The organism is Caldovatus aquaticus (assembly GCF_019458025.1).
GTDB lineage: Bacteria > Pseudomonadota > Alphaproteobacteria > Acetobacterales > Acetobacteraceae > Caldovatus > Caldovatus aquaticus.
On sequence record NZ_JAHZUY010000016.1, the window covers coordinates 1 to 55065 of the forward strand.

Annotated in this window: 53 protein-coding genes and 1 tRNA gene (1 of these 54 only partly in view); 27 read left to right on the forward strand and 27 right to left on the reverse strand. The window is 76.0% G+C overall.

The annotated features are described in order from the left end of the window. Positions 1–79: 79 nt before the first annotated feature. Positions 80–706 (reverse strand): NAD(P)H:quinone oxidoreductase, encoded by a 627-nt coding sequence (gene wrbA, locus K1J50_RS08305; RefSeq protein ID WP_220117247.1) that lies wholly within the window; start codon positions 704–706, stop codon positions 80–82. Between the two features lie 152 nt (positions 707–858). Here wrbA and K1J50_RS08310 point away from each other — a divergent pair, with 152 nt between their 5' ends. From K1J50_RS08310 to K1J50_RS08320, 3 genes are all read left to right on the forward strand, one after another. Continuing rightward, a complete protein-coding gene (locus K1J50_RS08310; protein WP_220117248.1) occupies positions 859–2268 on the forward strand; it encodes a DUF1800 domain-containing protein in 1410 nt (469 codons plus the stop codon). Further along, positions 2265–3506 (forward strand): DUF1501 domain-containing protein, encoded by a 1242-nt coding sequence (locus K1J50_RS08315; RefSeq protein ID WP_255575079.1) that lies wholly within the window; start codon positions 2265–2267, stop codon positions 3504–3506. The genes K1J50_RS08310 and K1J50_RS08315 overlap by 4 nt, the downstream gene beginning before the upstream one ends. Positions 3507–3702: 196 nt before the next feature. After that, positions 3703–5388 carry a methyl-accepting chemotaxis protein gene (locus tag K1J50_RS08320; RefSeq protein WP_220117249.1) on the forward strand — a complete coding sequence of 562 codons (1686 nt, stop codon included), beginning with the start codon at positions 3703–3705 and terminating at the stop codon, positions 5386–5388. Between the two features lie 93 nt (positions 5389–5481). On the opposite strand, the gene rpoH is transcribed toward K1J50_RS08320, so the two are convergent. Together rpoH and K1J50_RS08330 are read right to left on the reverse strand one after the other, a co-directional pair. Beyond that, positions 5482–6366 (reverse strand): RNA polymerase sigma factor RpoH, encoded by an 885-nt coding sequence (rpoH, locus tag K1J50_RS08325; RefSeq protein WP_220117290.1) that lies wholly within the window; start codon positions 6364–6366, stop codon positions 5482–5484. 228 nt (positions 6367–6594) lie between these two features. Continuing rightward, positions 6595–7623: an RluA family pseudouridine synthase gene (locus tag K1J50_RS08330; RefSeq protein WP_255575080.1), complete on the reverse strand. Its 1029-nt coding sequence runs from the start codon at positions 7621–7623 to the stop codon at positions 6595–6597. Here K1J50_RS08330 and K1J50_RS08335 point away from each other — a divergent pair. Together K1J50_RS08335 and K1J50_RS08340 are read left to right on the forward strand one after the other, a co-directional pair. Next, entirely contained in the window at positions 7601–7900 is a 300-nt protein-coding gene (locus K1J50_RS08335; protein WP_369413555.1) for a DUF6476 family protein, read from the forward strand. The genes K1J50_RS08330 and K1J50_RS08335 overlap by 23 nt on opposite strands. A 68-nt stretch (positions 7901–7968) precedes the next feature. Beyond that, positions 7969–8044 (forward strand) — tRNA-Glu (locus K1J50_RS08340). Between the two features lie 234 nt (positions 8045–8278). Here K1J50_RS08340 and K1J50_RS08345 read toward each other — a convergent pair. The 3 genes from K1J50_RS08345 to hemW form a co-directional block, all read right to left on the reverse strand. Beyond that, positions 8279–11470, reverse strand: a complete 3192-nt coding sequence (locus K1J50_RS08345; RefSeq protein WP_220117251.1) for an efflux RND transporter permease subunit — start codon at positions 11468–11470, stop codon at positions 8279–8281. Continuing rightward, positions 11467–12522 carry an efflux RND transporter periplasmic adaptor subunit gene (locus tag K1J50_RS08350; protein WP_369413556.1) on the reverse strand — a complete coding sequence of 352 codons (1056 nt, stop codon included), beginning with the start codon at positions 12520–12522 and terminating at the stop codon, positions 11467–11469. Before K1J50_RS08350 ends, K1J50_RS08345 begins: the two co-directional genes overlap by 4 nt. A 266-nt stretch (positions 12523–12788) precedes the next feature. Further along, the gene (gene hemW / locus K1J50_RS08355) at positions 12789–13946 is read right to left on the reverse strand and encodes a radical SAM family heme chaperone HemW (protein ID WP_220117252.1); all 1158 of its coding nucleotides are present in this window, start codon (positions 13944–13946) and stop codon (positions 12789–12791) included. A 17-nt stretch (positions 13947–13963) separates the two neighbouring features. Here hemW and K1J50_RS08360 point away from each other — a divergent pair, with 17 nt between their 5' ends. The 3 genes from K1J50_RS08360 to K1J50_RS08370 all read left to right on the forward strand — a co-directional run bounded on the left by K1J50_RS08360 (position 13964) and on the right by K1J50_RS08370 (position 15532). Then, positions 13964–14488 (forward strand): YbaK/EbsC family protein, encoded by a 525-nt coding sequence (locus K1J50_RS08360; RefSeq protein WP_220117253.1) that lies wholly within the window; start codon positions 13964–13966, stop codon positions 14486–14488. A 185-nt stretch (positions 14489–14673) separates the two neighbouring features. Then, a complete protein-coding gene (locus K1J50_RS08365; RefSeq protein ID WP_220117254.1) occupies positions 14674–15054 on the forward strand; it encodes a rhodanese-like domain-containing protein in 381 nt (126 codons plus the stop codon). Between the two features lie 148 nt (positions 15055–15202). Further along, positions 15203–15532, forward strand: coding sequence for an HU family DNA-binding protein (locus K1J50_RS08370; protein ID WP_220117255.1), 330 nt, complete (start codon positions 15203–15205; stop codon positions 15530–15532). A gap of 204 nt (positions 15533–15736) precedes the next feature. On the opposite strand, the gene K1J50_RS08375 is transcribed toward K1J50_RS08370, so the two are convergent. The 4 genes from K1J50_RS08375 to rph all read right to left on the reverse strand — a co-directional run bounded on the left by K1J50_RS08375 (position 15737) and on the right by rph (position 18785). Then, on the reverse strand, positions 15737–16090 hold the full coding sequence (locus K1J50_RS08375) for a hypothetical protein (protein WP_220117256.1): 354 nt from the start codon (positions 16088–16090) through the stop codon (positions 15737–15739). A gap of 221 nt (positions 16091–16311) precedes the next feature. After that, positions 16312–17307 carry a Bug family tripartite tricarboxylate transporter substrate binding protein gene (locus tag K1J50_RS08380; protein WP_220117257.1) on the reverse strand — a complete coding sequence of 332 codons (996 nt, stop codon included), beginning with the start codon at positions 17305–17307 and terminating at the stop codon, positions 16312–16314. Between the two features lie 126 nt (positions 17308–17433). Next, entirely contained in the window at positions 17434–18066 is a 633-nt protein-coding gene (locus K1J50_RS08385) for a non-canonical purine NTP pyrophosphatase (RefSeq protein ID WP_220117258.1), read from the reverse strand. After that, positions 18063–18785, reverse strand: coding sequence for a ribonuclease PH (gene rph, locus K1J50_RS08390; protein WP_220117259.1), 723 nt, complete (start codon positions 18783–18785; stop codon positions 18063–18065). The genes K1J50_RS08385 and rph overlap by 4 nt, the downstream gene beginning before the upstream one ends. 756 nt (positions 18786–19541) lie before the next feature. Here rph and K1J50_RS08395 point away from each other — a divergent pair. Together K1J50_RS08395 and hrcA are read left to right on the forward strand one after the other, a co-directional pair. Then, entirely contained in the window at positions 19542–20060 is a 519-nt protein-coding gene (locus tag K1J50_RS08395; RefSeq protein ID WP_220117260.1) for a GNAT family N-acetyltransferase, read from the forward strand. 71 nt (positions 20061–20131) lie between these two features. Continuing rightward, a complete protein-coding gene (hrcA, locus tag K1J50_RS08400; protein ID WP_220117261.1) occupies positions 20132–21238 on the forward strand; it encodes a heat-inducible transcriptional repressor HrcA in 1107 nt (368 codons plus the stop codon). 341 nt (positions 21239–21579) lie between these two features. On the opposite strand, the gene K1J50_RS08405 is transcribed toward hrcA, so the two are convergent. The 3 genes from K1J50_RS08405 to K1J50_RS19570 form a co-directional block, all read right to left on the reverse strand. Beyond that, positions 21580–21984: an OmpA family protein gene (locus K1J50_RS08405; protein ID WP_220117262.1), complete on the reverse strand. Its 405-nt coding sequence runs from the start codon at positions 21982–21984 to the stop codon at positions 21580–21582. Positions 21985–22410: 426 nt separating this feature from the next. Continuing rightward, positions 22411–23439: an amino acid ABC transporter substrate-binding protein gene (locus tag K1J50_RS08410; RefSeq protein ID WP_220117263.1), complete on the reverse strand. Its 1029-nt coding sequence runs from the start codon at positions 23437–23439 to the stop codon at positions 22411–22413. Beyond that, positions 23436–24080, reverse strand: coding sequence for a DoxX family protein (locus K1J50_RS19570; RefSeq protein WP_220117264.1), 645 nt, complete (start codon positions 24078–24080; stop codon positions 23436–23438). The genes K1J50_RS08410 and K1J50_RS19570 overlap by 4 nt, the downstream gene beginning before the upstream one ends. A gap of 151 nt (positions 24081–24231) precedes the next feature. Here K1J50_RS19570 and K1J50_RS08420 point away from each other — a divergent pair, with 151 nt between their 5' ends. Then, positions 24232–25167 (forward strand): LysR family transcriptional regulator, encoded by a 936-nt coding sequence (locus tag K1J50_RS08420; protein WP_220117265.1) that lies wholly within the window; start codon positions 24232–24234, stop codon positions 25165–25167. 63 nt (positions 25168–25230) lie between these two features. Here K1J50_RS08420 and K1J50_RS08425 read toward each other — a convergent pair whose 3' ends face one another. Then, complete coding sequence (locus K1J50_RS08425) at positions 25231–26331, reverse strand: TRAP transporter substrate-binding protein (RefSeq protein WP_220117266.1); 1101 nt, start codon at positions 26329–26331, stop codon at positions 25231–25233. Positions 26332–26426: 95 nt separating this feature from the next. On the opposite strand from K1J50_RS08425, the gene K1J50_RS08430 reads away from it, so the two are divergent. The 8 genes from K1J50_RS08430 (at position 26427) to K1J50_RS08465 (ending at position 36419) form a co-directional block, all read left to right on the forward strand. Continuing rightward, a complete protein-coding gene (locus tag K1J50_RS08430; RefSeq protein ID WP_220117267.1) occupies positions 26427–28430 on the forward strand; it encodes a transglycosylase domain-containing protein in 2004 nt (667 codons plus the stop codon). A gap of 37 nt (positions 28431–28467) precedes the next feature. After that, positions 28468–29160: a sensor histidine kinase gene (locus K1J50_RS08435; RefSeq protein WP_220117268.1), complete on the forward strand. Its 693-nt coding sequence runs from the start codon at positions 28468–28470 to the stop codon at positions 29158–29160. 164 nt (positions 29161–29324) lie between these two features. Continuing rightward, positions 29325–30398 (forward strand): amino acid ABC transporter substrate-binding protein, encoded by a 1074-nt coding sequence (locus K1J50_RS08440; protein WP_255575084.1) that lies wholly within the window; start codon positions 29325–29327, stop codon positions 30396–30398. A 130-nt stretch (positions 30399–30528) separates the two neighbouring features. Beyond that, positions 30529–31731, forward strand: coding sequence for an amino acid ABC transporter permease (locus K1J50_RS08445; protein ID WP_220117269.1), 1203 nt, complete (start codon positions 30529–30531; stop codon positions 31729–31731). Between the two features lie 3 nt (positions 31732–31734). After that, positions 31735–33039, forward strand: a complete 1305-nt coding sequence (locus K1J50_RS08450) for an amino acid ABC transporter permease (RefSeq protein WP_255575085.1) — start codon at positions 31735–31737, stop codon at positions 33037–33039. Between the two features lie 15 nt (positions 33040–33054). Beyond that, positions 33055–33849 carry an amino acid ABC transporter ATP-binding protein gene (locus K1J50_RS08455; protein ID WP_220117270.1) on the forward strand — a complete coding sequence of 265 codons (795 nt, stop codon included), beginning with the start codon at positions 33055–33057 and terminating at the stop codon, positions 33847–33849. A 76-nt stretch (positions 33850–33925) separates the two neighbouring features. Beyond that, complete coding sequence (locus K1J50_RS08460; protein ID WP_220117271.1) at positions 33926–35881, forward strand: potassium transporter Kup; 1956 nt, start codon at positions 33926–33928, stop codon at positions 35879–35881. A 55-nt stretch (positions 35882–35936) separates the two neighbouring features. Continuing rightward, entirely contained in the window at positions 35937–36419 is a 483-nt protein-coding gene (locus K1J50_RS08465; protein ID WP_220117272.1) for a hypothetical protein, read from the forward strand. Positions 36420–36528: 109 nt separating this feature from the next. On the opposite strand, the gene K1J50_RS08470 is transcribed toward K1J50_RS08465, so the two are convergent. Both K1J50_RS08470 and rpmE read right to left on the reverse strand, forming a co-directional pair. Next, on the reverse strand, positions 36529–37020 hold the full coding sequence (locus K1J50_RS08470; RefSeq protein WP_220117273.1) for an Hsp20 family protein: 492 nt from the start codon (positions 37018–37020) through the stop codon (positions 36529–36531). Between the two features lie 221 nt (positions 37021–37241). After that, on the reverse strand, positions 37242–37475 hold the full coding sequence (gene rpmE, locus K1J50_RS08475; RefSeq protein ID WP_220117274.1) for a 50S ribosomal protein L31: 234 nt from the start codon (positions 37473–37475) through the stop codon (positions 37242–37244). Positions 37476–37735: 260 nt separating this feature from the next. Between rpmE and K1J50_RS08480 the strand changes: the two genes are divergently transcribed. Then, on the forward strand, positions 37736–39331 hold the full coding sequence (locus K1J50_RS08480) for a tetratricopeptide repeat protein (protein WP_220117275.1): 1596 nt from the start codon (positions 37736–37738) through the stop codon (positions 39329–39331). 235 nt (positions 39332–39566) lie between these two features. Here K1J50_RS08480 and K1J50_RS08485 read toward each other — a convergent pair whose 3' ends face one another. Genes K1J50_RS08485 through K1J50_RS08500 form a run of 4 tightly spaced genes read right to left on the reverse strand, consistent with a single transcriptional unit; the run spans position 39567 to position 43489 of the window. Further along, the gene (locus K1J50_RS08485) at positions 39567–40073 is read right to left on the reverse strand and encodes a CinA family protein (RefSeq protein WP_220117276.1); all 507 of its coding nucleotides are present in this window, start codon (positions 40071–40073) and stop codon (positions 39567–39569) included. After that, complete coding sequence (locus K1J50_RS08490) at positions 40073–40564, reverse strand: phosphatidylglycerophosphatase A family protein (RefSeq protein ID WP_220117277.1); 492 nt, start codon at positions 40562–40564, stop codon at positions 40073–40075. The genes K1J50_RS08485 and K1J50_RS08490 overlap by 1 nt, the downstream gene beginning before the upstream one ends. 37 nt (positions 40565–40601) lie before the next feature. After that, complete coding sequence (locus K1J50_RS08495) at positions 40602–41471, reverse strand: alpha/beta fold hydrolase (protein WP_220117278.1); 870 nt, start codon at positions 41469–41471, stop codon at positions 40602–40604. Then, positions 41468–43489, reverse strand: a complete 2022-nt coding sequence (locus tag K1J50_RS08500) for a lytic transglycosylase domain-containing protein (RefSeq protein ID WP_220117279.1) — start codon at positions 43487–43489, stop codon at positions 41468–41470. Before K1J50_RS08500 ends, K1J50_RS08495 begins: the two co-directional genes overlap by 4 nt. 90 nt (positions 43490–43579) lie before the next feature. On the opposite strand from K1J50_RS08500, the gene dapA reads away from it, so the two are divergent. Further along, positions 43580–44458, forward strand: coding sequence for a 4-hydroxy-tetrahydrodipicolinate synthase (gene dapA, locus K1J50_RS08505; RefSeq protein ID WP_220117280.1), 879 nt, complete (start codon positions 43580–43582; stop codon positions 44456–44458). Then, the gene (gene smpB / locus K1J50_RS08510) at positions 44458–44946 is read left to right on the forward strand and encodes an SsrA-binding protein SmpB (RefSeq protein ID WP_220117281.1); all 489 of its coding nucleotides are present in this window, start codon (positions 44458–44460) and stop codon (positions 44944–44946) included. The genes dapA and smpB overlap by 1 nt, the downstream gene beginning before the upstream one ends. Positions 44947–45006: 60 nt before the next feature. On the opposite strand, the gene K1J50_RS08515 is transcribed toward smpB, so the two are convergent. Together K1J50_RS08515 and K1J50_RS08520 are read right to left on the reverse strand one after the other, a co-directional pair. Beyond that, a complete protein-coding gene (locus tag K1J50_RS08515) occupies positions 45007–45285 on the reverse strand; it encodes a DUF2312 domain-containing protein (protein WP_220117294.1) in 279 nt (92 codons plus the stop codon). Positions 45286–45354: 69 nt separating this feature from the next. After that, the gene (locus tag K1J50_RS08520; protein WP_255575087.1) at positions 45355–45666 is read right to left on the reverse strand and encodes a DUF1244 domain-containing protein; all 312 of its coding nucleotides are present in this window, start codon (positions 45664–45666) and stop codon (positions 45355–45357) included. 98 nt (positions 45667–45764) lie between these two features. Here K1J50_RS08520 and K1J50_RS08525 point away from each other — a divergent pair, with 98 nt between their 5' ends. The 3 genes from K1J50_RS08525 to K1J50_RS08535 all read left to right on the forward strand — a co-directional run bounded on the left by K1J50_RS08525 (position 45765) and on the right by K1J50_RS08535 (position 49090). Then, the gene (locus tag K1J50_RS08525; RefSeq protein ID WP_220117282.1) at positions 45765–47051 is read left to right on the forward strand and encodes a glycerate kinase type-2 family protein; all 1287 of its coding nucleotides are present in this window, start codon (positions 45765–45767) and stop codon (positions 47049–47051) included. A 13-nt stretch (positions 47052–47064) separates the two neighbouring features. Further along, positions 47065–48501, forward strand: a complete 1437-nt coding sequence (gene pyk, locus K1J50_RS08530; protein WP_220117283.1) for a pyruvate kinase — start codon at positions 47065–47067, stop codon at positions 48499–48501. Between the two features lie 115 nt (positions 48502–48616). Beyond that, positions 48617–49090, forward strand: a complete 474-nt coding sequence (locus K1J50_RS08535) for a septal ring lytic transglycosylase RlpA family protein (protein WP_255575088.1) — start codon at positions 48617–48619, stop codon at positions 49088–49090. 10 nt (positions 49091–49100) lie between these two features. Here K1J50_RS08535 and K1J50_RS08540 read toward each other — a convergent pair whose 3' ends face one another. Genes K1J50_RS08540 through def form a run of 4 tightly spaced genes read right to left on the reverse strand, consistent with a single transcriptional unit; the run spans position 49101 to position 52418 of the window. Further along, the gene (locus K1J50_RS08540) at positions 49101–50111 is read right to left on the reverse strand and encodes an NADP-dependent oxidoreductase (RefSeq protein WP_220117284.1); all 1011 of its coding nucleotides are present in this window, start codon (positions 50109–50111) and stop codon (positions 49101–49103) included. Between the two features lie 51 nt (positions 50112–50162). Next, on the reverse strand, positions 50163–50924 hold the full coding sequence (gene truA, locus K1J50_RS08545) for a tRNA pseudouridine(38-40) synthase TruA (RefSeq protein ID WP_220117285.1): 762 nt from the start codon (positions 50922–50924) through the stop codon (positions 50163–50165). Position 50925: 1 nt separating this feature from the next. Next, on the reverse strand, positions 50926–51840 hold the full coding sequence (fmt, locus tag K1J50_RS08550) for a methionyl-tRNA formyltransferase (RefSeq protein WP_220117286.1): 915 nt from the start codon (positions 51838–51840) through the stop codon (positions 50926–50928). Positions 51841–51869: 29 nt separating this feature from the next. Next, on the reverse strand, positions 51870–52418 hold the full coding sequence (gene def, locus K1J50_RS08555; protein ID WP_220117287.1) for a peptide deformylase: 549 nt from the start codon (positions 52416–52418) through the stop codon (positions 51870–51872). A gap of 250 nt (positions 52419–52668) precedes the next feature. On the opposite strand from def, the gene K1J50_RS08560 reads away from it, so the two are divergent. Continuing rightward, the gene (locus K1J50_RS08560; protein WP_220117297.1) at positions 52669–53085 is read left to right on the forward strand and encodes an Hsp20 family protein; all 417 of its coding nucleotides are present in this window, start codon (positions 52669–52671) and stop codon (positions 53083–53085) included. 125 nt (positions 53086–53210) lie between these two features. Next, a complete protein-coding gene (locus K1J50_RS08565) occupies positions 53211–53477 on the forward strand; it encodes a DUF1150 domain-containing protein (RefSeq protein WP_255575089.1) in 267 nt (88 codons plus the stop codon). A 129-nt stretch (positions 53478–53606) separates the two neighbouring features. Here K1J50_RS08565 and K1J50_RS08570 read toward each other — a convergent pair whose 3' ends face one another. Then, on the reverse strand, positions 53607–55065 hold the 3' portion of the coding sequence (locus K1J50_RS08570) for a DegQ family serine endoprotease (protein ID WP_369413557.1). Its footprint extends 164 nt past the window's final position; 1459 of the gene's 1623 nt are visible here — the last part of the coding sequence; its start codon lies beyond the right edge, outside the window; it ends in the stop codon at positions 53607–53609.

Sequence of the window (55065 nt, forward strand, 5' to 3'; positions counted from 1 at the left end):
CGGGGGCGGGCGGGCGCCGCCCCGCCGCGCCGCCGGGGCGGAGCGGCCGCTCCCCCTCCCGGCGCCGGGGCCGCGATCCTCAGGCCGCGGCCCGCGCCTCCGCGCTCCGCCCCGCCAGCCGCGCCGCGATCTCGGCCACGTGCCGCCCCTGCCAGCGCGCCAGCGCGAGCTCGTTCTCGCTCGGCATCCGCTTGCCGTCCGTGCCGGCGAGGGTGGTAGCGCCGTAGGGGCTGCCGCCGGTGATCTCGTCCATGCGCAACTGGCCGGCCGCGGCATAGGGCAGGCCGACCTGGACCATGCCATGGTGGAGCATCATGGTGTGGATCCCCATCAGGGTCGTCTCCTGCCCGCCGTGCTGCGTGGCGGTGGAGACGAAGGCGCTGCCCACCTTGCCGACGAGCGCGCCCCGCGCCCACAGGCTTCCCGTCTGGTCCCAGAAATTCGCCATCTGCGCCGCCATCCGCCCGTAGCGGGTCGGCGTGCCGACGATGATCGCGTCGTACTGGTCGAGCTCCTGCGGGCTCGCGACCGGCGCCTTCTGGTCGAGCTTGGCGCCCGCCTGGCGCGCCACCTCCTCGGGCACGAGCTCGGGCACGCGCTTGACCACCACCTCGGCCCCCGCCTCGCGGGCGCCCTCGGCTACCGCCTCGGCCAGCCGCTCGGTGTGGCCGTACATCGAATAGTAGAGCACGAGAATCCTCGCCATGTCCGGTAGGCTCCCTGGTCTCGGGTCAGGGGCGAGATAGGAACCGCCTGGCGGTCCGGGAACATCGGCGCGGCCGATAAGCTTCATTACAATCGGCAATGAGGGGGCGCATTATCATGCCCCCGGCACCCCGGGCCCCACGGTTGCGCGGCATGGAGATCCAGAGCGTCGTCGCCTCGGTCCGTTTCGGCCTCGGCCGCCGCCCGGACGATCCCGTCCCGGCCGATCCGGCGGCGTGGCTGGAGCGCCAGCTCGCCGCGCCACCCGCGCCCCTCCCGGCCGAGGGCTACGCCGGCATCCCGGCCGCCTTCGCAGCGATCCGGGCCGACCGCGAAACCGCCCGCGCCGCGCGGGAGGCGCAGGCGAGGATGGCGGGGAGCGACGGCGCCGCGCGGCGCGAAGGGGCGGAGGGGATGGCGGCCCCGGAGCCGCCGCCCGGCCCGGCCGGCGCGCCGCCGCCGGCGTTCGAGCGGCCGCGCCTGATCCGCGCGGCGGGCCAGGCCTGGCTCGCGCATGCTCTCGCGACCGAGGCCGCGTTCCCGGTCCGGCTGGCCAATTTCTGGCTCAACCACTTCACGGTCAGCCGGCGCCATCCCGATGCCGGCGCCTTCCTCGGCGACTTCCTGCGCACCGCCATCCATCCGCACGTGACGGGCCGGTTCGCCGACATGCTGCTCGCCGTCGCGCGCCACCCGGCGATGCTGATCTATCTCGACAACGCCGGCTCGGTCGGGCCGAACAGCCGGGCGGGACTGCGCCTGGGCCGCGGGCTCAACGAGAACCTGGCGCGCGAGATCCTCGAGCTGCACACGCTCGGCCGCGCCGGCGGCTACGCCCAGGCCGACGTCACCGCGCTCGCCCGCATCCTGACCGGCTGGTCCGTCGAGGGCAGGCGCGAGCCGCTCGGCTTCGTCTTCCGCGCCGCCGCCCACGAGCCGGGCGAGAAGGTGCTGCTGGGCCGGCGCTTCGCGGAGGGCGAGGAGGGCGGGATCGCCGCGCTGCGCTGGCTCGCCGAGCATCCCGCCACGCACCGCCACCTCGCGACGAAGCTCGTCCGCCACTTCGTCGCCGACGATCCGCCGCCCGCCGCGGTGGACCGCGTCTTCGCCACGCTGCGCGACACGCGCGGCGACCTCGGCGCCGCCGCCCGGGCGCTGATCCGCCTGCCGCAGGCGTGGTCGCCGCCGCTGACGAAGCTCCGCGCGCCGCTCGACTACACGCTCGCCGTGCTGCGCGCGCTCGGGATGCCGCCCGACCTCGCGGCGGGGATCGCCTTCCGCGACCTGCCGCGGCTCGGCCAGCCGCTCTGGGCCGCGCCGGCGCCGAACGGCTGGGCGGACCAGGCCGCCGAATGGGCCGCGCCGGAGGGGATCCTGCGGCGCATCGAGTGGGCGCACGCGCTTGCCGGGCGCGCGGCGCGCCGCGTGGACGCGCGCGCGCTCGCCGCGGCGGTGCTCGGCCCGCTCGCCCATCCCGACACGCTGCGCGAGGCGGGACGCGCCGGCTCGGCGCGCGACGCCCTCACCCTCGTGCTCGCCAGCCCGGAGTTCCAGCGCCGATGAGCCCCGATCCGCCCCCGACCCGCCGCCGGCTGCGCGCCGGGCGCCGCGGCTTCCTGCTCGGCCTCTCCGCCGCCGTCGCCCTGGGAGGGGCGCGGCTCGCCCTCGCCGACGCGCCGGGCGAGCGGCGCCTGGTCGTCGTGCTGCTGCGCGGGGCGCTGGACGGGCTCGCCGCCGTGCCGGCCTACGGCGATCCGCACCATGCCGCGCTGCGCGGCCCGCTCGCCCTGCCCGAGCCGGGGCAGGAGGGGGGCGCGCTCGATCTCGGCGGGCGGTTCGGCCTGCATCCGCGGCTGCGCACGCTGCATGCGCTCTACTGCGCGAACGAGGCGCTGGTGGTGCACGCCGTCGCCGGGCCCTACCGCAGCCGCAGCCACTTCGAGGCGCAGGACGCGCTGGAGAGCGGCGCCGAGAGGCCGCGCTCCAGCGGCTGGCTGAACCGCGCGCTGGCGGCGGCGCGGCCGGCGGCCGCGGCGCCGGCGGCCGCGCTCGCGGTCGGCACCGGCGTGCCGCTGCTGCTGCGCGGGCCGGCGGCGGTGCACAGCTACGCGCCGCAAGGCCTGGCGCAGCCGGAAGCGGACCTGCTCGCCCGCCTGCTCGCGCTGCACGCGCGCGATCCGCTGCTCGGCCGCGCGGTCGCCGAGGGGCTGCGCGACCGGGGGTTCAACGCGGCCGTCCTTGCCGGGACCGAGGCGGCGACGGGCGGCGGCGCCGGTGGGGCGGGCCCGCGCGGGCCGGGCGCCTTCGCCGCGCTCGCGGCGGCGGCGGGACGGCTGCTCGCCGCGGCCGGCGGGCCGCGCGTCGCCGCGCTCGAGCTCGGCGGCTGGGACACCCACGCGGCGCAGGCGGCGCGGCTGCTGCAGCCGCTCGGCGCGCTCGACGACGGCATCGCCGCGCTGCGCGAGGCCCTCGGCGAGCACTGGCGGCGGACGGCGGTGCTGGTGATCACCGAGTTCGGCCGCACGGTCCGGGCGAACGGCACGCTCGGCACCGACCACGGCACGGCCGGCGTGGCCTTCGTGCTCGGCGGCGCGGTCGCGGGCGGCGCGGTGCGGACGACCTGGCCCGGGCTCGCCGAGTCGCAGCTCTTCCAGGGCCGCGACCTGGCGCCGACGACCGACCTGCGCGCGATCGCCAAGGGGCTGCTGCGCGACCACCTCCGCCTGCCGGAGCGCGCCCTCGCCCAGGCCTTCCCGGGGAGCGAGGCGGTGGCGCCGATGCGCGGGCTGGTGCGCGCGTAGCGGGGTGGGGCGCGGCCCCCGGCGGTCTCCGCGCCGCCTCCGCGGCCGGCCGCGCGCGCAGGGGGATGGCGCCCGGCGGTGCGGCGGACCGGTGCCGGCGCGTTCACGCCCTGGTGACCCGTGCCATGGCAGAGGGGTCAGTGCGGGCCGCCGGCCGGAACGACCGGGCGGCGCCATCACGAGAGGACCCCCCCCTGTGCTGCAGACGCTTTCGATCCGCACCAAGCTGATCGCGGCCTTCGCGGCCCTGCTCCTTTTCACCCTCGGCCTCGGCGCGCTGGCCCTCGACCGCGTCCAGAGCCTGCGCGCGGACGCCGCGGAACTGGCCGGCAACTGGGTGCCGAGCCTGCGGGCGCTCGGCGCGATGGACAACGCCCTCGCCAACCAGCGGGCCCAGCTCCTTCTCCACCTGTCCGCGCGCGACGCCCGTGCCAGGCAGGAGATCGAGCGGCGCATCGCCGAGACCGCCCACACCCTCGCCGAGGGACGGCGGGCCTACGAGCCGCTCGCGACCTCCCCGCAGGAGCGCGCCGGCCTCGCGGAGTTCGACCGGCACCGGGCCGCCTACGAGCAGCACGTGGCGCAACTGCTCGATCTGTCCCGGCGGGCCGGGGAGGCGGAGCGGGCGTGGCGGGTGTTCGAGGAGGGGGTGCAGCCGTCCTTCGCCGCCGCCCGGGAGGCGCTGCAGCGCCTCGTGCGCTTCAACGGCGAGAACGCCGACGCCGCCAGCCGCCGCGCCGACGCCACCGCCGGCGCGGGCCGCGCCCTGATCCTCGGCCTGCTCGCCGCGGCCGCCGCGATCGGTGCGGCGCTCGCCTTCGCGATCATCCGCGGCGTGGACCGCGACATCGCCTCGGTCCTCGCGCCGATGCGCCAGCTTGCCGCCGGCGACCTGTCGGCGACGGTGCCGGCGCTGCCGGAGCGGACCGAGATCGGGGCCATCGCGGGCGCCCTGCAGCGCTTCAAGGAGGCGCTGGTCGAGAAGCGCGAGGCGGATGCGCGCGCCGCCGCCGAGGCCGCCGCCAAGGCGGCGCGGGCCGAGCGCATGGCCGCCAATGTCGCGCGGTTCGAGGCCGAGGCGGGCGAGAGCCTGCGCAAGGTGAAGGACGCCGCGGCGGAGCTCGACTCCACCGCCGACGCGATGGCGCGCACCGCGCAGCAGGGGCTGGAGCGCGCGACCTCCGTCGCCGCGGCTTCCGAACAGGCCTCGACCAACGTGCAGACCGTCGCCGCCTCGGCCGAGCAGCTCGCGGCGAGCATCGCCGAGGTGGCGCGCCAGGTGACGGAGAGCGCCCAGGTCGCGCGGCGCGCGGCGGAGGACGCGCGCGCCACCGACGCCGCCGTTGCCAGCCTCTCCGAGGCGGCGCAGCGGATCGGCGAGGTGGTGCGCCTGATCGGCGACATCGCCGGCCAGACCAACCTGCTCGCGCTCAACGCCACCATCGAGGCGGCGCGCGCCGGCGAGGCCGGCAAGGGCTTCGCGGTGGTGGCCTCGGAGGTGAAGCAGCTCGCCGCGCAGACGGCGAAGGCGACGGATCAGATCGGCGGCCAGATCGCCGCGATGCAGGCGGAGACGAGCCGGGCGGTGGAGGCGATCCGCGGCATCGGCCAGACCATCGAGATGATGGAACGGATCACCGCCCAGGTCGCCGCGGCGGCGGAGGAGCAGGCCAGCGCGACACGCGAGATCACGCGGAGCGTGACCGAGGCCGCGACCGGGACCCGGGACGTCTCGCAGCACGCGGCGGGGATGACGGGAGAGGCACAGCAGGCCGGCGCGGCGGCGGCGCAGCTCCGCTCCTCGTCCCAGGCGCTGGCGCGCGAGGCCGAGGCGCTGCGGGCGCAGGTGGAACGGTTCCTCGCCGAGGTGCAGGCGGCCTGAGCGGGGCGGCGCCGCACGGCCCGGGAGACGCCCGCGGCGCCGGGGGGCGGCGCCGCGCCGTATGCGGGGGCAAGGACGGCGGCGGGCGGGCGGTCAGCGCGCCTCCAGCCGCCGCTCCGCGATCTGCTGCTTCATGCTCTTCTGCAGCTTCTCGAAGGCGCGCACCTCGATCTGGCGCACCCGCTCCCGGCTGATGCCGTACTGCTGCGAGAGCTCCTCGAGCGTGGTCGGCTCGTCCTTCAGCCGCCGCTCGATCAGGATGTGGCGCTCGCGGTCGTTGAGGGTCTTGAGCGCCTCGTTGAGCAGGCGGCGACGGTTGGACATGTCCTCCCGCTCCGCGATCTCCGTCTCCTGGCTCTCGCTCTCGTCCACCAGCCAGTCCTGCCACTCGCCCTCGCCGTCGGTGCGCACCGGGGCGTTCAGCGAGTGGTCCGGCGAGGCGAGGCGCCGGTTCATCGAGACCACGTCCTGCTCCGGCACCTGCAGCATCTTGGCGATCTTCGCCACCTGCTCGGGCTTCAGGTCGCCCTCCTCGAGGGCGGACATCTGGCCCTTGAGGCGGCGCAAGTTGAAGAAGAGCTTCTTCTGCGCCGCGGTGGTGCCCATCTTCACCAGCGACCAGGAGTGCAGGATGTACTCCTGGATCGCGGCGCGGATCCACCACATGGCGTAGGTGGCGAGGCGGAAGCCGCGGTCCGGGTCGAACCGCTTCACCGCCTGCATCATGCCGACGTTGCCCTCGGAAATCAGTTCGCCGAGCGGCAGGCCGTAGCCGCGATAGCCCATGGCGATCTTGGCGACGAGCCTGAGATGCGACGTGACCAGCTTGTGCGCCGCCTCGACGTCCCCGTGCTCCTTCCAACGCTTGGCGAGGGCGTATTCCTCTTCCGGCGTCAGCATGGGGAACTTGCGGATCTCCTGCAGATACCGCGTGAGGTTCCCCTCCGGCGCCACAGGGATGACCGAGCTGGAAGCCATGATGTTCATCTGCCTCCTGGCCGGCGGGACCGCCCCGTGACGGCGGGGCCCCTGGCCGGCATGCGATCGGGTGTGTCGAACGTCTCCCGGGCCCGCCCGTGCGGCGTCGCCCCGGTCACGACGGGGCGATTGCGGCACGGATTCTCTTGGCACCCGGCACCATCCGACAGAGCGGATTTATACGTAGCTTCGCCCCGTTTGGCAAGAAAAACCTAGCGCCCAAGTCGGTTACTCTTCGTTACCCGCCGGCGCCCATCCGCCCAGCCGGGCGAGCAGCCCGGCCATGTCAGCCGGGAGCGGCGATTCGAAGCGCAGCGCCGCGCCGGTCACGGGGTGGCGGAAGCCGAGCGTCGCCGCGTGCAGCGCCTGGCGCGGGAAGCCGAGGAGCGCGGCCCGCAGCGGCGGCGGCAGGGCGCGCGCAGCAGCGGGAATGCGCCGCCCATACACCGGATCGCCGACCACCGGGTGTCCCATGTGCGCGAGGTGCACGCGGATCTGATGGGTCCTGCCGGTCGCCAGGCGGCAGCGCAGCAAGGCGCAGGCGGTGCCGAAGGCGCGCTCGGTGGCGTAGCGGGTGAGGGCGGGCTTGCCGCGGCCTGCCGGCACCACGGCCATGCGCTTGCGGTCGGCGGGATGGCGGCCGATCGGGGCCTCGATCGCGCCGGCGGGCGGGGCGGGCAGGCCCCAGGCCAGGGCGAGGTAGGTGCGCTCCAGCTCCTCCCGGCGTTCGGCGAAGGCGTGCGCGAGCGCACGGTGCGCGCGCTCCGTCTTGGCGACGACCATGACGCCGGAGGTGTCCTTGTCGAGCCGGTGCACGATGCCGGGCCGCTGCTCGCCGCCGATGCCGGGCAGCTCCGCCCCGGCGTGGGCGAGCAGGGCGTTCACCAGGGTCCCGTCCGGATTGCCCGGCGCGGGATGGACGACGAGGCCGGCCGGCTTGTCGAGCACGATCAGGTCCGCGTCCTCGTACAGGACGGCAAGCGGTATGGGCTGTGCCACCGGCGTCGCCGGCGCGGGCGGCGGCAGGCGCAGCTCGTAGCGGGCGCCGGCGCGCACCGGCTGGGCCGGATCGGTGAGCGGCGCGCCGTCGCGGCGGGCATGGCCGGCCTCGATCAGCGCCTTGACGCGCGAGCGGGAGAGCGAGCCTATCGCGCCGGCGAGGAAGCGGTCGGCCCGCTCGCCGGCGGCAGCCGCCGGGGCGGTGACGGCGATGGTCTCGGCGGAGGGCGGCGGGGTGGTGTCGGTGCGGGCGCTCAAGTGGCTGGTCGCGGTGATGGGCGTGCTGATCCTCGCCGGCACCGTGACGCTGGTGGCCGTGATCGTCCAGCGACTGGGGGGCGGCGGCGCGGCGGTGACGACGGCGGGGCTCGGCCAGCCGGCCGGGACGCGGATCGCGGGGCTGGCGGCGGCCGGGGACCATCTGGCGATCTGGGTGGAGCGGCCGGACGGACAAGGCCTGGTGGTGCTGTTCGATCCGCGCCGCGGGCGGGTGGCGGGCGAGATCCGACCGGCGCTGCGCGGGGCGGCCGAGTGACCCGCGCCGGGACCGCGGGGCGCTTGATCCGTTCGGGCGGACGGGGTAGGAAGCCCGCCGCGTCACGGGTCCCCTTCGTCTAGAGGCCTAGGACACCGCCCTCTCACGGCGGCAACACGGGTTCGAATCCCGTAGGGGACGCCAGGCCCGCCAAGGGCCTGGCCGCACGCCGTCCGCTTCCCGGTTTGTCGTTCTGCGTTGCGCGCCCCTCCGCGGGGCGGCGCACGCCGGGCGCCGCGCCTGGCCGTGATCGCCGGCAGCCGGGAGCGAGGCGGGGGAGGGGAGGGGCGCGCATCCTCCGGCCGCCGGCGCCGCGCGCCTCGTGACGGCGCCGGGGATCGGCGCCGTCGGGTCCATCCCCTCATGCCGCGACGCTCCTCAGGTCGGGTCCCGCAGCACGCGGTAGAGCGCCGGGATCACCAGCACGGTCAGCGCCGTCGAGGACAGCAGGCCGAACAGCAGCGACACGGCGAGGCCCTGGAAGATCGGGTCGGCGAAGATGAAGGCGGCCCCGATCATCGCCGCCGCCGCGGTCAGCGCGATCGGCTTGAACCGCACCGCCCCGGCCTCCAGCGCCACCTCGCGCATGCTGCGGCTCCTGCGGTCGGCGTGGCGCACGAAGTCTACCAGCAGGATCGAGTTGCGCACGATGATGCCGGCCAGCGCGATGAAGCCGATCATGGAGGGCGCGGTGAAGGCGGCGCCGGTCAGCGCGTGGCCGAGCACGACGCCGATCAGCGTCAGCGGCACCGGCACCAGCACCACGAGCGGGGCGAGGAAGCTGCCGAACTGCGCCACCACCAGCGCGTAGATGCCGAGCAGCGCGACGGCGAAGGCGGCGCCCATGTCGCGGAAGGTGATGCGCGTCACCTCCCACTCCCCCTCCCACAGCAGGGCGAGGCCGCGCTCCGCCTGCGGCTGGCCGGCGAGGCGGATCTCCGGCACCGGCACGCCGGCGGCGGCGCGCGCGGCCAGCGCGTCGCGCACCGCGAGCATACCGTAGATCGGCGCCTCGTAGGCGCCGGCGAGCTCGGCCATCACCATCTCGGCGGCGCGGCCGTTGCGGCGGAACACGGGGGGCGAGGCGCGCTCCTCCGCCACCTCCACCAGGTCGCCGAGCTCGACCGCACCGCGCCGTCCCGGCACCGGGGTCGCCAGCAGCCGCTCGGAGAGGCGCAGCTCGGACTTCGGCAGGCGCACCACGATCTCGACCGGGTTGCGCCCGGGGCCGCGGTGCGAGTAGCCGACCGGCACGCCGCCCACCAGCGCGCGCAGCGTGTCGTAGACCGCCGCCTCCTCGACGCCGTGGAACTCGAGCTGGTCGGAGAGCAGGCGGAAGCGCAGCCGCCGCCCCGGATCGCCGATCGTGTCGTCCACATCCACGATGAAGGGGACGGAGCGGAAGGCGTCGCGCACCACCGCCGCCGCGGCGCGGCGCGCCTCCGCGTCGGGCCCGTAGATCTCGGCGAGCAGGGTGGCGAGCACCGGCGGGCCGGGCGGCACCTCCACCACCTTGAGGCGCGCCCCCTCGGGCAGCGGCAGGTCGGCGAGCAGCGCGCGCGCCTCGAGCGCGATCGCGTGGCTGGTGCGCGCGCGCGCGGCGCGCGGGGCGAGGGCGAGCTCGAGGTCGCCGCGGCGCGGCTCCTGGCGCAGGAAGTAGTGCCGCACCAGGCCGTTGAAGTTGAAGGGCGCGGCGGTGCCGGCGTTGACCGTGACCGCGACCAGCTCGGGCAGGGCGCGCAGCCGCTCGGCGGCGGCGAACAGGGCGCGCTCGGTGTCCTCCAGGCTGGCATTGGCCGGCATGTCGAGCACCACCGAGAGCTCCGACTTGTTGTCGAAGGGCAGAAGCTTCACCGTGACGTCGCGCGTCACGAACAGCGCGAGCGAGCCCGCCGTCGCCGTCCCCGTCAGCAGCAGGAAGGCGACAGCGCGCCAGCGGCGCTCGATCAGCGGCCGCGCGAGGCGGAGATAGAGGGCGCCGAGCCGGCCCGCGTGGTGGCCGCCCCCCTCCGGCGCCGCGGCGCGGCCGAGGCCGCGCAGCTTCACCATCAGCCAGGGCGTCAGCACCATCGCCGCGAAGTAGGAGAACAGCATCGCCGCCGAGGCCACCGCCGGGATCGGCGCCATGTAGGGGCCCATCAGGCCGGAGACGAACATCATCGGCAGCAGCGCCGCGATCACGGTGAGCGTGGCGACGATGGTCGGGTTGCCGACCTCCGCCACCGCGTCCACCGCCGCCGCGATGCGGCCGCGCCCGTCCTGCATCCGCCAGTGGCGGTCGATGTTCTCGACCACGACGATGGCGTCGTCCACCAGGATGCCGATGGCGAAGATCAGCGCGAACAGCGAGACGCGGTTCAGCGTGTAGCCGAGCAGCCAGGCGCCGAACAGGGTGAGCAGGATGGTCACCGGGATCACCACCGCGACCACCGCCGCCTCGCGCCAGCCGATGGCGAGCCAGATCAGGCCGACGATCGAGACCGTGGCGAGGCCGAGATGGAACAGCAGCTCGTCCGACTTCTCCTGCGCCGTCTCGCCGTAGTCGCGGGTGATGTCGGCGGCGATGCCGGCGGGGATCAGGTTGCCCTGCAGGCGCGCGACCAGGTCGCGCACCGCGTGCGTCACCACCACCGCGTTGGCGCCGGCGCGCTTGGCGATGGCGACCGAGACCGCCGGCGCGCGCACCCAGGCGCCGTCGGCGCCGCGCGTCAGGCGCCAGGAGCGCGCCTCCACCGGCCGCGCCTCCGGCTCCACCCGGGCGACGTCGGAGAGGTAGACCGGGCGGCCGTCGCGCGCGGCGAGCAGCAGCAGCCCGGCATCGGGGATGCCGCGCAGCGTCTGCCCGGCGTGGGCGGGCACGGTTTCGCCCCCCGCGCGCAGCGCGCCGAGCTGGAAAGAGCGGTTGGCTCCGGCGATCTTGTCCACGAGCTGGTTCAGCGTGATGCCGTAGAGCGCGAGGCGCTCCGGGTCCGGCTCGATGCGGAGCTGCGGCGGGCGGCCGCCGACGATGTAGGTCAGGCCTACATCGGGGATCTTCACCAGCTCCGACAGCAGCCGGTCGGCGAGCTCGTGCAGCGCGGTGTCGGTCCAGCGCGCGTCGGCGGGATCCTCCGGCCGGAGCGTCACCACCGCCACCGCGACGTCGTTGATGCCGCGCCCGACGATCAGCGGCTCCGGGATGCCGAGCGGGATGCGGTCCATGTTGGCGCGCACCTTCTCGTGCACGCGCAGGATCGCCTCGTCGGCGGAGGTGCCGACCAGGAAGCGCGCCGTCACCACCGCGCGGTCGTCGGCGGTGTTGCTGTAGACGTGCTCGACGCCGGGGATGCCGAGGACGATCGCCTCGAGCGGCCGCGTCACCAGCTCCACCGCGTCGGGGGCGGAGAGGCCGTCGGCGCGCACGTGGATGTCCACCATGGGGACGCTGATCTGCGGCTCCTCCTCCCGCGGCAGGCCGAGGAGGGCGAGCAGGCCGAGGCCGAGCGCCGCGAGCAGCAGCAGCGGCGTCAGCGGCGAGCCGATGAAGGCGCGCGCCAGCGCGCCGGAGAGGCCGAGCCGCGGCGCCGTCACGGCCGCACCAGCACGTCGCCGGCGGCGAGGCCGGAGAGGATCTCGACCCCCGGCGTGCCGTCCGGGAGCGGGCGCGCCGGGCCGCGCTGCACCGGCACCAGCGCGCCGGAGGCGAGCCGCGCGAGATCCACCCCGGCGCCGCGGATCACGAACGCCTCCGGCACCACGATGGCGCTCCGGCGGTCGGCGGCGATGGTCACGCGCACCCGCTCGCCGACGAAGAAGTCGCCGAGGCCCTCGACCTCGGCGTCCGCCACCACCTGCCCGTCCTGCAATTCGGGATAGACGAGGCGGATCGTGCCGCGGCCGAGCGCCGCCTCCGGCCGCTCGGCGAGACCGCGCGCGCCGACCTCCACCGGGTCGCCCGGGCGGAGGAAGCGGGCGTGGCGTTCGGGCAGGCGCAGGCGCAGCACGTAGCGGTCGGTGGCGATGGTGGCGACGCTCTCGCCGGGCAGGATCACGGCGCCGGCGACGCCGCGCACGCGCAGCACGCGGCCGGCCTGCGGGGCGAGCACCTGGCCCTCGCGCCGCTGCTCCTCGAGCACGGCACGCTCGGCGCGGGTGGCGGCGGCCTGGGCCTCGACCACGTCGAGCGCGGTCTGCGCCTCGTCCAGCCGGGCCTGGGTGGCGGCGCCGGTGGCGCGGAGCTGGCGCGTGCGCTCGAGCTCGAGCAGCGCCTGGCGGCGCTGGGCGGCGAGCGCCTCGAGGCGCGCGTCGATCGCCGCGAGCTGCAGCGGGAGCTTCGGGTCCTCGACCTCGGCGAGGAGCTCCCCGGCGCGCACCGCGTCGCCCTCGCGCACCCGCACCTCGCGCAGCGTGCCGCCGATGCGGGCGCGCGCCTCGGCCTCGCGGACGCTCTCGACCGTGGCGAACACCGCCTTGCGGTCCTCGACCAGGCTGGGCGCCACGGCCAGCCGCTCCTGCGCCAGGGCCGGCGGGACCGGGGCGAGGCCGCCCGCTGGAAGGACGAGGAGAAGCAGACGGAAGGCGAGCGCCGGCCGCGGCGGCGGCGCGGCGGGAGGGGGGGCGGCACGCGATGTTCGGCTGGTCACGCGGGGCAATCCTCTCGGTCTGGGCGGTCACGGGAGGCGCATCCGCCCGGCTGCGCGCCGCAGCGGCGCCGGCCCGGCGCGCGCCGGGCGGATCCGCGCGCCCGCCCGCGATCCGCTGCGCGCGCCGGCCGGCGCCTGCCGGCGAGGAAAGGCTGCGCGGTCGCGGCCCCGGGCACCTTGATCCGGCGCAAGGCGGCGCTCGCCGTCTCCGGCCGCCCGCGCGCGGGCAGCGGAGGGCCGCGCCGCGTCCCGGTGAGGGCGCGCGGTCAACGCAGCAGGGCCGGCAGCAGCGCATCCAGCCGGAGCCGCCCCTCCGGCGTCGCGACGAGGCGGCCGGCCGCGGTCCAGGCAAGATAGCCCTCCTCGATCAGCGCCGCCAGCATCGCGGTGTCCACCGCCGCGACGAAGGGCAGGCCGCCGCTGCGCGCCTCGATGCGCGCGGGGTCCACGCCCTCCGCCAGGCGCAGTCCCATCAGCAGCGCCTCGCGCGCGCGCTCGGTCGGCGCGAGCGGCGTCTCCTCGACGATCGCGTGGCCGTCGCGCGCGACGCGCGCCGCCCATTCCTCCGGCGCGCGGTGCCGGTGCGCGGCGAGCAGCGCGCCGTCCTCCCGCGTCAGGCGCTGATGCGCGCCGGGGCCGATGCCGAGGTAGTCGCCATAGCGCCAGTACTGCAGGTTGTGGCGGCTCTCCGCGCCCGGTTTCGCGTAGTTGCTCACCTCGTAGGGCCGCAGGCCGAAGCGTGCCGCCTCCTCCTCCGTGGCGCGGTAGAGGCGCGCCGCCTCCTCGCCCTCGGGCAGCGCGAATTCGCCGCGGGCGTGAAGCGTCGCGAAGCGCGTCCCCGGCTCGATGGTGAGCTGGTAGAGCGAGAGGTGGTCGGCGGCGAGCGCCAGCGCGCGGCGCAGCTCGGCGCGCCAGGACGCCTCCGTCTGGCCGGGGCGGGCGTAGATCAGGTCGAAGGAGAGGCGGGGGAACAGCGCCCGCGCCGCCTCCAGCGCGGCGACCGCCTGCGCCGCGTCGTGGCGGCGGCCGAGGAAGCGCAGCGCCTCCTCCTCCAGCGACTGCACGCCGAGCGAGAGGCGGTTCACGCCGGCCTCCCGGAAGGCGGCGAGCCTGCCGGTCTCGACGCTGGTGGGGTTGGCCTCGAGGGTGATCTCGAGATCGGGCGCGGCGTCGAAGGCGGCGCGGGCGTCCTCGATCAGCGCGGCGGCGGTCTCGGGCTCCATCAGGCTCGGCGTGCCGCCGCCGAAGAAGAGGGAGAGGAGCGGGCGGCGGCCCGTGCGTGCCGCCTCGAAGGCGAGCTCGCGGCGCAGCGCGGCGCGGAAACGCGCCTGGTCCACCCGCTCGCGGACATGCGAGTTGAAGTCGCAGTAGGGGCACTTGGCGGCGCAGAACGGCCAGTGGATGTAGAGGGCCAGAGGTTCCATCGCGGAGGATATGGGGCGTGGGCGGAGCGGGCGTCGAGCGGGACGCCGCCGCGGGCGGCGGGCGGCAGCGGGCCGGGGGCGGATCGGTCGAGCGGGTGCGCGCGGCGCTGCGCGCCGCCGCCCATCCCGACACGATCCGCGCCTTCCCGGAGGGCACGCGCAGCGCGGCCGAGGCCGCCGCGGCGGTCGGCTGCGCCGTGGCGCAGATCGCCAAGTCCCTCGTCTTCCGGGCAGGGGCGCGGCCGGTGCTGGTGATCGCCTCCGGCGCCAACCGCGTGGACCTGGCGAAGGTCGCGCAGGCGATCGGGCAACCGGTGCGACGCGCCGACGGCGGGTGGGTGCGGGACGCCACCGGCTTCGCGATCGGCGGCGTCGCGCCGGTCGGGCACCCAGTGCCGCCGATCGCGCTGGTGGACGAGGACCTTTTCGTCTTCGACCGGGTATGGGCGGCGGCGGGCAGCCCGTTCCACCTGTTCGAGACCACGCCCGCCGAGCTGCTGCGCCTCAGCGGCGGCCGCCGCGCCGCGGTGCGCGAGGACTGACGCGCCGCCGGCGCGGCCCCGCTCCGGCGCGCGCCGGCGCGCCCGCCCGGCGTCCGGGGCCGGGGCGTGCCCCCGGCCGGTTCCCGCCGCTCGCGATCGGCCCTAGGCTGCCCTTGCCGGGCAGGCGCCGCACCGGGCCGCAGGGGGCGGGCCGGGCGGCGCGCCCGCACGGGGAGACCGCCGCCATGACCATGTCCGTCAAGGAGATGCTCGCCGCCGCCAACGCCATGGTGCCGCGCATCAGCGCGCAGGAGGCGAAGGCGCTGCTCGGGGATCCGCGCGTGGTCTTCCTCGATGTGCGGGAGCCGGAGGAGGTCGCGGCCACGGGCAAGGTGCCGGGCGCGCTGACCATTCCCCGGGGGCTGCTGGAGTTCCGCGCCGATCCCGAGAGCCCGCTGCACGACGCGGCCTTCGACCGCGCCAAGACGGTGATCGCCTACTGCGCCTCCGGCGGGCGCTCCGCGCTGGCCGGCAAGACGCTGAAGGACATGGGGTACGCCGATGTGCGCAACCTGGGCGGCTTCAAGGACTGGCTGGACGCCGGGGGCGCGGTGGAGAGGGGCTGAGCCGCCGGCGGGCGGCGCCGGGTGCAGGTCCGGGGCGGCGTGCGGCGGCACGGCACGGCAGTTCCGTTTCCCGCGCGGCGGCGCGCTTGTGGCGCCGTCGCCGGCGTGGTTGCGTTGACGGCGTGACACCAGCGAGAGGACGCGGACCATGGCAGAAGCGGCGAAAGAGGCGGCGACCACGGGCAAGGCCGGCGCGGCTCCGGCGGCGGTGGGGCTGCGGCAGATCGCGGCCGAGCTGGCCGAGGAGCACGAGATGCCGCGCCGCCAGGTGGAGGCGATCCTCAACGACTTCGTCGCCGCCGTCACGAACCACCTCAAGGCCGGCGCGAAGGTCCGGCTGGGCGGCATCGGGATCTTCCAGGTGCGCGAGCGCCCGGCGCGGATCGGCCGCAACCCGGCCACGGGGGCGCAGATCCAGATCCCGGCGAGCCGCAAGATCGCCTTCCGTCCGGCGAAGGAGCTCAAGGAGGCGGTCTGAGGGGCGCCGCCCGCGGGTCGGGGGACCGGATGCCGCGGCGGGTGCCGGCCGCGGACGGCACCCGGCTCCGCAAAGGCGGGGGCTGGCGCCGCTGCCGCGGACCAGGGGGAGCGGCAACGGCGCGAGGGCCGCTGCGCTCGGCTGCGCCCGCCGCAGTGGCCCCGGCTGGATGTCTCTCCGCGCTCCCGGCCGTCCGCGGCCGCCCTAGTGCACGCGACGGCCGCGCGGCGGGAGCGCGGCGGCCGGCGGGCGCCAACCGGCGGGGGGCGACGGGGGCGGATGGCGGTGGTGGTAGGCGACGAGTCGCCGCAGCCAGTCCACCAGCTCGCCCGGCGGCCGCGGCCCGGGCGACGAGCCGGCCGCCGGCCCGCAGCGGGGCAGGGGATCGCGGCGGAGGTGGTCGGCCAGGCCGCGCAGCCACGCCAGCAGCTCGGCGGGCGGGGCGCGGCGCGCGGTGCCGGCGGCCCAGGCGCGCGCGGCGGGAGCCGAGACCCGCCAGCCATGGTGACGCAGCAGGCGGGCGAGGCTCGCGGGCGTCATTGCCGTGCGCGCGAGCACGGTGCCGAATTCCGCCCCCGCGCCTGCCGGCGTTTCCGCGCGGATCGCCGACCGTGCGGCAGGGCCCGTCCCGCGATCCGCCATCCTTCCGCAGCCCCCGCGCGACACCCGGGCCGATCTCCCGGCACGCCCGCCCCAACGCGCCGGCCACGGCCGCGGTGTCGGGGCGTTCGGCAAACCTCGCGTGAGCGGAGCGGGGCGCGGCCGCGCTCGGCCGGCGGTCATTGGAGCCGGATGTCGAGCCTGCGCAGCAGCGGCTCCCAGCGGGCCGCCTCGGTGCGCAGGAACTCGGCGAACCGCTCCGGCCCGGACGGCGGCGCCGCGACGATCCCTTCGCCGAGCAGCCGCTCGCGCAGCACCGCATCCTGCAGCGCCGCCTGCGCCGCCTCGTTCAGCCGGGCGATCGCCGGCGGGGGCGTGCGCGCCGGCGCGAGCAGGCCGAACCAGGTCTGCGCGACGAGGTTCGGGTGCGTCTCCGCGAAGACCGGCACGTCCGGCAGGCCGGGCAGGCGCCGCTCCGCGGTCCAGGCGAGGATGCGCGCGCCGCGCCCGGCGCGCTGCGCGGCGAGGGCGGTGGCGCCGCCCACCACCATCGCATCCAGCGTCCCGGCGAGCAGGTCGTTCATCTGCGCCGCGTCGCCGCGATAGGGGATGTCCTGCAGGCGGATGCCGAGCTGCTCCTCGATCATCGCGCCGGCGATGTGGTTGAAGCTGCCGCGGCCGTTGTGGCCGTAGTTGATCCCGCCCGGGCGCGACCGCGCGAGGGCGACGAACGCCTCCACCGTCGCCGGCATCCCCTGGCGCACGACCAGGGCGAAGGGGAGCGTCGCGATCAGCGCGACCGGCGCGAAGTCCTCCGGCCGGTAGGGGAGGTTGCGGCCGATCACCGGGTTGATGGTGAGGGTGGTGCCGGAGGACATCAGCAGCGTGTGCCCGTCCGGCGCGGCGCGGGCGACGTGCTCGGCGGCGACGATGGTCTGCGCGCCGGGACGGTTCTCGATCACGACCGGCTGGCCGAGACGCGGGGCCATGCGCTCGGCGAGCAGCCGGGCGGTGAGGTCGGTCGAGCCGCCGGGCGGGAAGGGGACGACGATGGCCACGGGGCGGCTGGGGAAGGTGCCGCCGCCTGCCTGCGCCTGCGCCGCGCGCCCCTTGCCGCCGGCGGCGGCGAGTCCCGCCGCGCCGCCGATCAGCCGGCGCCTGCCGATTCGCGCCATGCGTCCCTCCCTTCCCGGTTCCTGCCGGGAAGGAGACACGGGATGCGCCGCGATGGGAAGCGCGCGCCGCGGCGATGCCGGCCGCCGTCGCGCGGCGGCCGTCCGCCCCGGAGGGCGCGGCGCCCCTCAGCCGGCCGGCGGCGGCAGGCAGGCGGCGGCGAGCTGCGCGAAGGCGCGGGCGCGGTGGCTGATGGCGTGCTTCCGCGCCGGGTCCATCTCTCCGAAGGTCTCGGTGTGGCCGTCCGGCACGAACATCGGGTCGTAGCCGAAGCCGCGCGTCCCGCGCGGGGGCCAGACCCAGTGCCCCTCCACCCGGCCTTCGAAGCCCTCCCAGTGCCCGTCGGGCCAGGCGAGGACGAGGGCGCAGGTGAACCAGGCGCGGCGGTCCGGGTTGCCGCTGGCGGCGGCGCGTTCCGCGACCCGCGCCATCGCCTTCGCGTAGTCGCGCGTGCCGTCCGGCTGCATCGCCCACTCGGCGGTGCGCACGCCCGGCGCGCCGCCGAGCGCGGCGACCGAGAAGCCCGAATCGTCGGCCAGCGCCGGCAGGCCGGAGGCGCGCGCGGCAGCGAGCGCCTTGAGGCGGGCGTTGCCGAGGAAGCTGTCCTCGGTCTCCGCCGGCTCGGGCAGGCCGAGCGCGCCGGCGCTCACCACCTCGATCCGGTAGGGCGCGAGCAGGGCCGCGACCTCGCGCACCTTGCCCGCGTTGTGCGAGGCGAGCACGACCCGCGCCCCGGGCGCGAGGCGCCGGTGCGCCGTCATGCGGCGAGCCCCACCGCCGCGCGCTGGCGGGCGAACAGCTCCGCCGTGCCCTTGCGGGCGAGGGCGAGCAGCGCGGCGAGGTCGCCCTCGCTGAACGGCGCGCCTTCCGCCGTGCCCTGCACCTCGACGATGCCGCCCTGCCCGGTCAGCACGAAGTTCGCGTCGGCCCCCGCCCTGCTGTCCTCGGCGTAGTCGAGGTCGAGCACCGGCGCGCCCTCGACGATCCCGCAGGAGACGGCGGCGACCTGGTCGCGCAGCGGGTTGGCGGCGAGGACGTTCATCTGCCGGCAGCGCTCGAAGGCGAGGTGCAGCGCCACCCAGGCGCCGGTGATGGCGGCGCAGCGCGTGCCGCCGTCGGCGGTCAGCACGTCGCAGTCGAGCGTCACGGTCATCTCGCCCATCGCCTTGAGGTCGGTGACGCCGCGCAGCGCGCGGCCGATCAGGCGCTGGATCTCCTGGGTGCGGCCGGACTGGCGGCCGCGCGCCGCCTCGCGCTCGGTGCGGGTGTGGGTGGAGCGCGGCAGCATGCCGTACTCCGCGGTGACCCAGCCCTGGCCGGAATTGCGCAGGAAGGGCGGCACCTTGCCTTCGACCGAGGCGGTGCAGAGCACCTCGGTGTGGCCCATGCGGATCAGGCAGGAGCCCTCGGCGTGGCGGGCGATGTTGGGCTCGAGGATGACGGGGCGGAGCTGGTCGGGCGCGCGGCCGGAAGGACGCATGGCGAGGAAGCCTCGTGCGGCGGGGAGGCGCGGCTCCTACACGGACCGCGGGCGGGGCGTCCAGACGGGCCGGATCGGCCCGGCGCCGCCGCGGTGCCGCGCCGCCTCCCGCCTGCGCGCAATTCCCTGGCGTCGCCGCTCCCCCTGGCTTCGGTTCGCCCGTGCGCTCCCCGGACATTCCGGGGCAGGCCGGAGGCATGGCCCTCCGCGACGGGGACGACACGCCCCGCACGCCGCGCCGCCTCCCGCCCCCCGGATGCGGCCGCCGGCGCGGCACCGGCGCAGTCCTGCGGACGCCGCGTTCCGCCGCAGCGGCGCGCGCTGCCGTGCCTCGCCCGCGGCCCCGGGGGCGTCTCGAGCACGTGGATTCCGGCGGCGGCGCGGGCGGCCGGGCGTTCGGGGAGGCCTTCCCGCACGCCGTCCCCGTCGCGCCGGACGGTTGAGGCAACGCCTGGGCGCTCGGCCTCGCCGGGGCGGACGAGGCGCGGCCCGGCGTCCGGTTCCTCCGCCACGATCCGCCGGCGGCGTTCCGGACCCGGCGTCGTGCGCCGCGATGCCGCGCCGGGTTTCCTGCGCCTCGCCGGCCGCGGCCCCGCGCGACGCGGCGCCGGGCGGCCCGCGGCCGGCATTGCCACGCCGGGCGCATCGGCGCTGTCGCCGCGCAGGACGCACGCCGAATTGCCGTGCGCGCGCCCTGCCTGTGCTACGATTTCGGCCATGGCTTCCGTTACGATTCGGCACGCCGAAGCCGGGGATGTGGCGCGCATCGCCGCGCTGCACGCGACCGCCTGGCGCGAGACCTATCGTGGCCTGCTGCCCGAGGCGGTCATCGCCGCCCACGACCAGGCGGCGTGCGCGACGATCTGGCGCGCCCGGCTCGAAGCGCCGCCGCCCGGCGCCTCCCTGCTCCTCGTCGAGGGCGAGGAGGGCGCGGCAGGCCCGCTGCTGGCCTTCGGCGCCTGCGGGCCGCGGCGCGACGCGGCGCTGCCCTTCCCGGGAGAGTTCGAGGCGCTCTACGTGCTGCGCCGGGCGCAGCGGGCCGGGATCGGCCGCGCCCTGATGCGCAGGATGGCGGCGGCGCTGCTCGAGGCGGGCATCGACGCGGCGGGCCTGTGGGTGCTGCGCGCCAACCTGGCGGCGCGCGCCTTCTACACGGAACTCGGCGGAACGCTGGTGGCGGCGCGGGAGAACCCGGCGCTCGGCGCCGCGGAGGTCGCCTATGCCTGGCGCGACCTGCGCCTCCTCGCCGCCGCGTCGCGGAGGCCGGAAGGTTGACGCCCCCGCTCGCGCTCCCTAGCTTTTTTGCCAAGTATTCCAGGGACTTCGCCGGAACCATGGGCCCGCCGATGCGACCGCCGCGCCCCGGGCCGGTGGCGGCCACCACCCGGCTCGCCCGCCACGCCGGGGCGCCCGAGGATCTTCCCGTTCTCGACACCCGCTCCGCCGCGGTGCTGCGCGAGCTGGTGGAGACCTACATGCAGACCGGCGAGCCGGTCGGCTCGCGCACGCTTTCGCGCCGCCTGCCGCTGAACCTCTCGCCGGCGACGATCCGCAACGTGATGGCGGACCTCGAGGAGGCGGGGCTGCTCTACGCCCCCCACACCTCGGCGGGCCGCCTGCCGACCGAGCGCGGCCTCCGGCTGTTCGTGGACGGGCTGCTCGAGTTCGGCGACCTCTCCGAGGAGGAGAGGGCGGAAATCGCCGCGCGCTGCGTCGCGTCCGGCCGGTCGGTGCAGGAGATGCTCGCCGAGGCGGGGCAGATGCTCTCCGGCCTCGCCGGCGCCGCGGGCCTCGTCGTGGCCCCGAAGAGCGACGCCGCGCCGGTGCGCCACATCGAGTTCGTCGGCCTCGGGCCGGGACGCGCGCTGGTAGTGCTGGTCACCGCCGACGGGCAGGTGGAGAACCGCGTCATCGAGGTTCCGCCCGGCCTGCCGCCGAGCGCGCTCGTGCAGGCCTCGAACTACCTGAACGCGCGCCTCGCCGGCCGCACGCTGGAGGAGGCGAAGGCCGCGATCGAGACCGAGATCGCCGCCAACCGCAGCGCGCTCGACGAACTGACCCGGCAGGTGGTCGCGGCCGGCCTCGCCACCTGGTCGGGCGGGGGCGGCGGCAGCCTGATCCTGCGCGGCCAGGCCCGGCTGCTCGAGAACGTGGACCAGCTCGCCAAGCTGCAGGAGATCCAGAGGCTGTTCGAGCGCCTCGAGGCCCAGGAGACGATGCTGCGCCTGCTCGAGCTCGCGCAGCGCGCCGAAGGGGTGCAGATCTTCATCGGCGCCGAGAGCGGCCTGTTCGACTCGGCGGGGCTGTCGATGATCGTCGCCCCGTTCCGCACCGGCCAGGAGCAGCGCATCGTCGGCGCGGTGGGCGTGATCGGGCCGACGCGGATCAATTACGGGCGGATCATCCCGGTCGTGGACTACACGGCGCGGGTGATCGAGCAGCTGCTGGGGTAGGGCGTGCCCGGGCCGAGGCGCGAGGGCGCGCGCCCGGCCGGGCGGGCGTGGCGCCGGGGCCGTAAGCGGGCGGCCGGAACCGCCCGCAGGCGTGAACCGGCGCGACGGACGGACGCGCCAGGGCTGCGGCCGCGGGCACGGCGGGGCGAAGACGGCCGCGGAACGCATCGCCGGCGGCCGGAACCAGCGGGGAGCGCGGATCCGCTCGAGGGACGCCGGACCGGCGCCGCTGCGGCGCGCCCGGCGCGGCGGCGACGGCTGCCTCGGCCGAGAGCCCCGATCCGCTCGCCGGATCAGCAGAGAGGGGCGGCGGCCGCGCGTACGCCCGCGCGGGAAAGGCCCTAGCGCAGCACCAGCACGACGCGGCGGTTGCGCGCCGCCTCCTCCTCGGTCTTCGGGTCGGGCACCGCCGGCGCGCCGGCGCCGACGGCGCGCACCAGCACCTGGTCGGTGCCGAGGCCCTCGATGAGCAGCTCCGCCGCCACCTCCTCCGCCCGCTGATGGCTGAGCGCGACCGCCGCACCCGGCGCCTCGGCGGGCGCGGCATGGCCGATCACCTCGATCTGGGTGCAGCGGCGGCACTGGCTCCGGAAACGCTCGACCGCGCCGGCGATGACCTGCCGCTGGTCCTCCGTGAGTTCGGCGCTGCCTTCCGGGAAAATTACGACGAAGCTCGCCCCGGCCTGCGCCACCGCGGCGACAGGCCCTTGCGCGGCGCCCAGGCCCAGCGCTGCCAGCAGGACCACGGCGCGGAGGCCGCCGTTCACCATTTTCGCCGACAGGTTGCATGAATCGGCGGGAGGGAAAAGCGGAACCCCCGCGCCGGGCGTGACGGGAGTGCGAGGTCGCGCCGCGGTTGAACGACCGCGCCGGCGCCAGGACCGCCCGCCCGGGGCGCGCGGGGAGGGCAGGCGCCGCGCGCCCGGCGCGGGCCGTGGCGGCGCGAACGCGGGGCCTGGGCCCGATCCGTCCGGCAGGCCACCGGAGGCGGTCAGGACCGGCGCGGCGGCGTGGCGGACGACGGGTGCGGGCGGGCGCGTCGCCCCTCGCCCGTCAGCGCGTACGGAGCGGGCGGGGCGGCGGCCGCCCTCCTGCCGCCGCGGCGACTGCGGCGGCGCGCCCGGCGAGGGGACGCGGCGGGGGAGAGGGGGCGGCCCCCGCCGCGCGACGGCTCAGCGCATCGGCCACGCGTACATCAGCCCGCCCTCGGTCCAGAGCCGGTTCAGCCCCCGCTCGAGCCCGATCGGCGTGTTGGGGCCGAGATTGCGCTCGAAGATCTCGCCGTAGTTCCCGACCGCGCGGATCGCGTTGTAGGCCCAGGCGGGGTCGAGCTTCAGCGCGTTGCCGAGCAGCGGGTCGGTGCCGAGCAGCCGGCGGATCTCCGGGTTCTGGCTGGTGCGGCGCAGCTCCTCCGCGTTGGCCTGGGTGACGCCGAGCTCCTCGGCCTGGATCAGCGCCATCACCAGCCAGCGGATCACGTCGAACCACTCGTTGTCGTCGCGCCGCACCACCGGGCCGTAGGGCTCCTTGGAGAAGCGCTGGGGCAGGATGACGTAGTCCTGCGGCCGCTGGAACTGGCTGCGCAGCGCGGCGAGCTGGGTCGCGTCCGTGCCGATCGCGTCGCAGCGCCCGGCCTGCAGCGAGGTCGCGTTGTCCTGCATCCGCTCCTGCAGCACCGGGGTGAAGCGCAGGTTGTTGGAGCGGAAGAAGTCGGCCGTCACCAGCTCGTTGGTGGTGCCCGGGGAGAGGCAGATGGTCATGCCGTCCATCTGCCTCGGGTCGGTGATGTTGGCGTCGCGGCGCACCATGAAGCCGTGGCCGTCGTAGAGGTTCACCGTCGTCATGCGCAGGCCGAGCGTGGTGTCGCGCGTCAGCGTCAGCGTGGTCTGGCGGATCAGCACGTCGATCTCGCCGGATTGGAGCGCGGTGAAGCGCTGCACGGCGGTGAGCGGGACGAAGCGGACCTTGCCCGGGTCGCCGAGCACCGCGGCGGCGACGGCGCGGCAGAGATCGGCGTCCATGCCGCGCCAGACGCCCTGGCTGTCGGGCAGCGAGAAGCCGGCCACGCCGACATTGACGCCGCAGGCGAGCACGCCGCGCTGGCGCACGCCGTCGAGCGTCGGCCCGGCCGCGGCGCGCGCCAGGGGGAGAGCGGCGGCCAGGGTCGCGGCCGCGGCCATCATCCAGCGTCGGATCGTCATGCGTTGCGCACTCCCTGTTGACGCCCGCAACGATCCTCCGCGCGGGGGGCGCGGGTCAACGCGCTTCGGCGGGGCACGCCGCCCGGCCGCCCCGGCCGGCCTCGGCGCGCCGCGGCCTGCCCCTGCGGGTGCTGCCGCCGGACGGCCGCCGCGCGGGCCGGGGGCCCCGGGCCCCCCCGCCGGCCCGGGCGGGGGGGGTGGGAGGCCGCGGCGCGGGTCGGCGCGCCGGCGCGGCCGAGGGGGCGGCGCGGGTCGAACGCCAGGGCGCCGGCCCCGAGCCTGGCCTGGACCAGCAGCAGCACGCTCCAGAGTGCCGGAAACTCCCAGCCGCCGCCCTGGCTGGAGAACAGCCAGCCGTTCGGCAGGTGCTGGACCGTGGCGCCGATCAGGATCGGCAGGGCGAGCAGGCTGACGGCGCGCACCCGGAAGCCCGCGATCAGCGCGAGGCCCGCGGCGGTCTCGGCGAAGGCGACGATGGCGCCGAGCAGCGGCGGATAGCCGATGGCGCCGAAATAGCCCGTCGTGCCGGCGAGGCCGAAGGTACCGAGCTTCAGCACCGCGCCGTGGGCGAGGAAGGCGAGGCCGAGGCTCACGCGCAGCAGCAGCGCGGCGTAGGGGATGGTGGTCCGTTCGTCGGGCATGGGAGGGGTCGCTCCGTTGGAGTGGGGCGGCCCGCAAGGGGCCGCCGGTCGCGGGCGAAGGATCGCGCGGCGCGGCCGGCGCTTCCAACGGCCATCCGGAACGGCCATCATCACCGCGCTGAATGTCACCGGCGGTGGGCGCCCGCATCGCATGGCCGATCTCGACTCGCTCGACCTCAACCTGCTGCGGGTGTTCGACGCGGTGGCGCGCGAGCGCCACGTCACGCGCGCGGCGCGGCGGCTGAACCTGTCGCAGCCCGCGGTCTCCAACGCGCTGAACCGGCTGCGCCGGGCGCTCGGCGACGAGCTGTTCCTGCGCCGCCCGGGCGGGGTCGAGCCGACCGAGCTCGCCGCCGCGCTCGCCGCCCCGGTCGCCGAGGTGCTGGACCGGCTGCGCGAGACCCTCTCCGTGCACGCGCCCTTCGACCCGGCGACCTCGGAGCGGGTCTTCCCGGTCGCCTTCAGCGAGTACGCCGAGGCCGTGCTGGCGCCGCCGCTGCTCGCGACGATGGCGCGCGCGGCGCCGGGCTGCCTGCTCGCCATCCGCCATGCCGACCGGACCAACTGGCAGGAGCTGCTCGAGCGCGGCGAGGCGCAGCTCGCGGTGGGGGTGCTGCCGGAGCCGCCCGCGATCTACACGCGGCTGCGGCTGCTGCCCGAGGAATTCCTCACCGTGATGCGCCCCGGCCATCCGCTGGCGGAGGGCGAGCTGACCCTCGCGCGCTTCGTCTCCGTGCCCCACCTCCTGCACTCGCCGAACGGCTCGCGCGACGGCGCGCTGGACGGGCCGCTGGCGGAGGCGGGACATCCGCGCCGGCTGGGGGCGGTGGTGGCGCATCTCGCCGCGGTGCCGGGGATCCTGGCGCGCACCGACATGATCATCACGCTCTCGGCGCGCCTCGCCTGCGGCCTGGCGCGGGCGCACGGGCTCGTGGTGCGCCGGCCGCCGGTCGCGATCCGCCACACGCGGCTCTCGCTGGTCTTCCACCGGCGCTTCGAGACCGATCCCGGCCACGCCTGGCTGCGCCGGACGCTGCTCGCGCTGGCGCGCGAGGTGGCGGCGAGCGAGGCCGCGCCGGCGGGATGAGGGGGCGTCGCGGCGCCGCCCCGGGCGGCGGGCGCCCCCGGCCCACCGCCCGCCCCGCGGCGTTCAGCGCCCGCCCTGGGCCGCGGCGTAGGCGAAGTTCTCGTAGCTGTTCTCGGCGACGCGGAACCACTGGTATTCCTCGTCCCGGTAGCGCCGGTAGCTCTCCCAGATCTTCTTGAAGCGCGGATTGCGGGCGGAGAGGTCCTCGTAGAGCCCGTGCGCCTCGCGCCAGGCGGCCTGCAGGATCTCGCGCGGCCAGAAGCGGAGCTGCGCCCCGGCCGCGACCAGGCGCCGCAGCGCCAGCGGGTTGTGGTGGTCGTAGCGCGCGGTCTGCGCCAGCGACGCCTCGCCGCAGGCGATCTCGAGCGCGTGGCGGTAGCTCTCGGGCAGCGCCTCGAAGGCGCGCCGGTTGACCATCAGCACGCCCTGCGCGCAGGGCTCCCAGAAGCCGGGCGCGTAGTAGTAGCGCGCGACACGCACGAAGCCGAGCTTCTCGTCGTCGTAGGGACCGACCCATTCGGTCGCGTCGATGACGCCGCGCTCGAGCGCGGGGTAGATGTCGCCGCCGGCGAGCTGCTGGGGAATCGCGCCGAGGCGCTGGAACACCTGGCCGCCGAGCCCGGCGATGCGGAACTTGAGCCCCTGGATCTCCTGCAGGCTGCGGATCTCGTTGCGGAACCAGCCGCCCATCTGCGCCCCGGTGTCGCCGAGCGTGAAGCCGAGGACGCCGTAGTCGCCGTAGAGCTCGTCGGCGAGCTGCCTCCCGCCGCCCTCGCGCATCCAGGCGTGCATCTGGCGCGAGTTCAGGCCGAAGGGGACGATGGTGAAGAAGGCGAAGGAGGGATCCTTGCCGATGTAGTAGTAGGAGGCGGTCTGGCCGCACTCCACGGTGCCGGCCTGCACCGCGTCGAGCACCTGCAGGCCGGGGACGATCTCGCCCGCCGGGAAGGTGCGGATCTGGAAGCGGTTCTCGGTGATCTGCGCCACCCGCCGCGCGACGTGCTCGGCGCTGCCGAACAGGATGTCGAGGTTGCGCGGGAAGGAGCTGGTCAGGCGCCAGCGCACCTCGGGCGCCTGGGTCTGGGCGATGGCGGGGGCGGCGAGGGCCGCGGCGGCCGCCGGCGCCGCGGCGGCGGCCCGGCCGAGGATTGCGCGTCGCTTCATCCTGGAGTCCTCCCGGAGGCTTGGAGCAGCCCGAGGTTAGCCGCATCCGCCGGCCGCCGGGAGAGGCGACGGCGCGGCGTGGTAGAACAAGGGCGATGCGTCCGAACCTTTCCCGCGCGGCCCGCGCCGCCGGCCCCTCCCGCGTCCGTCCGGCGCCGGGCGGCCGGCGGCGCGACTCGGCGCGGGCCGGCGCCTCCTCGCCGGCCGGCGGAAGCGGGAGCGCCGGCCGCCGCCGGCCGCTGCCGCTGCGGCTGCTGCGCTGGGGCATCCTCCTTGCCGTCTGGGGCGGGGTCGCGCTCGGCGGCGCGCTGCTCTGGTTCGCCCACGACCTGCCGCAGCCCGAGGTGGCGCTCGCCGCGACGCGCCAGCCCTCCGTCACCCTGCTCGCCGCCGACGGGCGGCTGCTCGCCACCGCCGGCGACCTCTACGGCGAGCCGCTGCGGCTCGCGGAGATGCCGCCCTACCTGCCGGCGGCGCTGATCGCGGTCGAGGACCGGCGCTTCCGGGCGCATTTCGGCCTCGACCCCGTCGGTCTCGCGCGCGCCGCGTGGGTCAACCTGAGCGCCGGGCGCGTCGCCCAGGGCGGCTCCACCCTCACCCAGCAGCTCGCGAAGAACCTGTTCCTGACGCCGGAGCGCAGCCTGCGCCGCAAGGTGCAGGAGGCGCTGCTCGCGCTGTGGCTGGAGCGGCGCTTCACCAAGGACGAGCTGCTCGAGATCTACCTCAACCGCGTCTATCTCGGCGCCGGGGCCTACGGGGTGGACGCCGCGGCGCGGCTCTACTTCGGCGTCTCCGCGCGCCGCGTCACGCTCGGCCAGGCGGCGTTGCTCGCCGGGCTGCCCCGGGCGCCGTCGCGCCTCAACCCGCGCGCCGCGCCGGAGGCGGCGATCCGCCGGGCGATGGAGGTGCTGGAGGCGATGGCCGAACAGGGCCTCATCACCCGCGCCCAGGCGGCGGCCGAGGGCGAGCGCCTGCGCCTCGCCCCGGCGCCGAGCCGCGACGCCGGCTGGTTCGCCGACTGGGTCCAGGGCTTCGGCGGCGGCAGCGAGGGCCGCCTCGCGGCGCGGTTCCCGGGCGCCGGCGACCTGGTGCTGCGCACCACCCTCGATTCGCGCCTCCAGGCCGCGGTCGAGTCCCGGCTCGAGGCGCTGCTCGCCGGCCCCGGGGCGCGGCTGCGCGTGAGCGAGGGGGCGGTGGTGGCGCTCGATGCGGCGACCGGGGCGGTGCGCGCGATGGCCGGCGGGCGGGACTACCGGGCGAGCCCGTTCAACCGCGCCACCCAGGCGCGGCGCCAGCCGGGCTCGGCGTTCAAGCCGATCGTCTTCCTCGCCGCGCTCGAGCAGGGGATGCGGCCCGAGGATCCGGTCGCCGACACGCCGCTCCGCCTCGGCGGCTGGTCGCCGGGGAACGGGGAGTGGCGCGCGCGCGGCGAGATCACCGCCGAGGAGGCGCTGGCGCACAGCGTCAACACCGCGGCGGTGCGGGTGCTGCAGCGGGCCGGCGGGCCGCGGCGGGTGGCCGAGCTCGCCGCGCGGCTCGGCCTCGACGCGAGCCGCTTCCCGCACGACGCCTCGCTGGCGCTCGGCACCGGGGAGGTGACGCTGCTCGACCTCGCCGCGGCCTATGCGGCGATCGCCAACGGCGGCTGGCGCGTCGTGCCGCACGGCCTCCTCGCCGCCCGCGGCGAGGGAGGGCGGGCGCTGCCCGTGCCGCCGGCCGGCGGCGGCGCGGGCGGGGCGGCGCCGGCCCGGCGCGTCGTCGCGGCGGAGCACGCGGAGGCGCTCGGCCGCATGCTGGCGGCGGTGGTGCGCCAGGGGACCGGGCGCGCGGCGGCCTTGCCCGGATGGACGGTCGCGGGCAAGACGGGTACCAGCCAGGAATACCGCGACGCCTGGTTCCTCGGCTTCGCCGAGCGCCCCGGCGGCGGCGCGCCGCTCGTGCTCGGCATCTGGCTCGGCAACGACGATGCGAGCCCGATGCGGGAGGTGAGCGGCGGCACGCTCGCCGCCAGGCTGTTCCGGGATATCCTGGAGGCGTACGGTCGCCCGGACGGGGCGGCGGCGATGCCGGCGCCGGAACGGCCGGCGAGGCGCGGATGAGCCGCGCCGACCGGCGGGCCTGCGGAGGATGGCGCAGATGGAGGAGCCTTCCCTGACGGCGAGGGGGCCGGACGAGCAGGCGGCCGCGGCCGACGCCGCCGAGGCCGCCGCGCGAGCCGCGCGCCAGCGGATGGTGGCCATGCTCGCCCCTCCCGTGCAGCACGAGGTCAACAACCTCCTGACCGTGCTGTTCGCGAACATCGAGTCGCTGCGGCGCGCGCTGCCGGAGGAGGGGCCGGCGCGGCGCCAGATCGAGCGCGTGGCGCTGGCCAGCCGCCGCCTCGATGCCGTGGTGCGCGCCTTCACGGCGATGGCGCGCCGGCCGCTGCCCGACATCGCCGCGGTCGAGCCGGGGGCGGCGCTGGCGGCGCTCGAGCCGCTGCTGCGCCTGGTGGTGGGCTCGCGCATCGGGCTCGCCATCGAGCGGGCGGCGGGGCTGCCGGCGGTGCGCCTGGACCGCGCGCTGTTCGACCTCGGGCTGCTGGAGACGGCGCGCGACGCGGTGGCGCGGCTGACCTGCGGGGGGCAGCTCCGCCTGACGCTCGGGGCGGCCGAGGGGGGCGGGGTGGCGCTGACGATCGCCGGCCTGCCGCCGGCGCCGCCGAGCGGGGCGCTGCGCGCCCTGGCGGAGGGCGCGGGCGGGCGATTCGCGGAGAGCGAGGCGCCGCCGCCGGACGGCGGCACCGTGCTCGCGGTGGTCCTGCCGCCGGCGCCGGACGCGGCCCCCTAGATCGGGCCGCCCCCCGGGGGCGGGGAGCGGCGCCCGGGCCGGGGAGGATGGCCGGACAAGGCGCTTGCGCGTTGAAAGGGCGCAAGGCATTGGCACAGCATCGCAATCGGCCGGGAGGCGCCCGCGCACGCCGCGCCGGTGGCGAACGCGCCAGGAACGAAGGGATGAGGAAGGCAATGCTGGGCTCGATCCGCGCCTGGGGCGCGGCAATCCTGACGCTGGCCGGCGTGGCGGCGGCCCCGCCCGCGGCCCTGCACGCGCAGCAGGCGCCGCCGGCGCCGACGCCGGCGGCCAACACGGTGGAGGCGATCCGCGCGCGCGGCACCCTGGTCTGCGGCGTCAACACCGGGCTCGCGGGCTTCGGCGCGCCGGACGCGCAGGGGCGCTACCGCGGCTTCGACGTGGACTTCTGCCGCGCCGTCGCCGCCGCCATGCTCGGCGACCCGGAGCGCGTGCGCTTCGTCGGCACGACGACGCAGAACCGCTTCACCGCGCTGCAGTCGGGCGAGGTGGACCTCCTCTCGCGCAACACGACCTGGACCTTCTCGCGCGACACCGCGCTCGGCTTCGACTTCCCGGCCGTCACCTTCTACGACGGGCAGGGCTTCATGGTGCGGGCCGATTCCGGCGTCTCCCGGGGCTCCGAGATCGGCGGCGCGACGGTCTGCGTGCAGCCCGGCACGACGACGGAGCAGAACCTGGCCGACTGGGCGCGCGCGAACCGCATCCAGGTCCAGCCCGTCGTGATCGAGCGGCTGGAGGAGGTGACCGGCGCCTTCTTCGCCGGCCGCTGCGACGTGTTCACCACCGACGTCTCCGGCCTTGCCGCGACGCGCGCGGCGCAGGGGGCGCGGGCGGAGCAGTACCGGATCCTGCCCGACGTGATCAGCAAGGAGCCGCTCGGCCCGGCGGTGCGCCAGGGCGACCCGCGCTTCGCCGACATCGTGCGCTGGGTGCACTACGCGATGGTCGCGGCGGAGGAGTTCGGCATCACCAGCCAGAACGTCGAGCAGGCGGCGCGGACCGACCCGCGGCCGGAGGTGCAGCGGCTGCTCGGGCGCACCGGCGATCTCGGCCAGATGCTCGGCCTGCCGAACGACTGGGCGGTGAAGGTGATCAGGGCGGTGGGCAACTACGGCGAGTCGTTCCAGCGCAACCTCGGGCCGATCGGCATCCAGCGCGGCCCGAACCGGCTGTGGACGGAGGGCGGGCTGCAATACGCGCCGCCCTTCCGGTAAGGTCGGCGGGGCCGGGCGGCGCCGCGGCCGCCGCCCGGCCCGGACGACCGGCGGAGGCCGGGCGCGCCCCGCGGGCGCCCGGCGCCGGGCCGCCACCGCGGGCAACGGGCGAACAGGACGAGGCTTCCGCATGTCCGACGCGACCATCGAGCGGCACCGCCCCCGCGTCCCGCCGCGGCGGCCGCTGCGCCTGTCCTGGTCGGACGAGCGGGTGCGCGGCGCCGTCTGGCAGGCGCTCGTCGTCGGCGTCGTGGCCGCGATCCTCTGGTGGCTGATCCGCAACACGGCGCACAACCTCGAGGTGCGCCGGATCGCCACCGGCTTCGGCTTCCTCTGGCGCGAGGCGGGCCTGCCGATCGGGGAGCACCTGATCGACTACGCGCCCACCGACACCTACGCGCGCGCGCTGCTGGTCGGCGTGCTGAACACGCTGAAGGTGGCGGTGGTCGGGATCGTGCTGGCGACGCTCCTCGGCACGGCGATCGGCATCGCCCGGCTGTCGCGGAACTGGCTGCTGGCAAGGATCGCCTCGGTCTATGTCGAGGTGATCCGCGACCTGCCCCTGCTGCTGCAGCTCCTGTTCTGGTACACGATCCTGCAGAACCTGCCGGGGCCGCGCCAGGCGCTGAACCCGGTGGACGGCGTGTTCCTCTCCAACCGCGGGCTCAAGCTGCCCTGGATCGAGTGGGAGGCGGCGCACGGCGCGGCGCTGCTCGCGCTGGCGGCCGGCGCCGCGGGCACCTGGCTCTACGCGCGCCGGGCGCGCGCGCGGCAGATGGCCGACGGCCAGCCGCGGCGCGTCTGGCCGGCGGGGCTTGTGCTGATGCTCGGCCTGCCGGTCGCGGTGTGGGCGGCGATGGGCGCGCCCTGGACGGTGGACCGGCCGGCGCTGCGCGGCTTCAACTTCCAGGGCGGCCTGACGGTGAGCCCCGAGTACTTCGCGCTGCTGGTCGGCCTCGTCACCTACACCGCCGGGTTCATCGCCGAGATCGTGCGCGCCGGCATCCTCTCGGTCGGCCAGGGGCAGTGGGAGGCGGCGCAGGCGCTCGGCCTGCGCCACGGCCAGGTGCTGCGCCTGATCGTGCTGCCGCAGGCGCTGCGCGTGATCGTGCCGCCGATGACGAGCCAGTACCTGAACCTGACCAAGAACTCCTCGCTCGCGGTCGCGATCGGCTACCAGGACATCGTCTCCATCGCCAACACCACCCTGAACCAGACCGGGCAGGCGATCGAGGGAATCGCTATCATCATGGCGGTCTATCTGACCATCAGCCTGTCCATCAGCGCCTTCATGAACTGGTACAACGCGCGCATCGCGCTGGTGGAGCGCTGAGCCATGGCCCCCGCCGACACCACCACCCGCGTCCCGCTCGACGGCCCGGTCGCCGGTGTGCCGGAGGCGGTGGCGCGCCGCCCCCCCGTCGCCGCCGTCGGGCCGATCGCCTGGGCGCGCGCCAACCTGTTCTCCTCCTGGATCTCCACCGCGGTCACGCTGCTGCTGGCCTACCTGATCGCGCGCGCGGCCATCGCCTTCGCCGAGTGGGCGGTCGTGAACGCGATCTGGCAGGTGCCCGGCAACCAGACCCAGGCCTGCCGCGAGGTGAAGGGCATCGGCGCCTGCTGGGCCGTGGTGACCGAGAAGCACCGCTTCATCCTCTTCGGCACCTACCCCTACGAGGAGCACTGGCGGCCGGCGCTGGTCATCCTGATCTTCGTCGCGCTCTACGCCGTCTCCGCCATGCGGCGGTTCTGGCGCCAGGAGCTGGTGCTGGTCTGGGCCGGGGCGCTGACCCTGATCGGCATCCTGATGTGGGGCGGCGATTCCGCCCCCCGCCTGCTGCCGCAGCCCTGGGAGCAGCTCCTCGCCCTCGCGCTGCTGGCGGGCGCCGGCTTCGCCCACGTGCGCGGCTGGATCAACGTCGCCTGGCCGGCCGCGGCGCTGGTCTTCGCGCTGCTCGCCTGGGCGGGACCCGTCCTCGGCCTGTCCTACGTGCCGCAGGAGCGCTGGGGCGGGCTGCCGATCACCCTGATCCTCGCGACCTTCGGCCTCGCCTTCGCCTTCCCGCTGGCGATCCTGGTGGCGCTCGGGCGGCGCTCCGGCCTGCCGGCGATCAAGACGCTCTGCGTGCTCTACGTCGAGCTGATCCGCGGCGTGCCGCTGATCTCGCTGCTGTTCATGGCGAGCGTCATGTTCCCCCTCTTCCTTCCCGAGGGCATGAACATCGACAAGCTGCTGCGCGCGCAGATCGCGATCATCCTGTTCGCCGGCGCCTACCTCGCCGAGGTGGTGCGCGGCGGCCTGCAGGCCCTGCCGCGGGGGCAGTACGAGGCGGCGGACGCGCTCGGCCTCACCTACTGGCAGAAGACCGGCCTGATCATCCTGCCGCAGGCGCTGCGGCTCGTGATCCCCCCGCTGGTCAACACCTTCATCGGCTTCTTCAAGGACACCTCGCTGGTGCTGATCATCGGCATCTTCGACCTGCTGACGGCGGGCAAGACCGCGATCGTCGAGCCGGCCTGGCAGGGCTTCGGCGTCGAGGTCTACATCTTCGTCGGCGTGATCTACTTCCTGTTCTGCTTCGCCATGTCGAAATACAGCCAGAACCTGGAGGCGGAGCTGAACCGCCACCGGCGGCGCTGAGGGGGAGGAGAGGCGATGAGCGAGACCGCACCGGCCGACGGCACCGTCGCCTCGGCCGCCCGCACCGACGCCCCGCCGGCGATCCTGCTCGACAGGGTGAACAAGTGGTTCGGCACGCTGCACGTGCTGCGCGACGTCTCGCTCGCCGTCGCGCCGGGCGAGCGCGTCGTGGTCTGCGGCCCCTCGGGCAGCGGCAAGTCCACCATGATCCGCTGCATCAATCGGCTCGAGAAGCACCAGGAGGGGCGGATCGTGGTGGACGGCATCGAGCTCACCGACGACCTGCGCGCGCTCGACGCCATCCGGCGCGAGGTCGGCATGGTGTTCCAGAGCTTCAACCTGTTCCCGCACCTCACCGTGCTCGAGAACTGCACCCTCGCCCCGATCTGGGTCCGCCGCATGCCGCGGAAGGAGGCGGAGGAGCTGGCGATGGAGCTGCTCACCCGGGTGCGGATCCCGGAGCAGGCGCACAAGTACCCGGGCCAGCTCTCGGGCGGCCAGCAGCAGCGCGTGGCGATCGCCCGCGCCCTCTGCATGCGGCCGAAGATCATGCTGTTCGACGAGCCGACCTCGGCGCTCGATCCCGAGATGATCAAGGAGGTGCTCGACGTGATGGTCGAGCTGGCCGAGACCGGCATGACCATGATGGTGGTGACGCACGAGATGGGTTTCGCCCGCCAGGTCGCCGACCGGGTGGTGTTCATGGACCGCGGCGAGATCGTCGAGGTCGGCACGCCGGCGGAGATCTTCAACGACCCGAAGACGGACCGGCTGAAGCTGTTCCTCAGCCAGATCCTCCGCGGGCACTGAGCGGGGAGGCGCGGCGGGCCGCGCCCTTGCCGCACCGGCGCGAGCGGCCTATCCCTCCGGCGCCCGGGCCCTTTCGATGAGCGAAGCACCCCCCATCCCCGAAGGCGGCCGCGCCCTGCCGGCCGCGGGCGTGCCCCGGCCGGCCGGCGCGCCGGGGGAGGGGCCGGCCGCCGAGCGCCGGATCACCGCGGGCCTGCTGCTCGGCGTGCTCGGCGTCGTCTACGGCGACATCGGCACCTCGCCGCTCTACGCGGTGCGCGCCTCGCTGCTGCACTTCGCCGAGGACGGGATCGAGCGGGCCGAGATCCTCGGCATCCTCAGCATGATCGTCTGGGCGCTGATCCTGACGGTGACGGTGAAGTACATCGCCTTCATCATGCGCGCGGACAACCGCGGCGAGGGCGGGATCCTGGCCCTGATGGCCCTGGCGCAGCGGGTCGCGCGCACCGAGCGCGGCCGCTGGCTGGTGGCGCTGGTCGGCATCACCGGCGCGTCGCTGTTCTTCGGCGACGGCACCATCACGCCGGCGATCTCGGTGCTCTCCGCGATCGAGGGCCTGAAGGTGGTGGAGCCGGCCTTCGAGCACCTCGTCGTGCCGCTCTCGGTCGCGGTGATCCTGGCGCTGTTCCTGGTGCAGTACCGCGGCACCGGCGCCATGGGGGCGGTGTTCGGCCCGGTCACCGCGCTCTGGTTCGCCGCCATCGGCCTGCTCGGCCTCGCCGGCATCGCCGAGCGGCCGGAGGTGCTGGTCGCGCTGTCGCCGCACCATGCGGTCGGCTTCGCCATCGCCCATCCGGTCGCCACCTTCGTCGCGCTCGGCGCGGTGGTGCTGGCGGTGACGGGGGCGGAGGCGCTCTACGCCGACATGGGCCATTTCGGCCGCCGGCCGATCCGCCTCGCCTGGCTCTACTACGTGCTGCCGGCGCTGACGCTGAACTACCTGGGCCAGGGGGCGCTGCTGCTCGCCGACGCGGACAGCCTGGAGAACCCCTTCTACCTGCTCGCCCCGGCCTGGTTCCGGCCCTTCCTCATCGTGCTCGCCACCGCGGCGACGATCATCGCGAGCCAGGCCATGATCTCGGGCGCGTACTCGATCGCGCGCCAGTGCATCCAGCTCGGCTTCCTGCCGCGGCTGGTTGTGCGCCACACCTCGGAGACCGAGGAAGGGCAGATCTACATGCCGCAGGTGAACGCCGGGCTGATGATCGGCGTCGTCATCCTGGTAATGTCGTTCAAGACCTCGGACGCGCTCGCCGCCGCCTACGGCCTCGCGGTGACCGGCACCTTCCTCTGCACCTCGACCCTCGCCTTCCTGGTCTTCCGCCGCCGCTTCGGCTGGCCGATGCCCTTCGTCGTGCTGGTGTTCGGCCCGCTGTTCCTGCTCGACGCCGGCTACTTCCTCTCCAACGTGCTGAAGATCCCGCACGGCGGCTACGTGCCCCTCATCATCGGCGGCGCGCTGTTCGTGATGATGACCACCTGGCACCGCGGGCGCGAGCTGCTGTTCGCCCGCTTCCGCCAGGACAGCCTGCCGCTTCGCTCCTTCCTCGCCCGCCTGCCGCACAGCCGCACCATCCGGGTGCCGGGCATCGCCGTGTTCATGACCAGCCAGGCCGACTACGTGCCGAACGCCCTGCTGCACAACCTCAAGCACAACAAGGTGCTGCACGAGCGGGTGCTGTTCGTGACCGTGCTCAATGAGGACATTCCCGCGGTGCCGCCGGAGCGGCGAAGCGAGGTGACGGAGCTCGCCCCCGGCATCCACCGCGTGATCATCCGCTACGGCTTCCAGGAGAGCCCGAACATCCCGCGCGAGCTGGAGGCGCTGCGCGAGCGGGGCATCGCCTGGGACCCGATGCAGGCGAGCTACTTCCTCGGCCGCGAGACGGTGGTCGCGGCCGTGGTGCCCAAGATGTCGCGCTGGCGCCAGTGGCTGTTCGGCCTGATGTCGCGCAACGCGGTGCCGGCGACCGAGTTCTTCCGCATCCCGTCCGACCGCGTGGTGGAGCTCGGGGTGCGGGTGGCGATCTGAGAACCCCGTCCGGCCGGGCGGCGTTTGCGCCGCGCGGCCGGCAGGAGGCGGTGCGATGGGAAGCGAGGGTGACGGCGGCACGGCGCCGCGGCCGGTGACGGTGACGCTGGCGATGGCGCACGGTCCGGGCTTTCCCGAGGGCAGTCCGGAGCACCGCTACGAGCTGCGCGTCGTCCTCGACCGCCGCGGCTGCCTCAACGCCGAGGCCTGGTTCGCCGATCCGGAGCCCTGGCCGGTGCGCCGCCTCTGGCCGGGGGAGCCGGAGCGGCGCGGCGACGTGCAGTACGACCCCGACTCCGGCTGGTTCCTGCGGCTGTTCGCCGGCGGGCGGCGCGGCGAGGGCGGCGGCTCCGGCGCCGCCCAGGGGGCGCCGTCCGACGCGCCCGCGCCGACGCAGGAGGCGACCGCGGCGGATCTCTCCGACGCGCCGGTCCAGCACATGTTCCACTCGCCGGGCCCGCTGCGGCCCGGCGAATACGTCTCGATCACCGAGCCCGACGGGCGCGAATACAGCTACCGGATCGTCGCCGTGGGCTGAGGCGCGCGGGCCCGCTGCGCCCCCGCCTGTTGCCGGGAGCCGGCGGGCGCGCCCGCCCGCCGGCCTCCGTGGACCCGCTCCCGAAGAGGTTGCGCGGGGCGGCAGCGCCTCAGGCCGCCTTGGCCTGCGGCGCCGCCGCCTCCTCGGCCGCCGGCGCGGTGCGGTCATGCCGCGGCGCGGCGCCGGCCTGGATGGGGATGCGGCGCGGCTTCAGCGCCTCCGGCACGATCCGCTCGAGCTCGATGTGCAGCAGGCCGTTCTCGAGCCGCGCCCCCTTGACGACGATGTGGTCGGCGAGGACGAAGCGCCGCTCGAAGGCGCGGCCGGCGATGCCGCGGTGCAGGAAGCGGCGGCCCTCGTCGGACTGCGACGCCTTGCCGGCGATCGTCAGCGTGTTCTCGCGCGTCGTCACCTCGAGGTCGTCGGGGCCGAAGCCGGCGACCGCCATGGTGAGGACGTAGGTATCCTCGCCGGTTTTCTCGATGTTGTAGGGCGGGTAGCCGTTCGCCGCCTCCGACCCGCGCGCGAGGTCGAGCTGGCGGAAGAGCCGGTCGAAGCCGATCGCGGTGCGGAGCAGGGGCGAGAAGTCGAACGCGTTCACGGGGAACCTCCTCCGAGAAGCAAGGTCCGTTGCGGGATGCGTCCCGGCCGGGTGCGGCCCCCGGGGATCCCCATGCGGGCGACCCGATCCGGTCCGCGCCGGCAGCCCCGATCGGGCACCGCCGACATATCTGGAATTGGCCGGCGCCGCCCCCCCTTCAAGGGGACGGCGTCCGGAACGGAACGCGGCCGGCAGGGCGCCGGCCGCGGGGGAGCGCGGCGTCAGCCCTTCTTGCGCAGGCCGATGCCGGCGAACTTCTTGTTGAACTTGGCGATCTGTCCGCCGGTGTCGAGCACCACCCGCTGCTGGCCGGTCCAGGCCGGGTGCGAGCTCGGGTCGATGTCCAGCCGCAGCGTGTCGCCCGGCTTGCCGTAACAGGACCGCGTCTTGAAGGTCGTGCCGTCGGTCATGACGACGGTGATCTCGTGGTAGTCGGGGTGGGTGTTCGGCTTCATCGCAGGGCGCTCGCGCAAGGCGGCGGCCGATGCCGACCGGCCGCCGGGATGGAGCGGGGCCTATAGGCGAAAGCGCCGGGCGCGGCAATCCGCCGGACCGGCGGCGCCCGCCGGCCCGCGGGCACCCCCGCGAGCGGGCCGGGCGAACGGGAATTTGCGTTGCGGCCGGCCTGGCGGCGGGTGTCCGCTGCGCGGCGCCAGGGACGGACCGGGCCGTTCGCCGGCTTCCGGCCAGGGCTCAGGACAAGGGAGGCACGACCATGCCGCACCGCGCCGTCGCAGCGCTTCCGGTTGCGCTCGGCCTCGCCTTCGCCGCGCCCCAGGCCGCGGGCCAGCAGGCGCAGCACGGCCACGCCCCGCCCAGCGTTCTCGGCACGGTGGCGTTCCCAGTGGCCTGCGACGCCGCCGCGCAGGCCGCCTTCAACCGCGGCATGACCTTCCAGCACTCCTTCTGGTACCAGGCCGCCGCCGAGGCCTTCCGCGAGGCGCGCCAGGCCGACCCCGGCTGCACCATGACCCACTGGGGCGAGGCGCTGAGCCTGCTCACCAATCCCTACAGCCCGCCCACCCCGGCCAACCTGCGCCGGGGCCGCGCGCTGCTCGAGGAGGCGAAGCGGCTGGGCGCGCGCAACGAGCGCGAGGCGGGCTACATCGAGGCGCTGTCCCTCGTCTTCGCCGGCGACGACCTCGCGCAGCACCGCGCGCGGCTGGGCGCCTACCGCGACGCCATGGCGCGCCTGCACCAGCGCTTCCCCGACGATTCCGAGGCGGCGATCCAGTACGCGCTGGTGCTGGGCGTCGCCGCCTCGCCGGCCGACAAGACCTACGCGGACCAGCTGCGCGGGGCGGAGATCCTGGAGCGCGAATGGCAGCGCCAGCCCGACCATCCGGGCATCGTCCACTACCTGATCCACCTCTACGACTACCCCTCGCTGGCCGGGCGTGGCACCCGCGCCGCCGAGCGCTACGCCGCGCTGGCCGCGGACGCGCCGCACGCGCTGCACATGCCCTCGCACATCTTCACCCGCGTCGGGCGCTGGGAGGACTCCATCGCGACCAACCGCCGCGCGGCCGAGCGGGCGGTCGCGGCGAACGACACGGAACAGGAGTTCCACGCCCACGACTACCTGGTCTATGCCTACCTCCAGACCGGGCAGGACCAGGCGGCGCGGCGCGCGATCGACGGCGTCGGCCGGACCGGCGCGGAGCGACGCCAGGCGCATGCCTTCGCCGCCGCGGCGATGCCCGCGCGCTACGCGCTGGAGCGCGGCGCCTGGGCCGAGGCGGCGGCGCTGACGCCGCAGCGGACCGACTACCCCTTCGCCGACGCGCTGACCCACTTCGCCCGTGCGATCGGCTTCGCGCGCGCGGGCCGGCCGCAGGAGGCGGCCGCCGACACCGAGGCGCTGGGCCGCATCGCCGCCGGGCTGCGCGGGCGCGACGCCTACTGGGCGGAGCAGGTGGAGATCCAGCGCCAGGCGGCCGAGGGCTGGGTGGCCTTCGCCTCGGGCCGGCGCGAGGACGGCCTCGCCACGCTGCGCGAGGCGGCCGAGCGCGAGGGGCGCACCGAGAAGCACGTGGTCACGCCCGGTCCGCTTGCCCCGGCGCGCGAGCTCTACGCCGAGGCGCTGCTCGAGGCGGGCCGGCCCGCGGAGGCGCAGCGCGAGTTCGAGGCGGTGCAGCGGACCGAGCCCCGGCGCTTCCGCGCCGTCCATGGCGCGGCCCGCGCCGCCGAGCTTGCGGGCGACCGGGAGGCGGCGCGCCGCGGCTACGAACAGGTGCTGGCGATCGCGGCGCGCGCCGACACGCAGCGGCCGGAGCTGGCCGCGGCGCGGGCGTATCTGGGCCGGAACTGAAGGCGGTCCGTCCGGGACGTCGGCCGCGGCGGACGCCCTGGCGGGCGCGCGGCGCTGGCGGGACGCCGGTTAATCCAATTAACCGAGCGTCGCCCTGGCGGGCGCGCAGGGGCCAACGCCTTCCGGCGCGTTGCGAGCGCGGTACCGCGGATCGCGGGGAGGGGGAACAGGGGTGCGGCCTTCCAGGCCCGGCATTCCCCGCGCGCGCCGTGCGCGCCGGCCGCCCGCGGAGGCGTCAGGGCTCGCCGAGCGTGCGCCGCGCCAGCGCCAGCGCCGCGTCCACCGTCGCCGCGCGCACCGCGGCGCGGTCGCCGGGGAAGAGGTGCCGCTCCACCGGCGCCGGGCCGCCGCCGCGCCGCGCCACGCCGACGAACACCAGCCCGACCGGCTTGCCCGGCGTCGCCCCGCCCGGGCCGGCGATGCCGGTGCAGCTCAGCGCGAGGTCGGCGCCGGTCTCGCGCAGGGCGCCCTCGGCCATGGCACGCGCCACCTCCTCGCTCACCGCGCCGGCGCGGCGCAGCATCTCCTCCGGCACGCCGACCATGCGCGTTTTCATCGCGTTCGAGTAGGCGACGAAGCCGCCCACCACCACGGCGGAGCTGCCCGCGATCGCGGTCAGCGCCGCGGCGATCAGTCCGCCGGTGCAGCTCTCGGCGGTGGCGAGGGTGAGGCCGCGCGCCGCCATCGCCGCGAGCAGCGCGCGGGCCTCGTCGAGTGTCGTCGCGGGAAGCAGCAGCGCCATCAGTTCAGCACCCCCGGCCAGTAGCGGTGGAACAGCATCAGCCCCGCCGCGGCGAGCGCGCCGGCGACGAGGTCGTCGAGCATCACGCCGAGCGCCCCGCCCAGGCGGTCGGCCCACCCCACCGGCCCCGGCTTGAGGATGTCGAGGGCGCGGAACAGGGCGAAGGCCATGACCAGGCCGGCGGCGCCGGCATCGAGCGGCAGGCCGGCGAGGGCGAGGAGCTGGCCCGCCCCCTCGTCCACCACGATCCAGCTCGGATCGGCGTCTCCCGGCCGCTCGCGCAGCGCCTGGCGCGCGGCCCACCAGCCGACCGCCGTCACGACGAGGGCGAGCAGGAGGCAGGGCAGCGGCCCGAGCAGCACCGCCGGCAGCACGAGCATCGCGCCCCAGGTCCCGGGGAAGACGCGGACCAGGCCGAGGCCGCCGAGGCTCGCGACGACGAAGGCCGGCGTGACCCCGGGGCGGGCGGGAGGGACGGCCTCGACGCTCATGGCGGCGCGCGGCGGCGCGGCGCCGGAGGCGGCGGCGTCACGGGACCCCCCGCAGGAAGGCGTCGAGCGGCGCGGCGGCCTCCGGATCGGCCAGGACCGGCGCATGGCCGACGCCGGGCAGCGAGACCAGCGCCATGTCCGGGCGCATCCGCCGCATCCGCTCGACCGTGCCCGCCGAGAGGATCCGGCTCGCCTGGCCCCAGACCAGCAGCACCGGCACATGGGCGAGCGCGCCGAAATAGGGCCAGAGCTCGGGCAGGGCGTCGTCGCCGAGCACCACCTCGGCGATCCGCGTGTCCCAGCGCGGGTGCCAGCGCCGGTCCTCGCCCCGGGCGTAGGTGAGCTCGGCCAGGCGCCGCCAGCCGGCGGCGTCGGCGATGCCGAGCGGCGGCAGCGTCCGTCGCAGGTGGTCGGCGGCATCCTCGAGGGTGAGGAAGGCGGGGTCGCGGGAGACGAAGTCGCGGATGAAGCCGATCCCCTCCGGCTCGATCCGCGGGCCGATGTCGTTCAGCGCGACCGCGGCGAGCGCCGCCGGACGGGCCACCGCGATCCCCATCGCCATCAGGCCGCCGAAGCTGGTGCCGACCACCACGGCGCGGTGCAGGTGGAGCGCGGCCATCGCGTCCAGCACGTCGCGCAGCACGGCCTCGGGGCGGTAGCGCGCGGCGTCCTCGGCGCGCGCGCTCTCGCCGTGGCCCGGGTAGTCGAGCGCGACGACGCGCCGCTCGCCCATGTGGCGCGCGGCGAGCGCCTGGTAGTCCAGCGCGGTGCGGCAGATCCCGGGCAGGCCGAGGAGCGGGGTGCGGGCGGAGGCGGGCTCGCCCCACTCGGCGGCGGACAGCGGCAGGCCGTCGCGCGCGGAGAAGCGGATGCGGCGCGGCCGCGGCAGCAGGGGCGCCGCGGTCACGGCCCGTTCCCCAGCCAGCGCGCGAGCGGATGCTCGAGCGCCGCCGTCGCCGGGTCGCGGGCGCGGTACACGACGACGTTCTCGATCACCCGCTGGACGTAGTTGCGCGTCTCGGAGAAGGGGATCAGCTCGATCCAGTCGAGCATGTTCACCGCGCCGGCGCGCGGGTCGCCGAAGGCGGCGAGCCACTCCTCCACGCGCCGCGGGCCGGCGTTGTAGGCGGCGGCGGCGAGGGGCAGGGCGCCGTCGAAGCGCGCCAGCATCTCGTCGAGGTAGGCGGCGCCGAGGCGCATGTTGTGCAGAGGGTCCGCGGTGAGCATCGGCAGCGCGTGCGCGACGCCGAGCCGGCGCGCGACCTGCGCCGCGGTGCCCGGCAGGAGCTGCATCAGGCCGCGCGCGTTGGAAGAGGAGACCGCCTCGGGATCGAAATTGCTCTCCTGGCGCGCGATCGCGTGGATCACCGCGGGCTCCGGCGAGGCGACGGGCGGCGCGTAGGGCGTCGGCCAGCCCTCGGGCAGGAGGACGACGCCGTCCGCCCCGGCGCGCCGCGCCACCCAGACGGCGTGGTCCGGCCGGCCGAGGGCGAGGGCGAGACGCGCCGCGAGCGCCTGCTCGGCCGGGTCCGCCGCCGTCTCGCGCAGCCGCAGCAGGAAGGGGAGGGCGCGGCGCGCCTCGCCGAGATCGGCGAGCGTCGCCGCCGCCCGCGCCAGCTCCTTGGCGGCGAAGGCGTGCGCCCGCTCGGCGCCGACCGCCGGCACCGGCAGCGCGGCGAGACGGGCGGCGATCCGCGCCGTGTCCTCGCCCAGCGCGAGCGCGGCGAGCTGGCCGTAGTAGGCGGTGGGGAAGGCGGCGGCGGCGGCGTAGCGCGCGCGCGCAAGGGTCTCGTCGCCGCGCGCGGCATGGGCGCGGCCCTCCCAGTAGGCGCTGCGGGCGCGGGTGATGGCGGAGCGGCTGTCGTCGTCCACCGCGGCGAAGTGGCGCGCGGCGAGGCCGGCGTCGCCGAGGCGGCGCAGGGCGATGAAGCCGGCGAGGAACTCGGCCTCCTGGCGCGGCTCGCCCGGCGCGGTCTGGCCGTGGCCGGCGGCGACCTCGTAGGCGGCGCGCGACTCGCCGAGCCGCAGCAGCTTGCGGGCGAGGACCTGGCGCTCGATCCAGACGGCGCGGGCGGTGGCGCCCTCCATGCCGCGCTGCGCGGCCTCCCCCGCCGAACGCCAGAGGGCGGCGGCCTCGAGGTCGCGGTCGCGCCGGCGCAGCCAGCGGGCGCGGGCGTAGAGCAGCCCGAGATCGCCCTCCGCGCCTGCCGGCGCGCGGGCCTCGGCGTCGGACCGGTCGGACAGGAAGGCGAGGGCCGCCTCGGCGGCGGCGCGGCGCGCGCCCTCGAGCCGGCCGGCCTGGCGGGCGGCGGCGGCGAGGTTGCGGCCGACCAGCAGCCGCTCGAAGCGCCGCGCGTGGTCGGCGGCGGAGAGCAGCGGGGCGTTGCGGGCGAGGAAGGCGTCCTCCGCGCCGCCGCCGTCCAGCGCCGCCTCGGCCCAGGCGGCCCGCAGCAGCCGGGCGGCCGCCTCGGCGCGGCCGGCGCGGGCCAGGGCGTCGGCGAGCCGCTGGGCGCCGTCGAGCGTGCGGACGGTGGCGGCCGCGGGAAGCGCCAGCCAGCGCAGGGCGAGCGCATCGTCCGGCTCGCCCGCGAGCGCCTCCTCCGCGCGGCGGGCGAGGGCCTCCTGGAAGGGCCAGTCGGGGTTCTCCTCGACGAAGCGGACCAGCTCGGCCGCGGTCGCCGGGGCGTTGCGGGCGGCGAGCCGCATCCAGGTGACGATCTTGCGCGCCAGCGGATCGGCGGCGAGGGCGAGGCTGTCCGCCTCGAGCCAGCGCTGCGCGGCGGCGGCGGCGAGCGCCTGGCGGCCGGCGAGGCGCTGCGCCTCCGTCGCCCAGGGCTGGGCGCACGGGGCGGCGGCGGGGGTGGCGAGGAGGAGACCGGCGGCGAAGGCGAGGAGGGCGGAACGGAGTCGGCGGCGTCGCGGCATGGGGGGACTGTATGCCAGATGCCGCGCCCTTGTCCCCCGCCCGTCCGGTGACTAGCTTGCCCCCCACGCCGGACCGGAGGAACGCCGACCATGTTCAAGGGATCGCTGGTGGCCCTGATCACCCCGATGCGCAGCGACGGGTCGGTGGACGAGAAGGCGTTCCAGGACCTGGTCGAGTGGCAGATCGCCGAGGGCACCGAGGGGCTGATCCCGGTCGGCACCACCGGCGAGAGCCCGACGCTCAGCCACGCCGAGCACATGCGGGTGGTCGAGCTCTGCGTCGAGGCGGCGCGACGGCGCGTCCCGGTGATCGCCGGCACCGGCTCCAACAGCACGCGCGAGGCGATCGAGCTGACGCGGCACGCCAGGGAGGCGGGGGCGGACGCGGCGCTGATCGTCACCCCCTACTACAACAAGCCGACGCAGGAGGGGCTCTACCTGCACTTCAAGGCGATCGCCGACGCCGTGGACCTGCCGATCGTCATCTACAACATCCCGCCGCGCAGCGTCATCGACATGAGCGTCGAGACCATGGCGCGGCTCGCGAAGCACCCGAACATCGTCGGGGTCAAGGACGCGACCGCGAACCTCGCCCGGCCGCTGCACACGCGGCGCGCCTGCGGGCCCGAGTTCTGCCAGCTCTCGGGCGAGGACCACACGGCGGTCGCCTTCCTCGCCGCCGGCGGGCACGGCTGCATCAGCGTCACCGCCAACGTCGCGCCGCGGCTGTGCGCCGAGATGCACCGGGCCTGGCGCGAGGGCCGGGTCGGCGAGGCGATCGCGATCCAGGACCGGCTGCTGCCGCTGCACGACGCGCTGTTCTGCGAGACCTCGCCCGCGCCGGTGAAGTACGCGGCCTCGCTGCTCGGCCGGACCAGCGAGTTCTGCCGCCTGCCGCTCGCGCCGCTCGCCGAGGCGAGCAAGGCGCGGGTGCGCGAGGCGATGCTCTCGGTCGGCCTGCTCAATTGATGGCCGAGGCGGCGCGGAAGAAGGGGCTGATCAGCCACGGCGTCGTCGCGCAGAACCGCAAGGCGCGCCACGACTACGCGATCAAGGAGACGATCGAGGCCGGCCTCGCGCTGCTCGGGCCGGAGGTGAAGAGCCTGCGCGCCGGCCGCGCCACGCTCAGCGAGGCCTGGGCGGGGGAGCGCGACGGCGAGATGTGGCTGTTCAACGCCTACATCCCGGAATGGCAGGCCGGCAGCTTCATGGCGAAGTTCGAGCCGCGCCGGCCGCGCAAGCTGCTGCTGCACAAGCGGCAGATGCGGGCGCTGATCGGCGCGGTGACGCGCGAGGGGGCGACCCTGGTGCCGCTCGAGATCCGCTTCAACGAGCGCGGGCGGGCGAAGGTGCTGCTCGGCCTTGCCGAGGGCAAGAAGAAGCACGAGAAGCGCGCGGCGATCGCCGAGCGCGAGTGGCAGCGCGACAAGGCGCGGCTGATGCGGGAGAAGGGGTAGGGGCGCGGCGGGGCGCCGAAGGTCCGCCGCCGGCCTGGCGGCGCCCCGCGCCGCGGCGGCTCACATCCCGAGCGCGCGCTTGTAGAGGTCGAGCAGGGTCTCCTGCTCCTCGATCTCGGCCGGCTCCTGCTTGCGCAGCCGCAGCACCTGGCGCAGCACCTTCACGTCGAAGCCGGCGCTCTTGGCCTCGGCGAAGATGTCCTTGATGTCGGAGGCGAGCGCCTTGCGCTCCTCCTCCAGACGCTCGATGCGCTCGACGATCGAGCGCAGCCGGTCGGCGGCGATGCCGCCCACCTCGCTGTCCTGTCCCTGCTGCTCCTTCTCGGCCACCTCGGCCATCCGCGTCCCTCCGGCGCTGCCGCGCAGGGGGCGGGTGTAGCGGCGCTTCGCCACCGCCTCAATGCCCCCTCAATGCCCCGGATGCGACTGCGCGAACCTGGCCTTCTGCTCCGGCGTCGCCTCCTTCTGGTACTTCGCCCGCCACTCCTCGTAGGGCATGCCGTAGATGATCTCGCGCGCCTCGGGGTCGGAGAGCGCGATGCCCTTCCGCTCGGCGGCCTCGCGGTACCAGCGGCTCAGGCAGTTGCGGCAGAAGCCGGCGAGGTTCATCAGGTCTATGTTCTGCACGTCGGTCCGCGCCCGCAGGTGCTCGACCAGGCGGCGGAAGGCGGCGGCCTCGAGCTCGGTGCGGGTGGCGGCGTCCATCTCGGGGACGGGCATGGGCGGGTCCTCCTCGGCGACGGGTCCCGCCATAGATGGTCCATCGGGGCGGCCTTGGCCATACTCCGCCCCGCCGGAGGGAGAGGGACGAGAGGCGCATGGCGTGGAGCGATCGGGCGGCGCGCGACGCGCTGCGGCGGATGTTCGAGGCGGCGGTCAGGGCCGCCGACCCGCGCGCGGTGCTGGCGCGCCACCTGCCCGAGCCGCCGGCGCGGGGGCGGGTGGTGGTGGTCGGCGCCGGCAAGTCGGCGGCGGTGATGGCGCAGGCGGTCGAGGCCGCCTGGCCGGAGGTGCCGCTCTCCGGCCTGGTGGTGACGCGCTACGGCCACGCCGTGCCGACCCGGCGCATCGAGGTGGTGGAGGCCGCGCATCCCGTTCCCGACGCCGCCGGCGAGGCGGCGGCGCGGCGCATCCTCGAACGGGTGCGGGGGCTGTCGCCGGAGGACCTGGTGCTGGTGCTGATCTCGGGCGGCGGCTCGGCGCTGCTCGCCCTGCCGGCGCCGGGGCTGACGCTCGCCGACAAGCAAGCGGTGAACCGCGCGCTGCTCGCCTGCGGCGCCACCATCCACGAGATGAACTGCGTCCGCCGCCACCTCTCGGCGATCAAGGGCGGGCGGCTCGCCGCGGCGGCGCATCCGGCGCGGGTGGTCACGCTCGCCATCTCCGACGTGCCGGGGGACGATCCGGCGGTGATCGCCTCCGGCCCCACCGTGCCCGATCCCACCACCTTCGCCGAGGCGCGCGAGATCGTCGCCCGCTACGGCATCGCGCTGCCGGAGGCGGTGGCGCGGCATCTCGCGGCGGCGGAGGAGGAGACGCCGAAGCCGGGCGATGCGCGCCTCGCCCGCGCCGAGTTCCGCCTGATCGCGACGCCGCTGATGGCGCTCGAGGCGGCGGCGGAGGCGGCGCGCGGGCTCGGCCTCGCGCCGCTGATCCTCGGCGACGCGCTGGAGGGCGAGGCGCGCGAGGTCGGCACGGTGCTCGCCGGCATCGCCCGCAGCGCGCGCGCGCACGGGCGGCCGCTGGCGCCGCCCGCGGTGCTGCTCTCGGGCGGCGAGACGACGGTGACGCTGCGCGCGCGCGCGCCGGGCAAGGGCGGGCGCAACAGCGAATGCGCGCTCGGCGCCGCGCTGGCGCTGGCCGGCGCACCCGGGATCTGGGCGCTGATGGCCGACACCGACGGCATCGACGGCGAGGGCGAGGCGGCGGGCGCGATCGTGGCGCCCGACACCCTCGCGCGCGCCCGCGCCGCGGGGCGCGATCCGCGCGCCGCGCTCGATGTGCACGACAGCGGCGCCCTGTTCGCTGCCCTCGGCGATGCGGTGGTGACCGGCCCGACGCTCACCAACGTCAACGACTTCCGTGCCCTGCTCGTCGTCGCCTGACCACGGGAACCGCATGCCGCCGAGCCGCACCCCGCTGCGCCGCCGCCGCCGCACCAAGATCGTCGCCACCCTCGGCCCGGCCTCCTCGACGCCGGAGGCGATCGAGCGGCTCTACCGCGCCGGCGCCGACGTGTTCCGGCTGAACTTCAGCCACGGCACGCAGGAGGACCACGCGGGCCGGATCGCCATGATCCGCGCCGTCGAGCGCAAGGTCGGCCGGCCGATCGGCATCCTCGCCGACGTGCAGGGGCCGAAGCTGCGCATCGGCCGCTTCGGCGGCGGGCGGGTGCACCTGCAGACCGGGCAGACCTTCCGCCTCGACCTCAACCCCACACCGGGCGATGCGCGCCGCGTGCAGCTCCCGCATCCGGAGATCATCGAGGCGGCGCAGATCGGCACCACGCTGCTGCTCGACGACGGCAAGCTGCGCCTGCGCGTGATCCACAAGCGCCCCGACCACCTGGAGACGGAGGTCGTGGTCGGCGGGCCGCTCTCCGACCGCAAGGGCGTGAACGTGCCGGACGTGGTGCTGCCGATCCCGGCGCTGACCGAGAAGGACCGCGCCGACCTCGCCTTCGCGCTCGACCAGGGCATCGAGTATGTCGGCCTCTCCTTCGTCCAGCGCCCGGAGGACGTGGCGGAGGCGAAGGCGATCGCCGGCGGCCGCGCCTGGATCATGGTGAAGATGGAGAAGCCGCAGGCGGTCGAGAACCTGGATGCGATCCTCGCGATCACCGACTGCGTGATGGTGGCGCGCGGCGACCTCGGCGTGGAGCTGCCGCCGGAGGAGGTGCCGCTGGTGCAGAAGCGCATCGTCCGCGCCGCGCGCGCCGCCGGCAAGCCCGTGGTGGTCGCCACCCAGATGCTGGAGAGCATGATCAGCGCCCCGGCGCCGACCCGCGCCGAGGCCTCCGACGTCGCCACCGCGGTGTTCGACGGCGCGGACGCGGTGATGCTCTCGGCCGAGACCGCCGCCGGGCAGTACCCGTTCGAGGCGGTCAACATGATGGACCGCATCATCGCGCGCGTCGAGGCCGATCCCGGCTGGCGGATGCTGACCGACGCCAACCGGCCGGAGCCGGAGCGCAGCTCGGCCGGCGCCATCGCCACCGCGGCGCGGCAGGTGGCGCACACCATCGAGGCGCAGGCGATCGTCACCTTCTCCTCGACCGGCTCGACGACGCTGCGCGTGGCGCGCGAGCGGCCCGACTGCCCGATCCTCGGCCTGACCGCGAGCGAGGCGACCGCCCGCCGCATGGCGGTGATCTGGGGGGTGCATCCGCTGGTGGTGAGCGAGATCCACTCGATGAGCGAGATGGTCACGCGCGCGGTCCGCGCCGCGCAGCAGGAGGCGTTCGCCACCCATGGCGACGAGGTGGTGGTGACGGCGGGCGTGCCCTTCGGCATTCCCGGGACCACCAACTCGCTCCGCGTCGCGACGGTGAAATAGCGTCCGCGCCGGAACGGCCGCGGCGGCCGGCTGACGGATCCGCGCGCGCGGAACCCGGCGCCGCGGGAGGCGTCTTGCCGCCCCGGGACCGCGAAAGCGGGAGAACGCGCAAGTGATGCGGAACGGCAAGGACCTGGCGGCGGCGGCCGTCGCGATCGTGATGCTGGCGCTCGGCCCCGCCGCCGCGACGGCGGCGACGGAGCGCCAGGCCGAGGTGCGGCGGCCGGAGGCGGGACAGGCGGCGGGGCCGGCCGCCGCGGCGCGGCCGCCGCAGCGCGGCGAGGCCTCCTACTACCATCCGCGCTTTGCGGGTCGGCCCATGGCCAATGGCGAACCCTTCGACACCGGATCCGACTCGGCCGCGCACCGGACCCTGCCGCTCGGCACACGGGCCACGGTGACCAATCTCGAGAACGGCCGCACCGCGGAGGTCACGATCGAGGACCGCGGCCCCTACGTGCGCGGGCGGATCATCGACGTCTCGCCCGCGACGGCCGAGGAGCTCGGCATGCGCCGGTCCGGCACCGCGCCGGTGGAGGTCCGGCCGCTCGAGGTCCCGGGCCGGAGCGAGGGCGGGGAGCGGCGCTGACGGGCGCGGCTCAGGCCAGGCGGATCAGCCGCTTGCCCAGGTTCTCGCCGCGGTAGAGGCCGGCGATCGCGCCCGGCGCCTGCTCGATGCCCTCCAGGATCTCCTCGCGGTGGCGCAGCTTGCCGGCGCGCAGCCACGCGGCGAGCTGCGCGACCGCGGCCTCGAACCGCGCGGCGTGGTCGAAGAACAGGAAGCCCTCCATGCGGGCGCGCTTGACCAGCAGGTGGCGCTCGACGCGGGGGCCGAGCGGCGGCGGGTTCCAGCTCGCGACCGAGGCGGTGCCGCAGATGACGACGCGCGCGCGCACGGCGAGGTTGGCGAGCACCGCGTCGCTGATCGGCCCCGCGGTGTTGTCGAAATAGACGTCCACGCCCTTCGGGCAGGCGGCGGCGACCGCGCCGCGCAGGTCGCGCTCCGCCTTGTAGTCGATGGCGGCGTCGTAGCCGAACTCCTCGAGGCAGAGCCGCACCTTCTCGGGCCCGCCGGCGATGCCGACGGCACGGCAGCCGAGCAGCTTCGCGACCTGGCCCACCGTCGCGCCGACCGAGCCGGCGGCGGTCGAGACGACGACGGTCTCGCCGGGCTTCGGCTGGCCGACCTCGACCAGCCCGCAATAGGCGGTGATGCCGTTGAGGCCGAGCACGCCGAGCGCGGCGGAGAGCGGCAGATCCGCCTCGGCCACCCTGCGCACCACCTCGCGCCCGTCCGAATCGGCGAAGTGCTGCCAGCCGAACAGGCCCATCACCCGCTCGCCGACCGCGTAACCGGGATGGCGGCTCTCGACCACCTCGCCGACGGCGAAGGCGCGCATCACCTCGCCGATCCCGACGGGCTTCGAGTAGTTGGCCTCGGCGCTGACCCAGCCCCGCATGGCGGGGTCCACGGAGAGGAAGCGGTTGCGCACGCGGAAGCGGCCCTCGGCGAGCGGGGCGAGGGGCTCGTCCACGATCTCGAAGTGCTCGGCCTCGGGGATGCCGGCGGGGCGGCTCTTGAGGCGGACCTGGCGGTTGATCTCGGGCATCGGGCGGGTCTCCGCGTCGGGGTGCGGCGCAGGGATGCCCCGCGCCGCGGCTCAGCGCCAGTCCAGCGCCTCGGCGTAGCGCACGAAGGCGAGGACGAGCCCCTCCGCCGGCGCGGTCGGGCCGGCGCGCGCGCGGTCGCGCCCGTCGAGCACCGCGCGCGGCCAGGAGACGGGCCGCTTGCCGAGCCCCACCTCGACCAGCGTGCCGACCATGTTGCGGACCTGGTGGTGGAGGAAGCTCCGCGCCTCCGCCCGCACCACCACCTCCTCGCCGAGCCGCGACACCTCCAGCCGGTCGAGGGTGCGCAGCGCCGATCTCGCCTGGCAGGCGGCGGCGCGGTAGGCGGAGAAGTCGTGCCGGCCGAGCAGCGCCTGCGCCGCACGGTGCATCGCCTCCGCGTCGAGCGGCCGCGGCACGTGCCAGACGCGGCCGCGGTCGAGCGCCGGACGCGCGGGGCGGTTGAGGATGCGGTAGCGGTAGCCGCGCATCGTCGCCGAGAAGCGGGCCGACCATCCCGCCGGCGCGCGCGCCGCGCGCAGCACCGCGACCGGGTGCGGGCGGGTGTGGAAGTTGAGCGCCTCGCGCAGCCGCTCCGGCGGCAGGTCGGCGGCGATCTCGATCTGCGCCACCTGCCCCTCGGCGTGCACGCCGGCATCGGTGCGCCCGGCGGCGACGGAGGCGGGGGGCACGCCGCCGTTCAGCCTCGCCGCGGCGGACTCGATCACCTCCTGCACCGAGAGGCCGTTCTCCTGCCGCTGCCAGCCGACGAAGGGCGCGCCGTCGTACTCGATCAGGAGCGCGTAGCAGGGCATGTCAGCCGAGCACCGTCCCGGGCGGCAGCGCGTAGCCGCGCAGGAACTCCTCCGCCGGCAGGGGCGCGCGGCCCGGGCGCTGCAGGCACAGCAGGCGCAGCGCCGTGCCGCCGCCGCAGGCGATGCGCGGCGTGGCGTCGAGCACCGTGCCGGGGCGCGCGCCCGGCTCGCCCGCGGCCGGCTCGGCGGCGAGCACGCGGATCGTCGTCCCGGCGTGCTCGAAGAAGGTGCCGGGCCAGGGATTGAGCGCGCGCACGCGGCGGTCGAGCGCGGCCGCGTCCTCCCTCCAGTCGAGCCGCCCGTCCGCCTTGGTGAGCTTCGGCGCGTAGGTCACGCCCTCCGCGGGCTGCGGCACCGCCGGCGGGTTCTCGGCGAGCGCGCGCAGGATCAGCTGCGCGCCGAGCTCGGCGAGCCTGTCGTGCAGCTCCTGCGCCGTGGTGCGCGGTCCGATCGGCACCGCCTCGCGCAGCAGGATCGGGCCGGTGTCGAGCCCCTCGTCCATGCGCATGATGGTGACGCCGGTCTCGGTATCGCCGGCGAGGATCGCCGCCTGGATCGGCGCCGCCCCGCGCCAGCGCGGCAGCAGCGAGGCGTGGATGTTGAGGCAGCCGCGGCGCGGCGCCTCGAGCATCGGCTTCGGCAGGAGCAGCCCGTAGGCGGCGACCACGGCGGCATCGAGATCGAGCGCGGCGAAGGCCTGGTGCTCCGCCGTCTCGCGCCTGAGCCGCGCCGGCGTGCGCACCGGCAGGCCGAGTTCCAGGGCCGCGCGGTGCACCGGGCAGGGCGTGGCGCGCTGGCCGCGCCCGGCCGGGCGCGGCGGCTGGGCGTAGACCATCGCCACCTCGTGCCCCGCCGCGACCAGCGCGCGCAGCGCCGGCACGCCGAAATCGGAGCTGCCCAGGAACGCCAGTCGCATCGCCGCGCCCTCCGCCGGGCCCGCGCCGCCTAGGCCGCGCCGCGCGTCCTCGCCTTCAGCTCCTTGGCCAGCTTGCGCAGGATCATGTTGCGCCGCAGCGGGCTCAGGTGGTCCACGAACAGGATGCCGTCGAGATGGTCGATCTCGTGCTGCAGGCAGGCGGCGAGCAGGCCGTCGGCCTCCATCTCCCGCCGCGCCCCCGTCAGGTCCTGGAAGCGCACCTTCACCCGCGCCGGCCGCTCCACCTCGGCGTACTGGCCGGGCAGCGAGAGGCAGCCTTCCTCGCGCAGCGCCCGCTCCGCGCTCGCCGCCACCACCTCGGGGTTGACCAGCACGATCGGCGCGGGCTTGTCCTCCGGCTGCAGGTCCACGACGGCGAGCCGCAGCCCCACCCCGACCTGGGGCGCGGCAAGGCCGATCCCGGGCGCGGCGTACATGGCGGCGAACATGCGCGGCACCAGCGCCCGCACCGCCTCGGCGTCGCCCGGGCCGACTGCGCGCGCCTTGGCGCGCAGGCGCGGGTCGGGGACGAGGAGGATGGGCAGCGGTTCGGCGGCGGGGATGGCGGCGGCAGTCATCGTGATCCGGGAGGCGGGGCGGTCGCGTCCGCCCGCCCACGCCGCGCATGTAGCCCTCGCGCCACCCCCTTGCAACGCCGTGGCCGCCGGACAACATCCGCAACGGCGCGGGGTGCTTCGGGCCCCGCGGACGCCGGCCGGCACCGGCCGCGCGCGACGCGCTTCGCTCGCGACGAGGGGGCAGACCGCCGTGACTCGCCATTCGCTCTTCGGCTCGCCGCTGTTCCTCGGCTTCGACCACCTCGAGCAGATGCTCGACCGGGTGGCCAAGAACGCCGACGGCTATCCGCCCTACAACATCGAGCAGATCCGCGACCCGAACGGAGGCGAGAGCCGGCTGCGCATCACCCTCGCCGTCGCCGGCTTCGGCATGGACGACCTGCAGATCACGCAGGAGGACAACCAGCTCGTCATCCGCGGCCGGCAGAAGGAGGACTCGACGGAGCGCGTGTTCCTGCACCGCGGCATCGCCGCGCGGCAGTTCCAGCGCGCCTTCGTGCTGGCCGAGGGCATCGAGGTGGAGGGCGCCTGGCTCGACAACGGCCTGCTGCACATCGACCTGCGGCGGCCGCAGCCGGAGAGTCGGGTGAAGACCATCCGCATCGCAACCAGGGGCAACGGCGCCAGCCGGAAGCCGATCGTGGAGGGACGCGCCGAGAGGGAGTGAGGCCGCGGCGAACGGACGCCGACCAGGAGAGGGGCCGATCCGGGAGGGCCGCAGGGCGGACTCCCGCGAGCAGGGCGCCCCGCGCGGGCCGCAGCGACGGCCGTGCAGAACAGGAGGACGGGACGATGAGTCGTGACATGGACGGCAGCGAGACCGAGACCAGGCCGGGCTGGCGCGCCCTCTCGGGCGCCGCGCTCCGGACGATGTCGCCGCTCGAGTGGGCGCGCTTCGGCGCCGGCGAGATCGCCTACATCCGCCCCGCCCTGGTCAACGGCACCCCGGCGGTGGTGATCCATGCCGCGGACGGCACCCCGATCGGCGCCGCGCCCGATGCGGGCCTCGCCGCGGCGGCGATCCGCCAGCACGAGATGGAGCCCGCGCTGCTCCACTGAACGGGCGCGGACCGGGCCGGCGCGGCGCACCGCCGACCGGCGCCGGTGCGACGCCGCCGTTCCGCACCGGACCGGCCGCGGCGCCGGAGGGCGGCCGCGGCCGTTTCGTCCCCGCGGCGCCGGCCCCGCTCAGCCGGGACTGCCGCGCTCTGCGCCGCGCAGGCGCAGCGGGACGAAGCGCTGGCCGCTCTGGCTCTCGACCAGCAGCAGGGCGGTGGCGCGGTTCTGCCGGCGCAGCCGCGCGATCTGCTCCTGCAGCTCCTGCGGCGTGTTCACCCGCTGCTGCTGCACCTCGACGATGACGTCGCCGGGGCTCAGCCCGCGCTCGGCCGCCGGGCTGTCCGGCGTGACCTCGACGACGACGACGCCGCGCTGCTCGGGGCGCAGGCTGAAGCGGTCGCGCAGCTCGGGCGAAAGCGGCGCGACGCGCAGGCCGAGGCCCGAGAGCTCGGTCGGGCGCGGCGGCTCGCCCGGCGTCGCCGCGGCCTGCTGCGGCTCGGCCGGCAGCTCGCCGAGAATGACCCGGACCGTCTCCTCCCTGCCGTCGCGCCAGACCACCACCGGCACCTCGGCGCCGACCCGGCTCTCCGCGACGATGCGCGGCAGGGCGCGCATCTCGCGCACCTCGTGGCCGTTGAAGCGCAGGATCACGTCGCCGGCGCGGATGCCCGCCTTTGCGGCCGGTCCGTCCTCCTGCGCGCGGGCCACCAGCGCGCCGCGCGCGCCGCCGGGGACGCGCAGCGCCTCGGCGATCTCGTCCGTCACCTGCTGGATGTTGACGCCGAGCCAGCCGCGGCGGACGCGGTGCGGCGGCTCGCGCAGCTGGGCGACGATGTTCTTCGCCAGGTTCGAGGGGATGGCGAAGCCGATGCCGATCGAGCCGCCGGATGGCGAGTAGATCGCGGTGTTGATGCCGATCACCTCGCCCTTCAGGTTGAACAGCGGCCCGCCGGAATTGCCGCGGTTGATGGCGGCGTCGGTCTGGATGAAGTCGTCGTAGCGCCCGGCGCGGATGTCGCGCCCGCGGGCGGAGATGATGCCCGCGGTGACCGAGCCGCCGAGGCCGAACGGGTTGCCGATCGCCAGCACCCAGTCGCCGACCTCGGCGGTGTCGGAATCGCCGAACGCCACGGCGGTGAGCGGCTGCTCCGGCTTCACCCGCAGCACGGCGATGTCGGTGCTCGGGTCGGTGCCCACCACCTCGGCGCGCAGCGTGGTGTTGTCGTGCAGGATGACGTTGATCTCGTCCGCGCCGTCGATGACGTGGTTGTTGGTCACGACGATGCCGGAGGCGTCCACGATGAAGCCGGAGCCGAGCGACTGGGCGCGGCGCGGCGGCCGCGGGGCCTGCTGGGGAGGCTGGCCGGGCGGGCGCTGGCGGTTGAAGAAGTCGCGGAAGAACTCCTCGAACGGGCTGCCGGGCGGCGCCTGCGGGATGTCCGGCGTGTCCGGCCGGCCGGCGCGCGCCTGCCGGCTCTGGGTGGTCGAGATGTTGACCACCGCGGGGAGCAGCTGCCGCGCGAGCGGCGCGAAGGACTGCGGCCGGTTGTCCAGCGGGACCGGCGTGGGCGAGGCCTGCGAGGCCGGC

Excerpts from the sequence above, each read along its gene's own strand:
- K1J50_RS08450 (WP_255575085.1), top strand. The coding sequence starts at position 31,735 with ATGGCCCCCGCCGACACCACCACCCGCGTCCCGCTCGACGGCCCGGTC.
- K1J50_RS08565 (WP_255575089.1), top strand. The coding sequence starts at position 53,211 with ATGAGTCGTGACATGGACGGCAGCGAGACCGAGACCAGGCCGGGCTGG.
- hemW (WP_220117252.1), bottom strand. The coding sequence starts at position 13,946 with ATGGAACCTCTGGCCCTCTACATCCACTGGCCGTTCTGCGCCGCCAAG.
- pyk (WP_220117283.1), top strand. The coding sequence starts at position 47,065 with ATGCCGCCGAGCCGCACCCCGCTGCGCCGCCGCCGCCGCACCAAGATC.
- K1J50_RS08515 (WP_220117294.1), bottom strand. The coding sequence starts at position 45,285 with ATGGCCGAGGTGGCCGAGAAGGAGCAGCAGGGACAGGACAGCGAGGTG.
- K1J50_RS08500 (WP_220117279.1), bottom strand. The coding sequence starts at position 43,489 with ATGCCGCGACGCCGCCGACTCCGTTCCGCCCTCCTCGCCTTCGCCGCC.
- rpoH (WP_220117290.1), bottom strand. The coding sequence starts at position 6,366 with ATGGCTTCCAGCTCGGTCATCCCTGTGGCGCCGGAGGGGAACCTCACG.
- K1J50_RS08425 (WP_220117266.1), bottom strand. The coding sequence starts at position 26,331 with ATGAAGCGACGCGCAATCCTCGGCCGGGCCGCCGCCGCGGCGCCGGCG.
- K1J50_RS08430 (WP_220117267.1), top strand. The coding sequence starts at position 26,427 with ATGCGTCCGAACCTTTCCCGCGCGGCCCGCGCCGCCGGCCCCTCCCGC.
- rph (WP_220117259.1), bottom strand. The coding sequence starts at position 18,785 with ATGCGTCCTTCCGGCCGCGCGCCCGACCAGCTCCGCCCCGTCATCCTC.
- K1J50_RS08520 (WP_255575087.1), bottom strand. The coding sequence starts at position 45,666 with ATGCCCGTCCCCGAGATGGACGCCGCCACCCGCACCGAGCTCGAGGCC.
- def (WP_220117287.1), bottom strand. The coding sequence starts at position 52,418 with ATGACTGCCGCCGCCATCCCCGCCGCCGAACCGCTGCCCATCCTCCTC.
- wrbA (WP_220117247.1), bottom strand. The coding sequence starts at position 706 with ATGGCGAGGATTCTCGTGCTCTACTATTCGATGTACGGCCACACCGAG.
- K1J50_RS08365 (WP_220117254.1), top strand. The coding sequence starts at position 14,674 with ATGACCATGTCCGTCAAGGAGATGCTCGCCGCCGCCAACGCCATGGTG.
- K1J50_RS19570 (WP_220117264.1), bottom strand. The coding sequence starts at position 24,080 with ATGCCCGACGAACGGACCACCATCCCCTACGCCGCGCTGCTGCTGCGC.
- hrcA (WP_220117261.1), top strand. The coding sequence starts at position 20,132 with ATGCGACCGCCGCGCCCCGGGCCGGTGGCGGCCACCACCCGGCTCGCC.
- K1J50_RS08385 (WP_220117258.1), bottom strand. The coding sequence starts at position 18,066 with ATGACGGCGCACCGGCGCCTCGCGCCCGGGGCGCGGGTCGTGCTCGCC.
- K1J50_RS08465 (WP_220117272.1), top strand. The coding sequence starts at position 35,937 with ATGGGAAGCGAGGGTGACGGCGGCACGGCGCCGCGGCCGGTGACGGTG.
- smpB (WP_220117281.1), top strand. The coding sequence starts at position 44,458 with ATGGCCGAGGCGGCGCGGAAGAAGGGGCTGATCAGCCACGGCGTCGTC.
- K1J50_RS08525 (WP_220117282.1), top strand. The coding sequence starts at position 45,765 with ATGGCGTGGAGCGATCGGGCGGCGCGCGACGCGCTGCGGCGGATGTTC.
- dapA (WP_220117280.1), top strand. The coding sequence starts at position 43,580 with ATGTTCAAGGGATCGCTGGTGGCCCTGATCACCCCGATGCGCAGCGAC.
- K1J50_RS08370 (WP_220117255.1), top strand. The coding sequence starts at position 15,203 with ATGGCAGAAGCGGCGAAAGAGGCGGCGACCACGGGCAAGGCCGGCGCG.
- K1J50_RS08480 (WP_220117275.1), top strand. The coding sequence starts at position 37,736 with ATGCCGCACCGCGCCGTCGCAGCGCTTCCGGTTGCGCTCGGCCTCGCC.
- rpmE (WP_220117274.1), bottom strand. The coding sequence starts at position 37,475 with ATGAAGCCGAACACCCACCCCGACTACCACGAGATCACCGTCGTCATG.
- K1J50_RS08460 (WP_220117271.1), top strand. The coding sequence starts at position 33,926 with ATGAGCGAAGCACCCCCCATCCCCGAAGGCGGCCGCGCCCTGCCGGCC.
- K1J50_RS08445 (WP_220117269.1), top strand. The coding sequence starts at position 30,529 with ATGTCCGACGCGACCATCGAGCGGCACCGCCCCCGCGTCCCGCCGCGG.
- K1J50_RS08440 (WP_255575084.1), top strand. The coding sequence starts at position 29,325 with ATGAGGAAGGCAATGCTGGGCTCGATCCGCGCCTGGGGCGCGGCAATC.
- K1J50_RS08455 (WP_220117270.1), top strand. The coding sequence starts at position 33,055 with ATGAGCGAGACCGCACCGGCCGACGGCACCGTCGCCTCGGCCGCCCGC.
- K1J50_RS08485 (WP_220117276.1), bottom strand. The coding sequence starts at position 40,073 with ATGGCGCTGCTGCTTCCCGCGACGACACTCGACGAGGCCCGCGCGCTG.
- K1J50_RS08420 (WP_220117265.1), top strand. The coding sequence starts at position 24,232 with ATGGCCGATCTCGACTCGCTCGACCTCAACCTGCTGCGGGTGTTCGAC.
- truA (WP_220117285.1), bottom strand. The coding sequence starts at position 50,924 with ATGCCCTGCTACGCGCTCCTGATCGAGTACGACGGCGCGCCCTTCGTC.
- K1J50_RS08535 (WP_255575088.1), top strand. The coding sequence starts at position 48,617 with ATGCGGAACGGCAAGGACCTGGCGGCGGCGGCCGTCGCGATCGTGATG.
- K1J50_RS08490 (WP_220117277.1), bottom strand. The coding sequence starts at position 40,564 with ATGAGCGTCGAGGCCGTCCCTCCCGCCCGCCCCGGGGTCACGCCGGCC.
- K1J50_RS08315 (WP_255575079.1), top strand. The coding sequence starts at position 2,265 with ATGAGCCCCGATCCGCCCCCGACCCGCCGCCGGCTGCGCGCCGGGCGC.
- fmt (WP_220117286.1), bottom strand. The coding sequence starts at position 51,840 with ATGCGACTGGCGTTCCTGGGCAGCTCCGATTTCGGCGTGCCGGCGCTG.
- K1J50_RS08540 (WP_220117284.1), bottom strand. The coding sequence starts at position 50,111 with ATGCCCGAGATCAACCGCCAGGTCCGCCTCAAGAGCCGCCCCGCCGGC.
- K1J50_RS08410 (WP_220117263.1), bottom strand. The coding sequence starts at position 23,439 with ATGACGATCCGACGCTGGATGATGGCCGCGGCCGCGACCCTGGCCGCC.
- K1J50_RS08310 (WP_220117248.1), top strand. The coding sequence starts at position 859 with ATGGAGATCCAGAGCGTCGTCGCCTCGGTCCGTTTCGGCCTCGGCCGC.
- K1J50_RS08560 (WP_220117297.1), top strand. The coding sequence starts at position 52,669 with ATGCTCGACCGGGTGGCCAAGAACGCCGACGGCTATCCGCCCTACAAC.
- K1J50_RS08380 (WP_220117257.1), bottom strand. The coding sequence starts at position 17,307 with ATGGCGCGAATCGGCAGGCGCCGGCTGATCGGCGGCGCGGCGGGACTC.
- K1J50_RS08435 (WP_220117268.1), top strand. The coding sequence starts at position 28,468 with ATGGAGGAGCCTTCCCTGACGGCGAGGGGGCCGGACGAGCAGGCGGCC.